The following is a 57671-nucleotide window of genomic DNA, read 5'->3' on the forward strand; positions in this document are numbered from 1 at the left end:
TAACTTGGACGAGCCGTGATAATGCGAGAGTATTACGTCCGGTTCTGGGAGGGACCGAGGGTGCAAATCCCTCGAGTCTACTCGGCAAAATATACATTTCTAACCTAGGTACGCTACGCTTGTGGCTGCCGCAAAAAATACTATTGATTATGAAATTAGTCGTAGTCATATTGTTCACCTGCCTGATGCAGGTTAGTGCCAGCACTTTTGCTCAAAGGGTAACCTTGAATCAAAGGAATGCCACTTTAGAGAAAGTGCTGAAGGCAATACGCTTGCAGACTGGATATAATATATTGTACGATGTTAATCTCATTAAAAAAGCCGACCTGATAAACCTTAATGTTCAAAATGTTTCTGTAGAAGAAGCAATCGAAGAGGTACTTAAAAACCAGCGTCTTACTTATAAAATAGAAGAAAAGAATATCATAATTAAACCGCAGGAAACCACCTTTCTGGAACGCCCGGCTGAGCGCTGGGCTGCTATTGACATTACTGGTAGGGTTGTGGATGAGAGTGGTAACCCGTTACCAGGAGCGACGGTAAAGGTAAAGGACGGGAAAAGCGTTACGATGACGGATGCGCAGGGCAGGTTTTTGATAGAGAAGGTGAATGAAGGGGCTACGATTGTCATTTCTTATACCGGTTACCAGACAGTTGAGATAACTGCCAAACAAAACATGGGTAGTATTACGCTAAAACTCTCCGATAATCCGTTGGATCAGGTACAGATCATTGCTTATGGAACTACTTCAAGAAGATTCAGTGTTTCTAATAATGCGACAGTAACTGCTAAAGAAATCGAGAATCAACCTGTCAATAATCCACTTCTTGCTTTGCAAGGGCGGGTGCCCGGCCTTGAAATTACACAGGCAAATGGTATACCTGGAGGTGGAGTAAAAGTTAGAATACAAGGGCGCAATAATATTAATCCCAATCTAGTTGGTTCTGATCCATTGATTGTAATTGACGGAGTGCCTTTTATGTCACAAAACCTTTCTACTTTTTTGGGAGGTTCTGATTCAGGAATGCCGATTCTAGGAGGTTCGAATGAACAAACTCCGAGTCTAGGAGTTCCTACAGGAAATCCTCTTGCTTTTATTAATCCTAGTGATATAGAGAGTATTGACATCTTAAAGGACGCTGACGCTACAGCTATTTACGGGAGCCGTGCCGCTAATGGTGCGATTCTGATCACAACTAAGCGTGGAAAGATAGGACCCATGCGCGTGAATGTCAATTTACAGCAAGGTTGGGGAAATGTTGGTCATTTTATGGAGCTCCTAAATGGTCAACAGTTCATGGAAATGCGACGAGAGGCTAAAGCTAATGACGGAGCAACTACACTTGCCACAGACTATGATCTTCGTGGTCTATGGGACACAAGCCGAAATACCGACTGGCAAAAAGAACTTATTGGAGGGACTGCAAAATATTCTAATTTTACAGCGGGAGTTTCAGGAGGGAACCAAACTGTCCAATATTTCATAAGCAGTACCTTTTCCAAAGAAACAAGTGTTTTCCCTGGTGATTTTGATAACACAAGTGGCTCTTTACATTTTAATGTTAGCGCTGCCAATTCGGACAATCGGCTTAAGATTCAGTTGGGTGGTAGTTATATGCACAATGTGAATAGACTACCAGGGATTGATTATACGCGAACAGCTCTTTTGTTACCTCCTGTTGCACCAAATCTTTTTACCGATAATGGCGTTTTAAACTGGGCACCTGATCCACAAGCTAATGGCAACAGCAGTTGGGTTAATCCCCTGTCTATGCAGTATAATTTATTTGATACAAAAACTGGTAATCTTGTCACGAATGCTAGTATCAGCTATAGGATTTTAAATGGGTTGGAAGTGAAAAGTACATTTGGTTTTACAAATACTATATCTGATCAGTTTCTTGGTACTCTTAATGAATCGGTGAAACCTGAACTACGTGCAGACAGACAGCGGGCAGCAAATTTTGGATTCAATAAATCACAATCATGGATTGTTGAGCCGCAATTGAGCTATACTCAAGCATTAGGTAAAGGAAGGCTTAGCGTTCTTACAGGTAGTACCTTTCAACAACAACTAAATGAAGGTCGTGCTTTTTTGGTAAACGGCCAACCGAGTGATCAATTATTAAGGAATATGGCTTCAGGAGCAACTCTTAGGTCAACAGGAATTGACATAGCACAATATCGCTACAGCGGTGTTTTTGCACGAGTAGGTTATGTACAGGATGAGCGATATATGTTAAGTCTTACGGCCCGGCGAGATGGTAGCAGTCGATTCGGAGCTAATAATCAGATGCATAATTTCGGTTCGATAGGACTCGGATGGATATTAAGTGAAGAAGGATTCTTTAAAAAAGTGCTACCTTTTATCAGCTTTGCCAAGCTGCGGGGTAGTTATGGCTTTACTGGAAATGACCAATTGGGGAATTATCGCTTCATGAATTTATATACGTCAGTTACTCCAAGTATACTCTACCAAGGGCAGCCAGGACTTGAGCCTTTAAATTTACCTAACCCAAATCTTGAATGGGAATTAACAAAAAAGATGCAACTAGGTTTGGATATGGGAATTATAAAAGACCGATTTCTATTTACCTTAAATTATACGCTCAACAGATCTTCAAATAATTTAACTGATATCGCACTCCCTCACATAGCAGGCTTTCCTAGTTTCACTGGTAATTTGCCTGCGGTTGTTCAAAATAGGAGTTGGGAATTTAGTCTGATGACAGAGAATATTCAGTCAAAGGAATTTCATTGGAGTAGCAGTGTAAATTTAACCATTCCTCACAATAAGCTGCTGGCATTTCCAGGCCTCGAAACCTCTTCACTAGCGAACTTTTATATTATAGGACAATCTTTAAATATCGCGAGGAACTATGCTTTTGTTGGAGTTGATTCTCAAATGGGTACTTTTTTAATAGCAGACAGGTATGGCAATCCTACTTCGAATCCAAGCGTTAGTAATGATCGAACCAGTGTTAACCAAACTGGACTCCAGTTGTACGGAGGGTTACAAAACAATCTAACTTATAAAGGTGTTAAATTGGAAATCTTTATTCAGTTTACCCGCCAAAATGGGCTCCAATTGCCAGACTTTGGTGCAATTCCAGGCAGGGTAATCTATAGTCTTATACCTATAGGAAATCAACCTTTAGGTGTTATGCAACGGTGGCAAAAACCAGGAGATATTTCCCTTTATCAAAGATTTACATCCACAACTAGGTTGCCTAGTGATGTGGGCGATCGTGGATTTGGGGATATTTCATATGCACGGATTAAAAATGTCTCTGTTTCATATCAATTCCCTTCAAAGGTTACAAAATGGCTATCAACACAAAGTTTAAGAGTTTATTTAAACTCTCAAAATTTATTGACGATTACCAAATATCGTGGATTGGATCCCGAAACACTAAGTTATTCCAGCTTGCCCCCTTTGCGTATGATTACAGCCGGTATACAAGCTACTTTTTAAAAATAATTAATTCATATTTTAAAAATTAAGGTCATGAAATATATTAATAAAATAGTTTTTACCCTGCTGTGTCTTTCAGTATTAACAAATGGATGCAGGAATTTCATAACGGTAGAGCCACCAGAGAGTTTAATTACACAACAGAACGTATTTGATGACGACATTACTGCTACAGGAGTTCTTACGGGGCTTTACAGTAAACAAGCTGCTTTTTCATCTAAAGTCTCTCTCTATACAGGACTATCGGCGGATGAATTTATACTTCGACCCAATGGAGATACTCGTCAATTTCCCTATTATACTAATAATTTGCAGGCAACTGCATCACTGAAATCAGGCATGGAAATATGGTATGATTGTTATAACTACATATTTATATGCAATTCAGCTATAGAAGGCTTGTCTTCTTCAACTATGGTAACTCCCCTAGTCAGACAGCAATTGTTAGGAGAAGCTTATTTTATGCGTGCTTTTTTTTACCACCTACTTGTTGGCCTTTATGGCGATGTACCTCTTGTTACAGGAACTAATCCAGAAGTGAACCGTCAATTATCCCGTAGCCTAGTCGCTGATGTTTTTACCTTGATCATCAGCGATCTCCTAAAGGCACAAGACTTATTAAGTGAACAATTTCTTAATGGCTCATTGAAGCCCTATGCCGGCACTGCTGAACGAACAAGGCCAAACAAATGGGCTGCGACTGCTTTGTTAGCGAGAGTTTACCTCTATAGCGGCAATTTTGCTGGTTCTGAAGCGTCCGCAACACAAATTATTAATAAAAATTCCACATTTAATTTGACCTCATTAAATAATGTCTTTCGAAAAAATAGTGCGGAGGCAATTTGGCAAATACAACCAACAGGGGTTGGACAGAATACAGTCGATGGGCGAGTTTTTAATCTTAAGGCTGAGCCTAAAGGCATTAGCTTTGAAAAACCGGTGCAGACGAGCTCTTTCTTATTAGAAGCATTTGAAACTGGAGATCTGAGGGCAGTTCCAGGTAATTGGTTAGATAGCATTGCTTTCAACAATGGGGCGAGTATATTTTGGTTCCCAAATAAATACAAATTTGGAGCTTATGACATCAATATTACTTCACCTAGTGCAATGATGGAATACACAATGGTAATGAGGCTAGGTGAGCAATATCTGATCCGAGCTGAAGCAAGAGCAAGATTAGGTGATATTAATGGTGCGAAGAAGGATCTTGATGAAATTCGAAATAGGGCAGGTTTATCTAAGATTGCTGTAACAGGTCAAAGTGAAATGCTCACTGCCATTTTCCAAGAGCGAAGAGTTGAACTCTTTGGGGAGTGGACACACCGCTGGTTTGACATGAGACGTAATGGAAACATAGATGCTATTATGCAAATAATTACTGAATTAAAAGGTGGTAGTTGGGAATCAAAAGATCAGCTATATCCCATTCCTTACGAAGATATTCTTAGTAATCCTAAGCTTGTCCAAAACCAAGGTTATTGAGTTCTGACTTTCTTTACCACCAAATGGATGCGATGCAAACGGGTTGAGGATAAAGTATCTCTATTTGCGCGAACACAATTTAATCACAATAAAAACACAATAAAATGAACACAATTAAACTTTGGAGCTTATTGTTATTGCTTGGCCCCATATATGTTACAGCACAGCAAGATCTAACGGGAATTTGGCGGATACAGGAAATGAAAAGCTTTAAGGGACCGCAATATTCCAATGGCCTACCTACCAAAATGAAAATACTACAAACTAACAACATGATCTCTTTCGAAGTAACTGAAATAGTTGGTACGAGTGACAAGGACAGTACTTATACGCGGGAGTTACAAATAGGGTATGATAAAATAAATGAAATCAAAACTGTTCTTGGGAAAAAAAGGACAGTTGTCTTCTTTTGGGATAAAAAAAGAAATCTCTGGGTTAGAGAGACGGTCATTTATGATAAACAGGAATCTACAAAACAGGAACGGCGGATAACAGAAGAGGTAACGACAGAGGATAAAAAGCTATTTATTTCTAAAAAATCTGAATTGCTGGATGGGAAAGACGACGATAATGATTTCACTATGTTGGGAGTTTATGAGAAGGTATCAGCAGAACAGTTGGCGGCAGAAAGCGCCAAAGGGAGGGGAATTGCATTTGCAAAAAATATAAACTGGGAACAGATCAAAGCTAAAGCTAAAAAGGAAAATAAATACATTTTCATAGATTGTTATGCTACTTGGTGCGGGCCCTGTAAAATGATGGACAAGGAAGTACTCTCTTTGAATATGGTTGGAGATGTGATCAACAAAGATTTTATCTCAATTAAAGTTCAAGTAGACTCAACAAAAAATGATACAAAGGATATTAAACTATTCTCTCGATTTGCCAGGCAACTGGAAAAGGAATACTCTATTAACGCACTACCGAGCTATCTGATTTTCTCTTCTGAAGGTAAACCACTCCATAAAATTGTTGGTCAAAATAATCCATCTACTTTTCTTCTCAAGGTGAATGAAGCAAAAGATTCGGATAAGCAGCTGTACACCTTATTTAATATGGTGAAAACAAAACGAGTTCCATACAGTGAGTATTCTGTTATTGCCAAGAAGCTTAAAAATCAATTTGAGGAAAAAGAATTAGCGTTGCAAGTTATGCGAGAATATATGGATGGTTATATAAATAAGCTACCTGAGACTGAACTCTTAAAAAGAGAGTACATAGATATTGCAAGGCAGAATATGAAGCTAATGAAACCGACAGATAAAATGTTTGCCGTGATCCTTAAAAACCAAGCAAAGATCGATAGCTTATTGAAAAGTACTCCTATTGGTGAATGGGAAAATAGCTGGTCATATACTTTTATTAACCGGGTATTATTATTGACGATTGCGGGACCACGATTTGAAGCAGCGAAAAAGAATTCTCAGACTCCGGATTGGGGACAGATTGAAAATGACTTAGGAAAAGTAGTCGATAAAGAAAGAGCAAAATCGGTACGCATGGAAACACAGTTATATTGGTATGGTAGTTTCAAATTAGGGAATAATTGGAATGAATACATAAAGATTGCTGTTCAAAGACTTGGCCAAAAGGACCACATGTACATAGAACCCAATGAAATCGATGCTTATTGTGACGCTATTATGAAGTATAGTGATGACACGGCATTACTTAATCAGGCGCTGGAATGGATTAGTCGAGCTGAGGGTATTGGGAGGACTTGGTCAGAATCGTATAAAGGGGTGAAAGGAGTATTTTCTCCAAGCTGGGTATATATGATGATGCGTAAAACTAAAGCAGATCTCTTTTTCAGGCTCGGCCGAAAGAAGGATGCTATTGACTTATACAGATGTATTATTGGAAATTGGGAGCTTGTAGATGATGGTGCATTGAAATATTTTGCTGAATCAATGGCTAAGATTTTAAATAATGAAAAGGTTTGGGAAGAAGCAAGAGCATCACTTACAAAATAAAAAATATAACATGAAAATAATTTTAATATTTCTTGTTGCCCTTACACCTTTTTACTCATTGAAAGCACAATATGGAATCGGCGATAATGGCAAATATATTTATTTCGTCAATAAAGATAGCACTACTGTCCAATCCACAAATGGTAAATGGAAACTGGTGTTACCTCAAGCGAATTCTCAAAGTTTTGTAAATAGTGGAAAGCAATTTATATATGTAAGTGAGGGTAAATTGCACCTATTAGATCTTGAAACAAAAAAGAATAAAGTATTTATTGATATGGAGTCCTGTATACAGATCAATTACCCATATTTTGCATGTAGGTCAAAGTCAACACCTACTGACTTAAGAGTAATTAACCTAAGTTCTGGTAAACAGGTTTTATTAAAAAATATCACTAATTATAAATTAAGTTCCAGCGGACTTAAGTTACTGATTACACAAAAAGAAGGCGTAGCCATTCGGTTACTGTGGATGCCGGTAGGGACTGAAAGTCCTCAGGAGGTATGGGTTGGCGCGGCTAAGGCATTGCAGGATGTAAAAATTAGCCCGGAAGGCAATGGGGTTGCATTTCTAACAAATAACTTAGATTCTTCTGCCGCCATTACTTATTGGTCAGCGATAACTGGTAAAGCAAAAATTTTGGTTAGAGATGGGGATGTATCGTTGGCTAATGACCTTAAAATTTATACTACGAAGCAAGGATTTAGATTGTCTTCTAAGACAGATCAGCAACTAATCGGCTTTAATCGTACGGGAGATAAGCTGCTTTTTTATCAGGAAGAGCAGATTGCTCCTATTTCCAAAACAGACAGGGATGAGACACAAATATGGAGTTATTTGGATCCAAAAGTCTATCCTTACCAGGAATGGGATGCCAAGTTTAAACGCACTTATGCTACAGCGATAGATGTGAGATCAGGTGCAATTGTTAGGTTAGAACAGGAAAATTCTATTTTGCAGGGGCATAGATTTCCAGGAATGGCCTTTTCAGAGTTTGAAAAAATGGACAAGCATGTAATCATCTACCAATTTAATGCCGATATTTTCACAACAGAAGGGATGAGGGATGGTGGAAGAGGTAAGGCTCTACTTTCTGAGGCATATTCTTATAGTGAATTTAATTGGAATAAATCAACCCAATTTGCAGTCTGGTTGGTATCACTTCACGATGGCAACCGAAAGGAGTTAGTGAAAGAACAACAAATCTTTGAGCGAAGGGGACCTCAAAAGTATATTCTCTCCCCTTATGAAAAGTTTCTAGGGTATTATGACTTTAATAATGATAATTATATTTTACTTGAAATATCTACCGGTGAGAAACGTAATGTTACTGAAGGAATCAATGCGAAATGGATGAATACATCCTCTCGTCTTTTAGGAAAACAAGCTCCTTTTGTTGTTGGCTGGTTACCACAGGAGAGAGGTATTGTAATTGCAGACAGTCAGCGCGATGAGTGGCTCATTGATTTTGCAAAGAAACGGCAACCCATTTGTTTTAGAAATAAGTATCGAGTATATAAATGGTTAATGGACTCCCCACTATCGGGTCCATTTGTGGATCTTAAAAGGAAATGCTTTAATTTAATAAGGGTTAATGATTTTACGAACAACGGTATCTTCAGTTATAATGAAGGTCGATATGAAATACTAGTTCCACCTGGCAGTGTATATGACTATAGTGAGATAATGAAAGCTGAAAGAGCAGAGAAATATGTGGTAACGAGGAGCAGCATGAATGAGCCAAAAGAAATCTTGCTAACGAATGATTTTAAGAACTTCAAGGTACTTGTGCCAAAAGACACGTCGCTTTATAAATCTGCAATCAAAAAAGAAATTATAACCTGGAAGACTTTTAAAGGCAAGAAAGCACAAGGCTTTTTGTATAAACCTCTCAATTTTGACAGTTCTAAAAAATACCCAGTTGTTATTAACTATTATGAGGAAAGCGTAGGTAATCGTCAGTTTCAACAAATGAACGAATTTTATTCTTCCTATTTAGAACGGGGATATTTAGTATTCTATCCCGAAATACGGTTCTCACTAGGAGAGATGGGTACTTCTGCATACGATTTCGTGGTGTCAGGAGCAGAAATGATTGCTAAAATGCCATTTGTGAACGAAAAAAAAATGGGAATATTTGGCGGTAGTTTTGGCGGTTATCATACCAATTTTTTAATAACTCACACTAATCTATTTGCGGCGGCGGTATCAGAGGCAGGACCGAGTAATCTGATTAGCGATTATGGGTCGATTAATGAATTTCACAGGCTTCCTTCAGCTGGGCATGAAACAGGTCAATTTAGTTCGGGGGTTACCCCTTGGGACCGTAGTGATCTATATATTAAGAACTCACCAATTTTTTATGTTGACAGAGTGTCCACACCGTTATTACTGCGTCATTCAATAGATGAAAATGTCTCTGTTCAACAGAGTATTGAATTTTTTATCGCACTACGCAGACTGGGGAAGAAAGTTTGGTTTTTGACTGATCGCCAAATTCAACATGGGGGGCCTATTTATATGAATAAAACGAAAACTGATCTTGTGGCTCAATTTTTTGATCATTACCTAAAAAATGCGCCAGCACCCCGTTGGATGCTCGAGGGAGTTCCTGCAAGACTGAGAGGCATTGAATCACGTACTGAGCTGGACACAACTGGCAAAACACCCGGCAAAGGGTTGGTGATGGAAAACAGAAAATCTCTTTCTGAAGAGCATGAGAAAATCTTAAGTAAAAGAACTAGAGTAACAAATGAAGGCAGGATCGAAGATGTAAAAGTTGATGTCATAGAAAATCAAACAATTATAAAAAATAAGAAGTGATATGAAAAGTTTTAATCTAATTATTGGCCTAGCTATCATGGCAAGTTCCTGTAAAAAAACGGAAACCAAATCAGAGCCATTGGCTTCGCTAAACGTAATAACTGCTGTAATAGGTGGAGGTAATGTAAAATTGAATACCAATGAACGGGACAGTGTCAAAGCACATAATTGGAAAACCTTCGGTATTGTACCTGGAAAGGAGATTTGGCTTTACAAAACCGGTAACCCAGTGGTGAGTTATTATAAAGAAACACCTGCTACTGAAAATGGTGGCGTTTACTCCATTTTCCTGGCAGGCCAGGGAAGTACTTTTGAGCCCATCTTTATGAAAGAGAACCTGCCTGCCTTTTACAAGGACAGTATTTTTGGGGTCAGGATTGTGAATTTATCGCCTAATAGTACACCTGTAAATGTGACGCTGGCATCTGCTGCAGGTACCAATGTGTTTACTTCTGTGGCTTATAAACAGGTAACAGGGATTACTACTTTTCCGTTGCGGACGGTGATTCCGGCAGGAACGGTAAGTTTCCAGATTCGCAATGAGGCGGGTGTACTTTTAGCTACTTATACTTTGCCAACATCGGCAAACAGCAATTACCCGGGGATTTCTATCGCCCTGCAGCGCTTTAAGAATATGAATATTGTAGTAAAGGGTTTAATGGGTACAACAACGGGGCCGGATGCTTTTGGAGTTTTTCCGGTTGTAACATCATACTAATTGGACAGGTTATGCAAAAAATATTAATCTTAATAGCACTCCTGTCGTTCGGTACGACATTGTTTGCGCAAACAAATTTCACAGGCAGCTACAAGTTGAAAGAGATACAGCATGTAAATGGTCCGGAATATAGTAATGCCATGGCAAAAGCTTTGGTCATCAGACTAACCGCAGACTCTCTGTTTACCGGAAAACGCGGCCTTGCTATGAACGGCGCTAGACTAACATTTTTTGGTGAAGAAAACCGGAAAATGGTTAGAGCCCTCAGCTGGTCCGCAGACAAGAAATCTTTTAAGGTAATTACCGTGATTTATATGCCGGGGAATGATAAAGAAGTGGACCTGACCAGGGAAGATACCTATAGTATGGTGGGTGCAGAGCTGGTGATCAACAGGAAAAGTATAGAGAGCAACAGTGAGAATTGGGAAGCCAAAGGGATTTATACGAAGGAGTAAAATTTAAAATTAACGCCATCATGTTCAGTAAGCCGCTATACGACGAGAATATTGAAGCTACCTTGCGGCAGGCTTATATTTCTCCGCAGGTGGTGCTGCAGCGGCTGGAAGCGTTGATAGAAGAACACTACAAAGACCGGAAAGATCCGCTGTTTTACAGTGATGCACTGGGTTATGGCTTGCGTAGTTTGAATGACCTGTGCAGATTGCATGAAGGAACTACAGTTTTTGGCCTGGTGCAGGCGCGGATTTTATTAGAGGCGAAACGGCTGGCCGTAAGTACGGCCATGCCGGTGAAGCTGATAGCTTATGAGTTGGGGTTTAACAACCCGATTTATTTTTGCAGATTTTTTAAGAAGGAAACGGGGGTGACATTGGGGGGGTGGAGAAAGGATTATTCAAAAATTTAACTAATAAGTTATATATTTATAAAAATCAAACGTTAATTTATGGAACGCTCTGCCTCAGACTTAGTCAAAGAAATCAAAACCCTATTCAAGCAAAGAAAATACACTAAAATAATTGACATTTTAGATGATGATACCCTTGAATCCTATAACGATGCAGAGCTTTATGCATTAAAGTCCAGAGCTTACAGTAGTAATAAAGTTTACGATAGGGCTTTTAAGTATGCTGACATTGCTACTAACTTGAATCCAATGTCTGCGCTTGCTTTTTTAGCGAGAGGAGATGCTCAGAATAACGAGAATCAGTACGAGAGTGGTATTAAAGATTATGAGACTGCACTTTCATTGGATGATGGCCTGTGGGAGGCCTGGGCAGGAATGGGTTACTATTATAATCAACTCAATGAGCATACTTTGGCTGTTGCAGAATTTACCAAAGCAATTCGTTTAAAAAAAAACGAGGAGTGGTTGTATGATTTCAGGGCGAATTCGTATTATGATTTGGAGGATTATCCTGCTGCCATACAGGATTATACTAGTGCTATCGCTATTAACGACAAAAATCCTGACTTGTTTGTTGGCCGCGGGAATGCATATCTGAAAATGAAGGATTACTCCAGGGCAAAAAGAGATTACAATAAAGCAATTGAACTAGATCCTTTGGGTTTTGCCCAACATTATAACCTTGGCTTATTATACCGAAGATTAAAGAAATATTCAGAAGCTGTCGATTGCTTTAGTAAGGCACTTGAAATAAAAACTACTTCTACTTCAGCTCGCTATTTCAGAGCATCGTCTCATAAGGAGCTTGGTCATTATGCAGAAGCGATAAAGGATTATGAACGTTATCTTAACTCAACTGGCAGACTGTCCACTTCACGTTTAATAATTGCCAGGGCTGCAGTAGCTGAGTTAACAAGTAAGATTGAAAATAAATGGTATGACGAAATCGATAAAACCGTAAAGTCGATACAAGAAATATTGCTATTTGATGAAAATTGTTTAACACACTTTACGAGCTTGTCGGCTTCACGTGCCATGATAATAAAAGAAAGCTCGTTCCGATTATCAGAAGGAAACTTTCTAAATGATACTTCGGAAGGGAGAGAATTGTTTAAATATCTTTCCTATTCTGTAGTTAAGTACGTAGACGACGATACCATTGCTAAAACTTATGTGGAAAGGCCATTTATAGGAAGCTTTGTAGCAGATACGAAACACGATGACTTAACGCTTTGGCGTATGTATGGTAAGGAGGCCTTAACGGAAGCAAAGGGTTGCGCTTTAACGCTTAAAAGACAAGCATTTATTGATAACCTTGAAACATGTTTGGATGTTGAAGATAGAAATAGCGAACAAAGTGTAAGTCAACAAAATGACCGGTTTACTTTTTATAAAGTTGCTTACAGAGAAGGTGACTTTTTTAAGATTCCAGGGGCTAATGCGATGCAAATTAAAAAGTTAAACACGTTAATGGAGTCGTTAAAAGATCAAATAAAAGGACTTAACGCTGAACAAAAGAGTAAAATAACAAAGCTGCTGAATGACATTGCATACCTATTTAAAACATCAGATTATCAATACGAAAATGAAGTTCGGCTGGTTGTAAATGGAGTTGGTTTTAAAAAGGAAATTGATAATGATGTAACCCCACCACGGGTATTTATAGAATTGATAAATATTGTACCTGTGTTACATAGGATTACCCTAGGACCGAAAGTGGAACGACCCGATGAATGGGCTGCTGCATTCAATTATAAAATTGACGAATTTGCTCCTGATAGGGATCAAAAGATAGAAATCGTGATTTCCAGGTTGCCATTTAAATAAAGGTATGAATTTATTTCTGCGGGATTTATGAAAGAAATGGGGTGATGCGAGTGAAGTAGGGTAGGCCCATGGAAAGTAATGTTCTTTGGAATTATTATTGATATATTTGTAGATTAGTATATATTTAAGTCATGAATCAGGACCTCTTATTAAGACTTTTCCGCTCCATTGATGGAGAGCATACAGATGATATCGTAAAGGTTGCTGGGGTTATTATTGAAGATGAACGTAAAAAGGGACATAACAAACTCGCTGATCGTTTAACTTCCATTTTAACAAGAAATATTAAGACTAATCAGTCATTTAAGGGTGAGTTGAGAAACATTTTTGGAAATTCGGTCTTGATACCTAAGGATACAAGAAGTAATATTCCTTTAGCTATTGAGATACCAAGAGAAGAGCTGCGTCATGAAATGATACTTTCTGATGAGGTAGATCAAAAAATACAACGCATTGAAAAAGAATTCTTAGCGCGCGAACGTTTGGCTCATTTTGGCCTTAAACCAAGGAGAAGGATATTATTCCATGGTTATCCAGGCTGCGGTAAAAGTATGAGTGCTGAACGTATTGCCTGGAATATAGGATTACCTTTCTTAAAAGTTAAGTTTGAGGCTGTTGTTTCGTCTTATCTGGGAGAATCGGCTAGTAACCTTTCGAAACTTTTTGAAGCAATAAAGACTTTCCCCTGTGTACTTTTACTTGATGAGTTTGATTTTATAGCTAAGTCTCGTGATAACAAGCAGGATGTTGGGGAAATGCATCGCATTGTCAATATACTACTGAATATTCTGGAAGATTTTAATGGGCCGGGTTTGATCATTGCAACGACGAATCTAGAAGGCTCTATTGACAAAGCCATATTTAGAAGATTTGATGATATCATTGAATTACCAAAGCCTTCTAAAATTGAAATTTTTGGTATTTTAAAAGCTACCTTAGGTTCTATCAAAGTGGATAAAAAGGTAGACTGGAAAAAGGTTTCAGAACAATTAGACGGCTTCTCTGCAGCGCTGGTTGTGAAAGTTGCAACAGATGCGGCTAAACTTTCGGTAATCTTGGGTGAGGGTGTTATAAATGATCATTTTATCAGTCAATCTTTAAAAGAAAACGAATTGTACAATAAATAACTAAATGGCTGAATTTCCGCATCTCATTCTTAAGCAAAAGCTAAAGGGTACCTATCATTTTCGTGGCATTCCCATGGAAAAAATTATACAGGAGCAGACTTTGGCTAACTTGAAGGATAGGGTTGGACATGCCAGTAATCTCCAAAATGCTTCTCTAGCCATTAAACAGGCGCGCCTGGATTTTCTGAATGAGCGGAAAGAAAAAGGTTTACCAGATATATTTTCAGAGGAAGTCGTTCCAGTATTTTTGCAGATTGATCCTTATGATTTTGACATTGAATCGTTAAGGGGATTTGGGATAGAGATCATTTCAGAAGAATTTGACGGGTACATCATCGGTGCCAATGCAGATAACTTTAGGTCGCTCGGTGAAAAGATCAACGCCTTTTTAAGCCAGACCACTGTCTCGAAAAATCAGGCAGCCAAATTGTGGCAAATCATTCTGGGGGATCAGTGGCGCATTGAACACATCCTATCGCCTGATCTGGGTGAAAAGTATAACCAAGGAATTGCTGATGATGATGAATTGATATTGGACATATCAGTAGCTTGTTATCTTAAGGTTTCAGATCGGCCCGTGCAGATTGCTGCAGAAAGTGATGAAAAATATGCGGATTATAAGCTTAAATCTGCGAAAAGACAAAAATTAGCTGGTAGACCGTTGAAGTTTCGAAAACAGAGACCAGCAGAAAGTGATCAACAATTTGCCCAAAAGGTTAGTGACTGGGAGGTTGAAGTTGAACGTATCGCATTAGAGAAGGATCAGCTATTTATGGACAGACAGGATTACCTGACCAATTTTATAGAGAAAATTTACGGCGGTGAGCTATTGAGTTCATTTGTTGATCTGGATGATAGTTTTGCTTTCAGAGCTAGGATGTCCGGCTTGGCGTTTAAAGATTTTGTAAAGGGCTACCCGTACGTTTTTGAGATTAGTGAAAATGATACCATTCATATTGAAAAGGGTAATGCCGATCCTGATTACGATTTCGGACATATCGAGATACTTGCTCCATCAGATGATTCGCCTATTGTCTGCGTTATGGATAGTGGTTTTCAGGAAGAACATATTTTAATTGAAAACGCTGTGGTGCCTGAGTATTCTAAAAACTATGTAAACTACGAGAATACAACGGCTGACATGGTTGATGATGGTGGACATGGTACCAAGGTTGCAGGCGCCATATTGTATGGCAATCAAATCCCGGAGACAGGAGAATATCAACCGAATTGCTTTTTAGCCAATGCAAGAATTCTTGATAAGGATAATGGGCTTCCATGGAATTTATATCCACCGGAACTGATGGAACGTATTGTTGATGATTTTGCAGGGATTACGATTTTCAATCTTTCCGTTACTACACGAGGACCATCCAGATCTGCACATATGTCTGCCTGGGCATCGGCAATTGATAAATTAGCTCATGATGGTGACTTGTTGTTTATTATTGCAGCTGGAAATATTCCACGCAAGGGTTTTCATCCTGCCAGGCCAGGAATTTCTGACTTTATAAAGGCTGGTAAGCCGTATCCGCTGTATCTGTCAGAATTATCTTCAAGAATATCTAATCCCGCACAAAGTTTATTTGGAATTACAGTTGGTTCTATTTGCCTGTCAGATTATGAAGATGCAGACCGGATTTCTTTTGGCAAAAGAGAAGAAGTTTCTTCTTTTTCACGTAGCGGGCCAGGGATATGGGGATGCATTAAACCCGATATTGTAGAATTTGGAGGTGATTTTTTGATGGAAAAAAATGGCCATCGTTTAACTCAGCATAACCAAGTTTCTACTGCGTTGGTGAGGGCGGGAGGAAATCGGACCGGTTATGGAATAGGGACTTCTTTTGCTGCCCCGAAAGTTACACATATCGCAGCATCTTTAGCGAAAAAGCTTCCTAATGAAAGTGCCTTACTATATAAAGCTCTAATTATTCAATCGGCCAGACTTCCGGAACATGCGTTTTATCATCCCACCGTAAGTACTTTAAACCTTTTAGGATATGGAATTCCGAACTTGAACAGGGCAACCGAAAATAGTGCGCACAGAATAACTTTTACTACTGAGGATACTTTGACTCCGAATGAAGCCAATTTATATGCTGTTTCTATACCAGCAGAGCTGAGACGTCCGGGAGATAACTTTGATATTTTAGTTGAAGTTACATTAACCTATACAGCGGTTCCGAGAAGAACGAGAAAGCGTTTAAAATCTTATTTGTCGGCTTGGTTGAGCTGGGAATGTTCAACAAAAGGGGAACCTTTTGAAGCTTTTAGTGCAAGGGTATTAAAGAATATGGATAAACCCGAAGTTGAGCCTAATGATGAAATTGGATCTATCAAGTGGGCCATATCTTCTGCCACTAATTGGGGAACAGTTAAGGATGTTAAAAGACAGGACAGCGCAACGCAAAAAGATTGGGCCATAATTAAATCCAATCAATTACCTGAAGAATTATGTTTTGCTGTTGTCGGACATAAAGGCTGGGAAAAAGACATCACCAAGGATATTCCATTTGCGCTAGCTATATCTTTTGAAGCTTTAGGGAAAGAAGTAGAAATTTATAAAGAGATCAGTTTACTCAATTCAATTGAAGTACCTCAGGAAGTACGGGCATTTTAGTTAAATTCTATTATCCTTCATTAGGTCAATTTTAGCTGTTTTAATGTCTTATCGTGTCATCATAATTCCAGATAGGTTTATTTGAATTTGCCTGGGTTGCAGAAATTCGTGTTATTGATCATTCTTGCTTTATGTTATAAATGTAAGATTGACGATTAATAGAGACTAACCATATTATAATCATGAAACGACTACTGCTGATTTTATCATTAGCCCTTCCCTTATTTTTACAAGCCCAGAATTATATTGTAGACCTGAATACCGTTAAAGCCAAGATACAACCTACCATGTGGGGCCTATTTTTTGAGGACATTAACCGTGGTGCCGATGGAGGTATGTATGCGGAGTTGGTCAAAAACCGGAGCTTTGATTTTCCGGATGCCTTTATGGGCTGGAAAACGGTGCCCTCAAGGCAAAGTTATGGCAGGAACGAGGTGTTCCAGATCATTAACAATGCTGCGGTGAACCCGAATAATCCGAAGTATTTGCAGGTAACCGTAGAAAGACCAGAGAATGTGCTGTTGCAGAATGAGGGTTTTGGAGGGGTAACGGTGAAGAAGGGGCTGGCATACAAGTTTACGTTAAGGTGCAGAGAGCAGGTTGCTGGGTTGAAGTTGAAGGTTGAAATTGTGAATAGTAAGGGTAGTGTTGTGGGTAGCACAGTTCAAGAGTTTTCTCGCGATGCTCGAAATGACGGGGCATTTAAACTATTGGAAAGCACGATTACCCCAACTGATACCACTGTTAACGGCAGGCTGGTGTTACGGTTTGAGGGTACAGGTAAACTGGATATAGACCGGATCAGTTTGATACCAACAGACACCTGGAAGGGTAAAGCGCAAAACATGCGGGCCGATCTGGTGCAGAAGCTGGCGGATATTAAGCCTGGCTTTATGCGTTTTCCGGGTGGTTGTATTGTAGAGGGTGATGATCTGACAACCCGTTATCAATGGAAAAAGACCATCGGGTCTTTGGAAGAAAGAAAACTGATTTCCAACCAATGGAAAGATGGTGGTTCATCTGGCAGGGCCATGCCGGATTATTTTCAGAGTTATGGCCTGGGCTTTATGGAATACTTTCAGCTTTGTGAAGATATGAAATGTGAACCCATGCCGATATTGAACTGCGGCTTGAGCTGCCAGTTTGGTGCGGGTGAGGTAGTGGCTGCTGATCAGATGGATGAGTATGTGCAGGATGCACTGGATTTAATAGAGTTTGCCAATGGAGACGCGATATCTACTGTGTGGGGAAGGAAACGCGCGGAGCTGGGGCACCCAGCTCCATTCCATATGAAATTGCTGGGTATTGGTAACGAGAACTGGGGCCCGCAGTATGTGGAACGCCTGGAATTGTTTACCAAAGCGATAAAATCGCGTTATCCGGAAATACAACTGATTACCAGCACGGGTTATACGCCTAACCCCCAGTTCAAATACATGGATTCGGTATTGCGGGCTAAGCATGTGGATATCATTGATGAGCATTATTACCAAACCCCAAATTGGTTTTTGATGAATGCGGGTAAGTACGATAATTACGACCGTAAAGGGCCGAAGATCTTTATTGGCGAGTATGCCTGCCACAGTGTGCGCATAGGGAATTCGGGCAACAAGAACACCATGTTTTGTGCCCTGGCCGAGGCCGCCTGGATGACGGGTTTGGAGCGGAATGCGGATATAGTGACGATGGCTGCTTATGCCCCGCTGTTTGCCCATGTGAAGGACTGGCAGTGGACACCCAACCTGATCTGGTTTGATAATGTGTCATCCTACGCTACACCGAGTTATTATGTGCAGCAAATGTATTCGCTGAACAAAGGGACGGATGTGGTGCCCATCACTTTGAACGGCGAGAGCATTGCCGGGCAGGACAGTGTTTGGGCCAGTGCAGTGGTAGACCGTAAGGCTGGTGTGCTGATAGTAAAACTGGTGAACCCATCTTCGGTAGCTAAGGTTAAAAGTATAGCTGGCTTAAAGGGCGGTAAGGCAAGCCTTACGGTATTGAAAGGTAGGCCTGAAGAAGTGAACAGTTTGGAGATGCCGGAACTGGTTAAGCCGGTTACGGCATTGATGACAGTTAAGGGCAAGGAATTAAAGTTGGACCTGGCGCCGCATTCGTTTACGGTACTGAGGTTGAATTTATAAAGACGTTAACGCACTCTGGTGGTTTTTATGAATAATGGTTTAGTTAAAAATGAGGGGAAAGGTGGTGGAGGCTCCTTTCCCTTATTATTAAAACAATGCGGTTATGTTCGACATTAACGTTAGCCAAAAGCTGAGGGCTTTGCGGAAAAAGCGGGGCTGGACACAAAGCGATATGGCAGCGCAGCTGGATATTTCTGTTCCGGCTTACAGTAAGGTTGAATGCGGAACGACGGAATTGACACTAGGCAGGTTAAGGCAACTGGCTGCTATACTGGGCGTAAAGGTTTGCTGGTTGCTGGACGAGGATGAAATGGTGTTGCACCAGGAGAACGAGGAGCTGAAAGAGAAACTGAGGATGACCAATATAGAAGTGATGGGTTTGCAGAAAAGATTGCTGGCTTGTTTTGAGCGGCGGTGAAATTAACGTCTCTCCTTTCATAAACATAGTTTAGTAATGGAACCGGGGGTATAGGCAGCTCCCGGTTTTTTTAAATTGAAGTTCATCAGAATATTGATAATGTAGCCAAAAAATTATGATTGATAAAAATATTTTACTGGCCCGTTTCTGGGCAAATGCCAACCAGTTTACAACTGCTGATGGGGTTGAGATTGACCTGCATGGTGATAACATTGTAGTGGTATCTACCACATTGAAAAATACAGCCGGATCCCTTCGCGAAATACAGATGATGGCAGAGTTTGGCCTGGATGCATTTATAGCCGAAATGGAAGTTCAGCTGCTGGATGATGTGATGGAAATTGACCTGAACATGTTGTTTGCCTGGCTGATTGGCGGCACAGCAGGATATCATATCATGAAAGTTTAACAAGGAGAGAGGATAACTAACCGGAATTATCAATAAAAAAAGGAAATAAGCTTATGCAATAATTTTACATCATCCCTGATCTTTAAAACCTGTTGCCATTTCATGGCCCTTGCTGCTGCTTTAAAAGCGGTATAAAAAGAGGCTTTGACTGGATGGCATTGCTATGTCTTTTGTAGCGTGTAATGAATTGATATTCAGTTCATTATTATGAAAATATTTTTTCATTTCGCTCACCACAAAGCGAAATCCTGTTTTACTTTCGCTGCTGAATTTTAACCAAGTATAAATTATGAATAAGAACCACGACTTTGCGAACGCAAGCTTTAAGAATTACGAGAATCCGCCGGGCATGAACCTTTATGAAAAGGCCAGGCTGTTTGGTGATTATATAGACAACTGGCAGGGCCGCGGCCACTGGAACTATAGGCAGGTGTGCTTAAATGGTGCATTGCCCGAAATAGAACTGCACCTGCCAGGTAACCCGCACAAAAGCTTTGTGGCCACTGTATTTAACGACTACCTGGGGTTGAGCCAGCACCCTGCCGTAAAAGCGGCCGCCATTGCCGGAATAGAAAAATATGGTGTGGGTGCTACGGCCAGCCCTGCCATTGGCGGGCAGATGGATTTCCATGAGGAAATTGAGGCCAGGATTGCCGGTTTTTTTAAGCGTAAAAGTGCCATGCTGTTTACTACGGGCTATACGGCCAACAGTGCGACCATGCAGGCCCTGTTTAAAAAGGAAGACCTGGCCCTGGTGGATGCGGGGGTACATGCCAGCATGATTGAAGGGATAAGGTATACGACCAACGTGAAAACCTTTTTGCACAACAATATGGAGCACCTGGAAAGGATGCTGCTGGGCAGCCAGGGCAAGTACCGGAGCATAGTGGTGATTGTGGATGGGGTGTACAGCCAGCCGGCAGACCTGGCGCCGCTTAAGGACATTGTTTCGCTTTGCAAAAAGTATGGTGCTTTTTTGGCGATGGACGATGCGCATGGCATTGGGGTAATTGGCGAAACGGGCCGCGGGGTGATTGAGCTGCATGAGGCCTGGAAGGATGTGGACATCATTACCGGCACCTTTAGCAAAACTTTTGGCCACCTGGGTGGTTATGTGGTGGCCGAGCCGGAAATTATTGAATACCTGAAGTTCCAGGCGGCGCAGCATATATTTTCGGTAGCGCCCAGTCCGGCATCGCTTTGCGTATTGAAAAGTATAGACCTGATAGATGAGGAACCCTGGCGCAAAGTGAAGCTTTGGGAAAACATTGATCATTTGAAAAAAGGCCTGGCGGATCTGAAACTGAATACGGAGAACAGTGCGAGTGCGATAGTACCGGTGATCATCGGTTCGCCTGGTTTAAATGCCGAGGTATGCAAATGGCTGCTGGAAGCGGGGGTTTATGCCAACCAGATTGGCTACCCGGCGGTGAGCCTGAAGCAGGCCCGCATCCGCATGAGCATTACCGCTGCGCACAGCATTGAACATATGGACCTGATACTGGATGCCTGGGAATGGGTAACAACGAAATTGAAGATCAGAAATTTTGAATAAGTATATGAGCGATAGGAAATGGGACCCTGAAGGGACCAAAATGCAGCTGCTGAAGGCAGTGGGCGAGATGATGGCAGAAAAGGGCCATCGCGGTATTAATGCAACGGCCCTGGGTTTGCGGATAAACCGGCACCGCACAGCAGTGAAGAACCATTTTGGGAGTGTAAAGGGCCTGCTGGAAACTTATGTGCGGCTGGCAGATTACTGGAAGCCGAGCCTGGAAAAGTTTATGCTGCCCGAAACGGCGAGTGACAGGGAGGTTAAAGAGATGTTTATTGCCCTGATGCAGACCAGTTTTGACCTGTTTAGCCAGAACCGGGAAATGCAGGGGATCATTTTATGGCAGGTTACCGAGGAAAGCCCGCTGATGTACCGGACATCGGTTGAAAGGGAAAAGGCGGCTGCAGCGCTGCTGGCCTTAACGGACAGGCATTTTGAAGGTAAAGGGGTCAATTTTAGGGCGGTAATGTGCATTTTGTTAAGTGCCATTTATTATCCGGTTTGGCATGCGCGGTACAATAAGAGTTCTGTTGCGGGCATTGACATCAATAAGGAACAGGATTATAAGGCGCTGAGGGAAACGATAGGGTATTTGATTGAGCTGGTTTGGGGGGCAAAATAACAGTTATTTTGCTTTCATCAAGAGAGAAATATAGGGTGCCTTGCGCACTGTGCCAGGTATAGCTGTTAAAAGGAAAGCTATAGCGGCAAACAAACGGTTAACGTAATCTTAAATGTTAAACAACAAAATCGCTTTTGCAAGGCTGATGGCCTTGCTGAAAAGCATAGACCCGGATGTACCGCTGCCTGCGGGGCTGGAAGACTATCTGTGGAAAAACATGATAGTAGAGGCACTTTGTAACAAAGCCTGCCGGATTGAAGAAGAAAACAAAATACCCAAAAAAGCTTATTATGTAGTGCGTGGCTTTGTACTGGTATATGGCTACAACCATGAACAGGACAGGTACCTGTTTCGCATTTACCGCGAAAACAGCATTGTGGCAATGGACTGCTTTATGCGGCAGCAAGTATCGCCTTATTGCATCTGGCTTTGTAAGGATACCCTGCTCTGGAGCATCAGCAGTGCCTGCATGGATGCTGTTTATAAGCATTGGGATGGTATGAAAGCATTTGCCTTTAAAACTTCATCTAAACACAATGCGGCCAAGGAGCAGTCGCGTGCTTCATTATTAGGGATAGAAGATATAGAAACGCGGATCCTTGAATTTTACAAAAGGTATAAAGGTTTGCTGCCACCAAAGAAAAGCCCAATAAGGGATGCCTGTATTGCCTGTTTTTTGGATATCAGCAAGGATACGCTAAAAAGAAACCGGCGTAATTTAAAAAATAAAGGCTTGTTAAAATACTAGGCTTTTGGGTGCACCTGCACCCGGGCCTTTTTTTGATCTGCCTTACTTTTACATCGTTAACCAGATATAATTTATGAGTAATCCTTTGGAGGTAAAGATTTATTTAGACAGCATGGTGACGGGAAGTATGATACTGAAAACAAAAATGAAACACTACAAAATTAGCGGATTGCTGGATGCTATTCCTTTGGCAGCAGAGGTAGTACAGTTCATCAGGTCGGTGGATGCGGGAGCCAAGCCACACAGCCTTTTTACGCTGGCTGATGTGCAGGGCAGGAAGTATGGGTTTGAATTGAGGTTTGCTGATAACAGGGTGTATTTGGGGTTGAAGTTGAAAATAGAGCAGACTACCGGGAAGATGCTGTTTGACTGGGAGGGCGGGTTTGAAGCGTTTAAAACTGGGTTTAAAATAATTTGAACATGATAAAATTGAATAAAAGATTTTGGTGTATGCTGCTGCTGGATGCGGTCAGGTATCTGTTTATCCTGCTGTTTTTATATGCAGCATTTAGCAAGCTGCATGACTTTCAAAAGTTTAAGGTGCAGCTGGCACAATCGCCTATACTTTCAGATTTTACACTGCTGGTAGCCTGGTATGTGCCTGCTATTGAGATCCTGATTGCAATAGGTTTGGCCTTTAGAAAGACTTTGGTGCCCGCCTTATGGGCCAGTTATGGATTGATGTTCATGTTTAGCTTGTACATCATGGTGATTGCGAGGTTCGTTGACAGACCGGTATGCCATTGCGGGGGTGTTTTTGAGGACATGAGCTGGGATGTGCACCTGCTGTTTAACATGGGCTTTGTGGTGTTAAGCTGGATAGGGTTGGGCTGTGTTGAGGACGAAGCGGTTTAAAAATATTCAATGCGCGTTGAACGGGTGGAAGCTGAAAAGCCTGATTAAAACAGAGTAGGCATTAAATAATCAAATAAAAATTATGAAAAAACCATTTTTAATGCTCGTTGCAGTGGCCTGTGTTGCTGTGAGCACTGTGTTTGCGACTGCAAAACCAACAACAAATGTTTTACTGGGATCGCCTTACAATGACCAGGGTGAATGTACTACCCCAGGCAATGTAATTGGCACCTGTGATGTAAACTTTACCCAGAATGCCTGCCAGCTGCTGGCCGGAGGCGATGCTTACCTGCAGGATACAGAGACCGGCCTTTGTACCATTCCACTGTACAGACAGAACTAGTTTTTGATAGCTGTACATGCCCGCTGAACCAAATGGTTTGGCGGGTTGGTTACCCTCAAAATGAAATCTATGAAAAAATTTATCTACTTGCTGATCATTGTTGCTGTACTTTCATCTTTACCTATCCTGTATTTAACCATCCGCTATGCGGTTAAACAGCGTGCTGCTACCTATAATTTTAAAAGGAACCTGCTTGGGGTGGTTAAGGGCCATAAGGCCATCGATATAAAATACAATTCGTATTATCTTGCCGGTGAGGCTGGAAGTTCCGTTTACCTGGCCAGTGGAACGGCCATAGGCCATTTGCTGAAGGTTGGCCCTTTGTTAAGGGATACGGTAAGCATTAACCTTGAGCTGAACAGGCAGGAGGTAAAGTTAAAGGGCAGTTATAAGGTTTGTATAGATTCCGGTTCTTTTTACCTGTACAACGGCTTGGAACGCAGCATCCTGAAAGGCAGTACGGGTGTTTGGAAGGCAGCGGTTTATGGCATAAAAGCCCCATACTTTGCACAGCTGCAGCCCTTAGGCACACAAACGATGGTTTTCCGTTTTATAGATACGGATACCCGGGCCAATAGTTTGCGTAAGGTAAGTGTGCCAGGAGAAAGCATGAGCAATACCGGCATATTTGAAAAGCAGGTAGATGGTTTGTTTTGTACAGATGGTATGCTGAGGTATAACCGGCAGCTGCACATGCTGACCTATGTGTACCATTACCGCAACGAGATTTTGCTGATAGACACGAACCTGAACCTGGTAAAGAAAATAAAGACCATAGACCCGATTGATTCGGCCCGGTTTAAGGTAGATCAGCTGCGTGCTGAAAAATCTTTCACTTTTGCTTCGCCCACTTTAATGGTAAATGCGAACTGTTCAAACCAGGGCAAATATTTGTTTGTGCAATCGAAACTGATGGGCAAGGATGAGGATTTGACGCTGTTCAGGAAAAGTGCGGCAATAGATGTGTACGATCTGGAGAAACAGGTTTACTGCTATTCGTTTTACCTGCCCAAATATAAGGATGTACCCATAAGCAGTTTTAAGGTGCTAGGGAACAGCTTGTATGCAGTGGCAGGGCAATACCTGATCAGGTATGCATTGAAATTGCCGGAGTAATAGGAGGTGTGTTAATAAGATAATTAAAAAAGAAAGGAGGAAAGATAATGAGTAAACATTTACTATTGTTAAACCTGTATTTAATGAAGGACAACCTGGGGAGCCTGGTTTTAAAGTATGGGGATGTTTCGGCCCGGATAGACAGAATGTGCGCTGCGCTTCAGTTTGCGGGCAGGATGAAACAGCTGATTATGGCCATTGATACCGGGGCCAGCCAGGATTGTGCTTATCGGCTGACCAACCTGAAAGGCCTGGAATGGATATTGAATTGCCGCGTTGTAAAAGGGATGGTTGCCCTTGAGCTTTGGCTGGAAAAGCTGGGCTGCAATGAACGGCTTGTAGTGCCGTTTGACTGGCGTGGAAGTGTGGAAGAGTTTAGAAATGCCATAAACAGGATGATAGACCGGATGCCAGCTTACCAGTTTTACAGGTAATAAAGAAATGCTGATGCTATCGTTGCTAACCACAGCTTAAAAAGGTTGCAAACGTCAATGAACCCATAAAATTTAAAAGACATGGGATTTTTAACAGGAGGCCCGTTTTACGATATGATCGGCAGAACGGGGAACAACGTTGGGCGCAGAGTAAAAGGGAGAAATGTACTCTCGATGCGGCCCAGCAAATCGAACAAAGCACCAACTTTATTGCAACAGATCCAACGTGAGAAATGGACTGCGGTAGTGAGCTGGTTAAGGAGGCTGAGAGGTATCGTTAATGTAGGCTTTGCGGCCTATGATGCGCAAATGTCGGCGATGAATGCAGCAATTGCTTACAACCTTAAAAATGCGGTGACACTGGTGGCACCCTACAAGGTTGATTATCCTGAGGTGTTATTTAGCAGGGGCAATCTGGATTTGCCAAATGCACCGCAGATTGAAACCAGTATTGCTGCCCGTATCGATTACAGCTGGACGGCAAACACAGGGGGAACCAATGCTTTGGGTACGGATAAAGCAACTTTTCTGGTGTACAATGAGAGCAAGGATAAGTTTGTTTTTCTGAGGGCCGGGGCGCTAAGATCGGCATTGGGTTACAATCTGCTTGTGCCGGGCGATTTTTCGGGCGACCATGTGCAGGTGTACATCAGTTTTGAATCTGCCGATGGCAAACTGGTAAGCGACAGTTTGTATCTGGGCGACCACATTGTGGTGTAAACTTATGGGGCCTTAACGGGCCCCTTTAAATCAAACAATCATGAAAAATTTAATAAGTATAAGAAAACCGGAATGGATGCCGGTTAACAGGCATATTGAATATGTTTTGCTGGGAGTTGTTGCTGTACTGTTGTGGTTTGCCGCACCAAAATTATTTGCTTTGCCGCATGGCAACTCGGAAGAAATTGCGACGAGTATAGGGTTGATGCTGCTACTGGCACTGATCAGTTTTTTACTGGTGCTGGGATTGATAGGGGCTTTAATGCACCGCTTTTGGTTAAGTATGGGCCTGCCGGCCCTGGAAGAAATGGTTTTGGAATTCAGAACACTGGAATTATGGGAGCAATTAAAATTTTCTGTTGCCTTGTTTGCTTTGCTGTTGCTGGGCGCAATTGGGGTAATGATTGCAATATTATAAGAAAGGAGAAGGATTATGAAAAAGAAGTGATTTTGGCCTGGAGATGTTCTTTGACATGTTGGATATTTTTGGTAAGCACAAAAGAAAAACTGGAAATACGAGTATATAATTAAATTTTAGCTGTCATAGATTAAAACATAATACTTTGGTATGTTTATTAAGACACGCATAAAATAGTTCAATGAAGAAACCAGCCCATTATTTTTTTAGTCTATTGTTATGCCTGATGATCTGTGGTCATGAAGCAGCATACAGCCAATCCTGGCAATGGTCTGTACCCGTAGAAGGAGGAATAAGCAAGAAAGGACCTTCCAGGGCATTTTTATGGATACCGCCGGAATGTAAGAAATTGCGCGGCCTGGTACTGGCTCAGAATAACATGGAGGAATTATCCATTATTGAAAATAAAAGTTTCAGGGATTCAATGAGCACTATTGGCTTTGGGATTGTATGGGTTTCTCCTGCTTTTGATATCCTGTTTAATGTGCCCAATGGTGCAGGTAAGGTTTTTACCCGGTTTATTGCCGACCTTGCTGAACGCTCGGGATACCGGGAGCTTAATTTTGTACCGATGGTACCTATGGGGCACTCTGCTTCAGCTAATTTTCCCTACAGTTTTTCGGCCTGGTTTCCGGAACGGACACTATGCGGCATTTCTGTTAGTGGAATGTATCCGTATGATTTTGAAAATATTTTTGGTCTTGATACCTGGGAAGGCCGCACTGTGGATAATATCCCATCATTAATGACGGTTGGAGAATACGAAGGGGCCAGCAGCCCGAATGCGAATTTTAACAAAATATTTAACCGGATGGAGGCACATCCGCATACTGCAGTAACCGTACTGCCATGTGCCGGGGAATATCATTTTGCTACGAGTCAAAAAAAAACAGACTTTATAGCCTACTATATTAAAACCGCTGCACATTACAGATTGATTAAGGATGCTACAGAAAAATCACTGGCAACTTTAAAACCGATTGACCCGGTAAATACCGGCTGGCTGATAGACCGTTGGGAGAAAGACAAAATGCCCCGATATCCCAGTAATACAGTTGCCGCATATACTGGTATCAGGAAAGAATCGTTCTGGTGTTTTGACCAGGAAATGGCCAAAAGGATTGAGGAGTATCAGGGTGCTTACTATAAAAAGATCCCCTGCCTTTTAGCTTACAATCAGAACGGTATGCAGGTACCCCAAACCAATAACCATGTACAGGTAACCTTAAAGTTTATTCCATTAAACGATAGTCTTGATTTTGAACTTTCGTCTTCGTTTTTAGATACCGTACCTGCAGTTAGTGGCCGCTTAAGGGGCTGGGCCGGGCAGCCGGTAGGAGCGAAGATTGGTAGACCTTCCAATCCGGAATTGGCTGTCATTGATAAAACAATAGGGCCATTTGTAAAGCTGGGATACAGTAAGGCAACAGGAATTACAACTTTCCGTATGATGCTGGAGCCAGGTTTAGGTACTGTCCCGACGAACTATAAGCATACAGCCATTTTTTCTGTGGCGCATCCCGGCGATGAGCGGTATAAGCCCTCGGTGCTGCAGGCCGATATGGATATTCCGGTGGTCAACAACGGGAAAAACATCCAGACTATCAATTTTCCGAAAATACCGGATATTAAGCCTAACGTTAAGGAAATCACTTTAAATGCAATATCTGATATGGGCCTTCCTGTACAATATTATGTTTTAGAAGGCCCGGCTGTTCTTCAAGGCAACCGCCTGAAATTAACAAAGGTGCCCCCTAAAGCCCGTTATCCCGTTAAAGTTACTGTTGTAGCCTGGCAATGGGGCAGAAATGAGGAACTGGCCGCAAGAACTGCCGGAACCGATTTGCCCCTGGCTGGTCAGTCTGTAAAGACCGCATTGCCGGTAGAGCAAACGTTTTATATTTATAAATAATTTAAAATTATGAGTATAAGATTAATCTATGATTGTCTTTAAGCTATAAACCAAATATACATGAAACAAAGTTCTACTCAATTTTGTACGACAAGTTATCGTATCAGGAATTACAGCTGCAAAATAAAACCTGGCAGGCTGTTATTTTCGTTACTCGTCTTTTTACAACTTTTATCCCTAAACACTTTTGCCCAGGAAAAGGTGATCACAGGTGTGGTAACCGATGCGGAAGGCAAGGGGATGCCTGGTGTAAGTGTTAAAGTAAAAAACAGCACAACAGGAACCTCTACTTTGGCGGACGGAAAGTTTAGCCTCAGGCTACCTGCCAACAATACGGCTGCGGTGCTGGTGATCTCCTATATCGGGTTTGTTACGCAGGAAGTTGTGCCTGGAAATAAGACCCAGATAAACGTAAATCTTAAGGAAGACAACAGTGCACTAAATGAGGTAGTGGTTATTGGTTATGGTGCTGTAAAGAAACCAGACCTGACAGGGGCAGTAGGGGTGGTGAATATGGAAGATGTGAATAAAGCTCCGGTAGCTTCAGTTGATGAAGCCCTGGCAGGCAGGGTTGCAGGGGTGCAGATCATATCTCCGGATGGACAGCCCGGTGCCGTTTCTGACATTCAGGTACGTGGTACAGGTTCTATTACCAACAGTTCCAGCCCCTTGTATGTGATTGATGGTTTTGCACAGGAGGGCAATGCGCTGAACACCATCAGTCCGAACGATATTGAGTCGATCAGTGTACTGAAAGATGCATCCTCTACAGCCATTTACGGGTCAAGGGGTGCCAATGGTGTTGTGCTCATCACTACCAAGAGAGGTAAGGCGGGTACACCACAAATTGCCTACAATGTATATGCAGGTACACAATCCAATATATCTGCTATGAAAGTAATGGATGCCTATGATTTTGTGCGTTTACAAATTGATATTGACAAGGATTATGGAAGAGCAGCTTACCTGACCAATGGCAGAACTTTGGAATCGTATAGAAACTCACCAAGTATAGACTGGCAGGATAAGGTGTTCCAGGTGGCACCCTTTATGAACCACAACTTAACGCTATCAGGAAGAGCAGATAAGACCAATTATTATATTTCCGGTAATTATGTAGACCAGACAGGCCTGGTTGTTGCCAGCGGGTTTAAGCGTTATCAGGGAAGGATCACTCTTGACCAGGAGATCTCCAAAAATTTTAAGGCCGGTGTAACCGCCAATTTTTCGCAGACCAGGCAGTTTGGTAACTCCCCCCGTCAGCAGTCGATAGGCATACCTTCAAATGCAAGTGGTTCCGGTACCAACAGTGCCGACTTTAACCTGATGTTTAGCATCTGGAGTTCCAGACCGGTAAATGCCTCGGGCGACCTGAGCCAGCTGGAAGATAATTTTTCTGATGCAGACGAAGCCTCACCAAGGGCGCAGGACAGGATTAACCCTTATCTGCTTGCCCTGAACTCAGACAATGTTTCAACAGAAAAGAACCTGCTCGCGAATTCTTATGCAGAAGTCACATTTTTAAAGGACTTTAAGCTGAGAAGTACCTTTAACATCAATGTGGTGAACAGGAAGGTTACGGCTTTTAACAACCGTTTTACAAGGGGGGGCAGTCCGTTTACCATTCAGGGAAGAGCGAATGGCATAAATGGGAGCATAGACAATATTGAGGAATATGGTTTCGAAAATGTAAATACCCTTACCTATAAGAAAACAATTAATAAGGCGCACACGGTTACGGCACTTGCAGGTTTTAGCAACCAGTTGAGAAAATCGGACAGGAACCTTTTTTCTGCCATACAGGTCCCTAATGAGAGCCTTGGCATCAATGGAATCGACGAGGGTACGGTTTTACCCACTACTGTAACTGCATCGCAAAATAACCTGGCTTCCTTTTTTGGACGTTTAGATTACAACTATAAATCAAAATATATTTTTACCGCCACTTTCCGGGCCGATGGATCCTCTAAGTTCCCGACCGCCAATAAATGGGGTTACTTCCCATCAGCTGCATTAAAATGGAACATTGCCCAGGAGTCGTTTATGAAGCCATTGGAAAATGTGATCAGCAATTCAGGATTAAGGATCAGTTACGGATTAGGTGGCAATAACCGGGTAGGCGACTATCCATACCAATCCAGGGTAGAAATTACCAGTGCCATTCCGGGTACCAGGTCCTCTTTTAACAATTCTATATTGCCAGGTGCCGCTCCGGTTACCATGTCCAATCCTTACCTGAAATGGGAAACCGCAAAAATGCTGGATATTGGACTGGAACTTGGATTTTTAAAAGACCGCTTTGCACTGGAAGTGGATTACTATAACAAGAAAACTTATAACCTGTTATTGGGTGCACAGCTGCCGCCAAATATGGGGTTTGGAAGTATTCTTGAAAACATAGGCGATATCCAGAATGAAGGGATTGAAATTTCCTTTACTTCAAATAACATCAGAAATAAGAATTTTACCTGGAGCACAAGTTTAAATATCACTTTTGCAAGAAATGAGGTACTCGGACTGGCCCGAAATCAGCGGGTATTGGGTTCTAATCCAAGATTCAGTTCCAACTATACCAATCCTTTATACATTGCACAGATTGGCGAGCCTATAGCCCGTTTCTTTGGGTATATCAGTGATGGTTTATACCGCCTTGAAGATTTTGATGTAAGCTACAACGGTGCTTTTACCAATTACAGGTTAAAGCCAAACGTTCCGGTCTTCAATAATGCCACACAGCTTGTTCAGCCGGGTGACGTGAAGTTTAAAGATCTGAATGGAGATGGCGTAATTGATGTGGGCGATCTGACCATCATAGGGAACCCAAACCCAAGTCATATTGGTGGTATCTCTAATAATTTTACCTATAAAGGTTTTGACCTGGGCGTATTTTTTCAATGGAGCTATGGTAACCAGGTATACAATGCCAACAGAACAGTTATGGAAGGTGGTACCAACGGTGATAACCGGAACCTGGGCTTAAATATGTTTGCGCAATATGCCGATTATTATACCGTAGATAACGATGATGCACAGTACCCACGCCCTTTGGTAAACGCTTTTGGTGTAAGGAACTACAGCACGCGTTTTATAGAAGATGCCTCTTACCTCCGTTTAAAAACAGTGAACCTTGGCTATAATTTCTCCGGTAAGCTACTGAGCAAAGTGAAGATTTCAAATGCCAGACTGTATGTATCGGCACAGAACCTTTATACCTGGACCAATTATTCAGGTCCTGATCCCGAGGTCTCTACACAAAACAGTTCTACCACTCCGGGTTTTGATTATTCTCCATACCCAAGAACAAGGACCGTAGTGCTGGGTGCAAATGTTACATTTTAATTGAAAAAAGAAGAGATTATGAAACGATATATAGTTATTTTGATAGGCCTTTGCAACCTGATGTTACTGGGCTCATGCAAAAAGTATCTGGATCAGCAGCCTAAGGATTACCTGAGTCCGGAACAATTTTATTCCGAAAAATGGCAGGTAGATTATGCATTAACAGCAATGTATTCCAACCTCAGGAGCACTGCATTATGCGAAAACCTGATTATTTTTGCAAATGCCCCTACAGATGAAGGTTACCGCCGCGATCCGCAGGCTACTTCACCTACCTCATTTACGGCTAATCCGGGCAACGGCCAGGTAAACAGCCATTGGACCGCCTGTTATCAATCCATTAACCAGATCAATATTTTTTTGCAGAACATTGGCAATGCTGGCGGCAAACTGACACCTGATGAGATCAATGCTGCAAAAGGTGAAGCCTTGTTTTTACGCGGTTACTATTATTTTATGCTGGTACAATGGTTTGGGGGTGTTCCTATCCGTTTAACGCCACCCAAAACAGTGGAGGAAGGCCAGATTGAAAAATCTACAGCAAAGCAGGTTTACGACCAGATCATTATAGACATGACAGAAGCTGAGGGCTTGTTGCAAAAGCAAACCCGGGCAACACAGGGCTATACAGAAAGGGTAACCAGAGAAGCCGTTCAGGGAATTCTGGCCAGGGTATGCCTGCATGCAGCCGGGGCGCCGGTAAATGATCTGGAAAGGTATAAAGAGGCAAGGGCATGGGCTTTGAAAGTGATGACTGACTATCCGGTTACACTGGGCGATTTTTCAAAAATTTTCATAGATGAGGCACAGAATGTATATAACCAGGAAGTGATCTGGGAACTGGGGTTCATTTATACGGGTGCTGCTGCCAATCAAAGCATGGGAGGCCCGCTTGGCAATGTGAACGGCGTTAAAATGTCTTCTGAAATTGGTCAGGCAGTAGCTGTGGGAACTGATGGCGTAAATGCCATTGATACAGGTTTTGCCCTTGGAAACCTGTATGCACATGCCAGATTATACGCTTCGTACAAGCCGGGCGACCTCCGCAGAAACAGGACTGTGGCCAACTATAGCTGGCCAACAGTCTCCGTATCTGCATCTCCGGTTCCGGCCCGTACTTATTTTAACGATAAAGTGGTATGGAACAAGTATCCGGGTAAGTGGAGAAGACAGGAGGAAGGAAGCATCAGCAGGAGACAACGTGGAAACAGTGACAGTAACTTTCCTGTGCTCAGGTATGCCGATGTGCTGCTCATGTTTGCTGAGGCAGAAAACTATGTGAACGGCCCAACACTGGCAGCCTATAATGCCATAAACCAGGTTCGCAGAAGGGCCTACAGTACAAGCCCTATGCTGGAAAGTGTAACCGTAGAAAATGGTACAAGCACTACTTTCGCAGGTGCCGTGCCGGCAGTAAGGCTTGTAGGTGGCGGTGGTACCGGTGGCGGGATCCTTGCATTTGTAGGTGGCTCCAGTGACCCCTACAACCCACCAAACAAACTTCAGATTGCGGTTGTTGCCCAGGGTACGAATTATACGGCTAATCCTACGGTTACTTTAAGCAGGGGCAACTGGGCTGCGGGTACAGCTTATGCACTCAACGATTATGTAATTGTTCCGGACCTGAGCACGCCATTGGGGATTGGACGGTTATACAGGGTAACAACAGCTGGAACTTCTACTGCTACTGCGCCTGCAAATACAAGTGGTGCATCTACTGCAGCACAAACAGGAGCGGTTTTCACTTATGCAGGAGAAGCGCCAAAGATCACCGTTAACCGCTATGTTCCAACCTCTGCCGCAGCAGATCTGCCTGCTGGTTTAGGGCCACAACAATTTTTAACGGCTATCCAGAATGAAAGGTACCTGGAGCTCGCATTTGAATGTTTAAGGTATCAGGACCTGAAACGCTGGGGCATTCTTGTGAGCACCATGAGGGGCATGCTGAACGATGTGCTGGGTTCAAATGCTGCATTTCCGGGTATTTATGCCAATTCGGATGTTGCAGCCAGGCAACCTGCAGATAATGTTACAGAACAGAACATCATCTGGCCTATACCGACATCTGAAATTACCTTAAATAAAAAGATTGTACAGAACCCTGGATACTAAAATTGCAGGATAAAAAAATACATGATGAAAAGATATAGATTTTTTGCATACCTGATCCTGATAGCAGCGGCATTATATGCCTGCAAAAAGGATGCTTTAACCACACCGGATTTTGAGGTTTCGGCAGAGAAGACAACGGTGTCAACCACTGAAGATGCTGTATTTACTTTTGCAGGTAATCCGGATATGATCACCTTTTATTCTGGCCAGCCAGGTAAGGAATATGATAAAATTGACAGGATCACCGATCCCAATGCCACAAACCAATTGGGCTTTGCAGTAAAGTACAATGACAATTTTACCAATGCCGCTATTAACCAGCCCAGGAACCTGAGTGTGTTTGCTTCGAATAAATTCAATGGGAAATGGAGCGATTCTGCCAGTGTGCGCAATGGCAATTGGGTAGATATTTCTGACCGGGTTACCTGGCCTGCAGTAACCAGCACTACGGCAGTAACCAGCTTGTTCGATATCTCAGATTTCCGGACTGCGAGAGATACCGTATTTATTGCTTTCAGGTACAAAAGTACAACCTCTTCCGCTACCTCAAAGGCGAGGTCATGGCAAATGACTAATTTCAAGCTGAACAATATCGGATCTAATGGCCTGGTCTATTTAAATGGCATCACTACCAATAATGTGAACTCGGCCAATGACAACAGGCTGGCTGGTTTTAATGCTTATAGCTTTAAAGGCGAATCTGTAAAAGATTCCCTGAAATGGACACTTGATGCGAGCTCGACTTTCCCTACCGGTGCAGATGGCTATAGTGATGAAGACTGGATGATCTCCAGGGCCTTTAAATTGTCAAGCATTATTCTTGACAGGGGGGTATATATCAAAAAAAGGCTTGATGTGGTGAATACTTACCGCTACAAATTTACCAGTCCGGGGACTTATAAAGTGACCTTTGTTGCCGTAAATTCAACAGTCGAAGGGGGCTCTAAGTCGACAATCAGAAATTTAACCATTAAGGTAGAATAGCAGAAAATTTTAACATAGAGAAAATGAGAAAATTAACGATAATAATCCTTTGTATTTTTACATTGGTATCCTGTAAGAAAGATGAAGGTACTGTGCCGGTATTGTCCTTTACGGTAAATGCCCGGAATATGGGTGCTGCAGCTTTTACCATAACACCGCCTGTAAGCGATAGCGAAGGTTCTTTTACCTATACCAGCAGTAATACGGGCGTTGCCGAGGTTTCTGGCAACACCGTAACCCTGAAAGGGATAGGGCAAACCACCATTACCGCTACTCAGGCAGCGTCAGGGGGCTATGCCGCGGCAACTGCAACCGCTACATTTGAAGTGCTTGCACAGGGAGCCCCTTTAAAACTGGGGCAATGGTACCAGGGTGGTGTTGTATTTTACATTAACGCAGCCGGGGGAGGGATGATCATTTCCGATCAGGACATTGCCTACGCGCCGTGGAGCAGTGGCAAACTGGTTATTGTTGGTACAACAATTCCACAGGGTACGGGTTTGGTAAATACCGATAAGATCATCGCTTATATGGGGGGCGAAGGTGATTATGCCGCCTGGTGGGCCAAAAATTACAAAGGTGGCGGCTATGCCGACTGGTATTTGCCCAGTGTTGAAGAACTGGCCATCATCCGCTCCAGGAAAGACCTAATTGGCGGGCTTAAGGAGAGCAATTACTGGTGTTCTACAGAATATAACAGTTCCAACACAGGGGCAGGTACGCCGATCAGCCATGCTTATTTTATTACCTTCGGGCCATATTTGAAAGATTCGGCTAATTTTACCAATAAAAAAGAATACGACGGGCAAACGGTTTGGATAAACAATACTTTCAAAGAAAAATTCAGGTTTGGTGTCAGGGCAATACGCAGCTTTTAAAGCATAGGCAACAAAATGGCAAAGAGGTTATCGATCCGTGATATTGCTGCTGAACTGAATATATCCAAAACAACCATTTCTTTTATTTTAAACGGTAAAGCTAAAGAAAAGAGGATAAGTGATGAACTTGCTGACCGGGTAATTAAATATGCAGCACAAAGAGCGTATAAGCCCAACGAGCTGGCTAAAAGCCTGAGCACCGGAAAAACCATGATCATAGGGCTGATGGTTGAGAATATTTCTGATTATTTCTTTGCACAGGTGGCCTATCATATCGAAGAACTGGCCTATAAGAATGGTTACAGGATTATTTATTGCAGCACAGATAACGATCTTTATAAAACAAAAGGACTGATCAGGCTTTTTCGCGAACGTCATGTGGATGGCTATATCATCACTCCGCCCTCGGGTATTGAAAAGGATATTCAGGAACTGATTGACGATGGCCTGCCAGTTGTGCTTTTTGACCGCTACCTGAAAGGGGTGGATACCAGCTATGTAGTGCTGGATAATTATAAAGGAAGTTATGAGGCGTCAAAATATCTTATAGGAGCAGGCTTTAAAAATATAGCTTTTGTAGTATTGGATTCCGATCAGGTGCAGATGCAGGACCGGCGGGAAGGATATCAGCAGGCGATGGCCGAAAGTGAACTGCCCTTATTGATCAAAGCCATGGCTTTTAACAGGGATTTTGACCATAAAGTAAAAGAAATGGTAAAGTTCATTAAGATGAACCCGCAAATAGATGCGATTTTTTTTGCTACAAACTACCTGGCATTTAGTGGTATTAAAGCAATGAGCCAGTTAAACATCAATATTCCGGAAGACATTGCTATGGTGGTATTTGATGATCATGAGGTTTTTAACATTTATTCTCCCTCTATTACTGCTGTGGCACAACCCATAAAAAAACTTGCCATGCAATCTATTCATGCCTTATTGAAAATGCTGGACCCTAAAGGAGATTCCAATAAACCAGAACAAGTTGTGGTTCCGGCCGAACTGCTTGTCAGAGATTCTACAAAAAGAAATGGTGTATTTTGAATCGAATATTTTAAGTTTACAATTGTCATAAACGCATGAAAAAGAGATATACCCAAATACTTATCCTGCTTCTGGTGAGTTACCATACCCGGGCACAGCAAATACCTTTGCCGGCCAATTTACCTGAAACCCATCCCAGACTGATGACTACCACTGCAGGTAAACAAATTGTTCTGGAACAGGTTAAAAAAGAAAAATGGGCACAGGGGGTATTGAAAGGTATAACGAACCGGATCGATAAATATGTTGACCAGCATGTTATCGACCCAACCTGGATGCCTTCCAGGTTAATGATGTACTGGAAAAGCAAAGCTACAAATGTATACATTAAGGGGGGCGTATATTCACATGCAGACGGGGAGGCACCGGTGCCAACAGTTCGTTTTGGCAGTACCAGGGGCCAGGCAGCAGTATACAGCAGGCCAAAATTGGAAGATATTGTTCCCTATATGGATGACACTAAAGGTGTTTATTTCCACAACACCAAAAAAGCAGGTATGCCGCTGGAATGGGGCGAACAAGCCAATGCTTCGGGCATAGAAAGCATTAACGAGCAAATTATGGGGCTTGGCAAGGATGCTGCTTTTGTTTACTGGCTTTACGGCGATGAAAAATATGCGAAGTTTGCCTATGCTGTTTTCGATACTTATATGATGGGAATGTATTACCGCAATGAACCCATTGATTTAAACAATAGCCATGCCCAAACCTTAGTAGGCCTGTCTACCTTTGAGGTGATCCAGGAGCGTATTTTAAATGAGCTTGCCTATTTATATGATTTTCTTTATCCCTATATCAGCTCAAAACACGCGGATAAAACAGATAAATATGAAGCCACATTAAAGAAATGGATAGACATTACCATTAAAAACGGGGTTCCGCAAAATAACTGGAATTTACATCAGGCCAAGTTTATCTTAAAGGTGGCTATGGTATTGGAAGAAAACAAAAAGTATGCTGACGGCAAGGGACGCGAATACTACATCGACTATATCCTGAACAAAACATCAGCACGCCAATGGTCATTGACCAAATTTATGCAATATGGATACGATGCCAATACGGGGGTCTGGGCCGAATCTCCTGGGTATTCGCAGGGGGTAACTAAAGACCTGACCAATTTTATCCGTGACTACGACAATACCTTTAACCAGAATTTATTGCCTTATACACCCATTATAACTAAAGCCGTTAAAATGTTGCCCCAATACCTGTTTCCCAATGGGCATATCACCGCATTTGGCGATACACATTATGGACCTGTTTATACTGAAGCATTTAGTGATATGGTAAGGATGGCCCAAAAGTATAAACGTAGGGAAGATGAATTGACATTTACCCGGATGTACCGGTTGTTTGATTCTAAGGCCGGTGAGGAGCGTCCGGAAGTTCAGGGCCCTGAGCCGCAGGTATCCTCTTTTTTTACCAGTAAACCCTTAAAGCTGGACCAAAAAATAATGCCGGGAAAAATAGGGGATTTTATAACGCAGACATTTTATGCACCCAATGTAAGCTGGTTTGTTCAGCGCAGTGGATACGAAAATAAAAAAAACGGATTAATGATCTCCCAAAATGCATCCCTGGGTAATCACATGCATTCCAACGGGGTTTCTATAGAGCTATATGGTAAGGGTTTTGTCCAGGGTGCCGAATCTGGCATAGGATCTACTTATTTTCAACCTGATTATAAAGAATACTACTCACAATTTCCCGCCCACAACACGGTTATGGTGGATGGCATATCTGCCTATCCTGAAATGTTGAGCAACCATGCATTTGATCTGTTGATCTGTTACCCTAAGCCAGAGCAAAAAGAAGGCTATTATCCGGACATTACATTCTCAGCAGTCTATTTCCTGGAACCTGAGAGCAGGAGCGATCAAAACCGTTTTTTAAGTATTGTACGTACAGCTGAATCTACCGGTTATTATGTAGATATCTTCCGGTCAAAAAAGCAGCGCCAGGGTGATAAGTTCCACGACTATTTTTATCACAATTTAGGACAGGAGATGAAAATAACTGATGCAACCGGCAGACCGTTGATGTTGAAACCGAGCGAAGATATGGCTTTTGCAGGCGGACATTTGTTTGCCCTGGATTATATGTGGGATAAAAAGTCGGTAACTACCGACAAAGATTATAAAGCCGAATGGAAAATGAGTATGCCAGATGGTGACCATGTTTACATGAACCTCTGGATGAAAGGTTATGCTGGCAGAGAAGTATTTTCTATTAAATCCCCACCTACAAAAGCTTTCCGTAAAGAGGGTCATGGCATTCCTTATGATGTTGAAAAGGCCCCGTTTTTAACCATTGCGGCACGTCAGCATGGCGAAGCCTGGAAGCATCCATTTGTTTCTGTTTTTGAACCCAGTACAGAAAAAGAAGGAAAATCTATTGAATCGATAAATTCATTTAACCCGGCCGATGCCTCCTCTGATTTTGTCGGCATCATTGTAAAAAGCAAAACCGGCAGAATAGACTATATTTTTTCCTCGGTTAAAGATGAAACTGTATTATATAATAACATATCAGCCAGAGCTACCTATGCTGTAGTTACTGAAAAAAACGACGATTATACCCTTTTTCTGGGTAATGGTACTGAGTTGAAGGCAAGGGGGTTCAGCATAACCGCTAAAGAGAAAACATCGGCAATACTGACCCGTAAAAACGGAGTGTATTATTTTACCTGTGAAGCGCCTGTTTCAATTACAAATAGCAAAGGAAAAGAACTGAAGTTTGGAAAATTATCCTATCAAAAAATTGATTTATAAAGGTTAAAAAGGCATACCAGTAACATAAGTAAGCTCATTGCTAACCAGGAATAAGCAGGGGAGCTTTCTATTGTAATAATGTTTCGTTATTTTAGTATCCTAGAATTCCAACAAACGTGCCTAAAGTCTTTCTAACCTTTCTCTTACTGTACTCAGTGCTGTGTATAGGCGCTCCCGTCGATCCTCCTGCAGTGCGCTATCTGGGTATAGAAGATGGGCTTCCCAATAATTTTGTCCGCTCTGTTTATCAGGATAAAAAGGGGTTCTTCTGGTTCGGGACCAAAGATGGGCTGAGCCGTTATGACGGTTATGGTTTTAAGGTATTCAGAAACCAGATCAACGATAAACTTTCACTGGTCCATAACATCATACATACCATTAACGGCGATGAGGACTATAATCTTTGGATTGGTACCCGGCAGGGGCTGAGTGTGTACAATGACTTGAAAGGGACATTCAGAACAGCAGGTTTCCGCAATATTACAACAGGGAAGACCGCTCCCATTACCAATGTAATCAGGGACATTGTTCCGGGACCTCAAAATACCATGTTGATTGGTACTGAGGGACTGGGTTTATTGATATATAAAAAAGGCACTGTGATTGCCGAGCAGGTACCGCTGATGTTGAATGGTGTCCAGACCACCACTTATGGTGTTCAGTCGGTAAAGGTAGGAAACAATGGCCGGGTGTGGGTATTTGCCCAGAACCTTGGGCTTTGTTACCTCGATGACCTGAAGGGTAAACTCATGCTTTGTGATACAAAAATAACACTCGCAATAACTATGGCCGTAACGGCTAAACAGGTTTTTATAGGGACATTTAACGGCCTGTACAGCTATGACATTTTAAAGAAAGAAATGGTATGGGTTCCGGGTTTAGGGAATGAGCTTGCAGGTAAGACGATTTCGAGTATTACCCCGGATAAAGGCGGTGAACTTTACATGGGTACCAATGGGGATGGTGTATATTGTTATGACCCTAAAAAGGATACTGCAGTACCGCTTGTTGTAGGAAGTAAGGGCGACAGACTAAAAGGAGAACAGATTTTTTCCATATTCATAGACAATAACTCCAGGAAATGGATTGGGACCTCTTTTAGCGGGGTAATTATAGTGGATCCGCTTAAGAAGACCTTTAGGACCTGGTCACAAAATCCAGGAAATAATTCTTTTCAGGGCAATGCTGTATCTGCGTTCCTGGAAAGACCTGGTGGAGGGCTTTATATTGGTACCGATGGGGCCGGCCTGAGCATATGGGACAGAAAAACCGACCGGTTTACCAATTTCAGGAGATCTGCTGATCCCCGTTCAATTTCTTCTGATTTAGTTACTTCCCTGATTTCCGATGATCGGGGCCAGGTTTGGATGGGTACCTTTACTGAGGGCCCCAACCGTTTTGATCCGGCAACTGGAAAGTTCAGCCGCTATCAGCTGATCAACCCCCATACCGGAGCAGAGATGAAGGTTGCCTTTACTGTTTTTGAAGATGCAGACCGGGACATCTGGGCAGGAACCCTTCGGAGGGGGAGTTTTTTTGGGGCGCTTTACAAACTGAACAGGTCGGCTGACCGTTTTGAGCTTTTTGACTTAAGGCTGAGCGACCTCTTTACCATGATGCAAACACGGAACGGCAGCATCTGGGGTGGTACACTTACGCAATTGGTTAAGATTGATAAGGTGAAAAAACATCATATTTTTTATGATGTGGGGTATACGGTCAGGGCAATTTATGAAGATAGTGCCGGACTACTTTGGATTGGGACGGAAGGCGGCGGACTTATTTTATTCGATCCGGTAAAGGGGAAATCCATATCACAGTTTACTACCGCCGAAGGGCTGAGCAACAATTCAGTATTGACCCTAATTGACGACCACCAGGGGAATCTATGGATGAGTACCTATTATGGCGTATCTGCAATGAACCTGAAGAAACGGACCTTCAGGAATTTTTACCAGAGCGACGGCCTGCAGAGCAACCAGTTTCAGGTCAATGCCGGTATCAGGCTAAAATCCGGAGAAATCGTTTTTGGCGGCATAAAGGGCTTCAGTATTTTTGATCCACACCAGATTGTTCCGGCCCGGCCCCAGCCAAACCTGTTCCTTACAGACATCACCGTTAACAATATCCCCTTAGAAAAAAAAACTGATCTGATCTTAGCAGCGGATAAGGAGACGATAAAGGAAATCAGAGTGCCATACGATCAGGCGGTATTCTCATTTGGCTTTACCGCACTTGAGTACTCATCGCCCGACAAAATTTCTTATCAGTATATCATGGAAGGCTGGGATCGCGGATGGAACAATTCAGGAACGGGAAGAAAGGCCACCTATACACATATTTCCGAAGGCAGTTATGTTTTTAGGGTTAAGTGTACAAACGCAGCAGGAATATGGGGCAAAAAAGAAATTGCCCTGAAAATTACTGTTTTACCACCCTGGTACAGGACCTGGTGGGCCTATTTCGGGTACTTTTCCATTATTGCTGCCCTTTTATATATTTACCAGCGTTACAGGACGGCCCAGACCAGGCTGGAATATGAGGTGCAGCTGGAACGCGCTGCCCATGAGAAGGAAAGGCTGATCAACGAACAGGAAAAGGCACTTACGGAAAAGCGTATGTCCTTTTTTACGAATATCTCCCACGAGTTCCGTTCTCCGCTATCGCTGATTATCAACCCGATTAATGACCTCATCAGGAAAGATGCCTCCAGTGGGGAGGAAAAGACTGAGCTGAATATGATACAGCGCAATGCCAAAAGGATGCTGACCCTGGTTGATCAGCTGCTGCTCTTTAGAAAAGCTGATGCAGGTTTTGATGACATCAAGGCTTCCAGGCTGGATCTGGATAAACTAAGCAGGGAGGTTTACCTCTGTTTTACCCAGCAAGCGGCCTCAAACCAAATTGATTACAGGTATGAATCTGTTGCCCATGATGCGGTGGTCTATGCAGACAGGATCAAGGTGGAGATTGTACTTTTTAACCTCCTCTCCAATGCGCTGAAGTATACCCCACGAGATGGTAAAGTAACTGTAAGGCTTAGCGAAACAGATCGGGAGCTGGTGCTTACCGTAGCAGATTCCGGGCCCGGGATTCCGGAAGCTGCTAAAGACCGGATATTTGAGCGTTTTTATCAGGCCGAGCGGAAGGATGGAGGCCATAAATCGGGCTTTGGAATAGGCCTTTATTTGGCTAAGCAATTTATGGAGTCACATTCCGGGACAGTCTCTTTTGAAAACAGCACCGAGGGAGGAAGTGTTTTCTGCATCAGCCTGCTTAAAGGGACAGGGCATCTGGATGGGACACCTGGCCTGGATGATCATACGGTATCCGATTTATTTGATGAACTCATTGTCGGGGAAAGCCCCGAACAGTCGGAGAATGAGCTGATCAGCCTTGAAACCAATTTGGTGAGCGACAGGCAATCCATTTTGGTGGTGGATGATGAAAGGGATATCAGAAAATATATCATAGGGTTGTTTAAGGATAACTATACCGTATATGAAGCAGAAAATGGAGCACAGGGGCTTGAGCTTGCAGCTGAAAAGCTTCCCGATCTGATCATAACTGATTACAGGATGCAGGGGATCGACGGGATTGAGCTCTGTCAGAAGATCAAGTCCAACCCTACGCTTTCCTATATCCCTGTTATACTCCTTACGGCCAGTTCATCCCAGGAGATCAAGCTGAAGAGCGTTCATGGAGGAGCAGATGATTATATCAATAAGCCTTTTGAACGTGAATACCTCATCGCCAGGGTTGCCAATCTCCTGAAGAACCGTAATAACCTGCAGAATTATTTCTTTAATGAAATTACACTCCAGTCAAATTCTGTTGTGGTCTCTGAAGAATACAAGAAATTTCTCGATACCTGCATACAGGTTGTGGAAATGCACCTGACAGATTCAGATTTTGGTATCAAGGCACTCGCTGAGGAGGTAGGCATGAGCCACTCTACGCTTTATAAACGGGTGAAATCCATCTCCGGGCAATCCGTAAATTCATTTATCAGGTTCATCAGGTTGCGTAAGGCCGCAGAACTCATGATCAACTCAGACCATAATGTAACTGAAGTAGCTTTCAGGTCTGGATTTAATGATGCCAAATATTTTGGAAAACAGTTTTCCAAGCTTTTCGGCCTGAACCCATCAGCATTTATCAAGAGGCACAGGAAGTCATTTAACAAACGGTACAAAATTAAATAACAGGGAAAATGCGCCTTTATTGATGTGCTAAATCGGTTAGGCGAAAATACACTCCTATTTTATGAATTTATACCCATCGTTTTTTTGACTGGGCCGCATCTTCGTATCAACCAAATATTGATACGTTATGATGTCCGAGAAATTGATTGCATTATGGAATGGCTCACTAGCCGGAAGGCGGAAGAATTATTCAGCCCTACATGTCGAACTTTATCCTAAACTATTTATGTACGCTTCAAAGATGCTCCATGATGATGATCTTGTGGATGATCTTTTACAGGACCTTTTTGTTAAGTTCTGGGAAAACAGGGGAAAGATCGGACCGATAAAAAACGTTGAGGCTTATTTCTACAGGTCCACCCGATCGATGGTACTCAACCATATCCGTTTGAAAAAACATCGTGATTCTAAATTGATACACATGTCAGCGCCAGAGCACGTTTTTTCTACAGAAGATATTATCATTTCGAATGAATCAAACAGCCTGACAAAGGAACTGGTGTTATCGGCGCTCAACAGGCTTCCTGCAAAACAAAGAGAGATACTCAATATGAGGTTTTATGACGAACTGAGTTATCCGCAGATTGCCAAAGTACTCGGAATCCGTTACCAATCCGTTATCAACCACGTTTACCGTGCGGTGCAGTCCCTGCGACAGGCTTCAGAACTCTCTGCGCTATACGCTGCCTAAAGAAAAGTCACTTACGGGCTTAGATTTTATTGTCTGTAATATAGATATTTGTGTACGGCTGTTATGAAAGTATACAACTTTAAACCTGGTGTAGCGCTTGCCGGATACGTAGACAGGATCCTGGTTATAGAACATTGTGAAAACAGTACTCCTTTTTCATTGCCCTTGTTTGCCAATGGATCACCAACTTTACTTTTTATCTCGGCAAAAGGTAGCATGAAACCATTCAGCCCGAAGCATTGTCTTTTAGCGATGGTTTTGTATATAAACCTACACCTGCCAATTCCTTTGTAGTAGAATCCAGACACAGGAAGAGATTGACTCTTATTGGGAAAAGCTGGGTGCAGGGGGCAGGTATGACCACTGCGGCTGGCTCGATGATAAATTTGGCTTTTCCTGGCAAATTGTACCTTCGGGATATGAGCGTGTTGGATTACCCGGAAACTTTTTACCGGAAAAATTTTTTTGAAAATAGTTCTTGACCCTTACCCAAGGTCATAGCCTATCTTTGCCTCATCAATATGAACAAAATGAAAAAGTTAAGCATCTATTCGGTAAAACAACTGGCAAAATTGGCCGGTGTAACTGTAAAGACCCTGCACCTTTATGACCAGATGGGTTTACTTAAACCTGCTGAAAGAACTTTGACCCGGTATCGCCTTTACAAAGAACCGGAATTGTTACGGTTGCAACAAATCTTGTTTTATAGGGAGCTTGACTTTCCGCTCAAAGAAATCCGCTCTATCCTGGACAATCCAAATTTTGACCTGATGCAAGCATTGGAGAGTCATAAGGCGATGCTAAAGGCAAAAAAAGCAAGATTGGCAATGCTGATGAAAACGCTGGAAAACACTATACATTCACTAAAACATAAAACCATGTTAAACCTGGAAGACCTATATGAAGGACTAAACCGGGATGAAGCCCAAGCCTACAGAAGCCAGGCCATCCTTAATTACGGCGAAGAAGCCGTAACCCATGCAGAAAATCATTTGAAAAGCCTAAACAAAGAAGAGATGCAGGTACTAGTAGCCAGGCAAAAAGAACTTGGCAAAGCCTTATACTTGTTGAAACATCAAGACCCTTCCAGCCATAGCGTTCAGGAGCTGGTTGAGCAGCACTACCTGAATACCAGGAAACTTTGGGGTACCCACCTTGCCGCTGATAAACAGGCCCAGACATACAAAGGGTTGGGAGAACTTTACCTGTCAGACGAAAGATTTACCAATGAGATGGGTTCATCAGATCCAGGTTTCAGGACTTTTATCAGCAAAGCGATGGCATTTTATTCCGAATCGTCACTTAAATAGGGAAGCGTTCTTGTGAAATTCCAATTTCAGGATGGCAAAAGCGTACTCACATAGAATTGTTACTGAAAGAAAAGCAATGGTTCTATCTAATCTTTGTATCTTGATTTTACACGCAAAAATCTTAAGAATATGAAAATCACACTAGATGCAAAATCCCTTTTAATGGGTTTTTTGGCCGCAGGCTTAATGTTTACTGTCATCAGCTTTAAAAGCACATCAGACCAGAATAAGGGTAAATTCAGGACAGAAGTAAATGACCATGTTGTTGTAATTCTGGATACCGAAACAGGAAACTATATCATTGCCCCGTCCATGTACGATATTAATAAAATACAATGGATAAAAGGAGAATTTTATGAAACCTTCAAAACAGGAAAGGACAATAAAAAGATCTCAAACTGATTGGACAGTATAATTCTGAAACATGACAAAGCTACACCCAGGTGTGGATGAACCTTGGTTGAAAAAAAATGCCGGTATACTATAAGCGTACCGGCATTTTTATATTCTTAGTAATGTAGATTAATTACCAGCATATTTAGAAGGAATAACAACCACTTTAACTAAAATAGGTTTTGTTGGTTTTACTGGATTAGTATCTTGATTGTCAGATGTTTGTATGTCAATGGCTATGCCCCCAACAAAAAGCTCATAGCTGTAAGCATTTGCATCATAGGTGTAAGGGAGTTGGATATAGCTGCTGGAATTTACCGGATGGGAAGCATAAACTAAAACTCCTTCATCATCAACAGTTATCTCGTCAATAATAGAATTTCTCCATTCATAGGTATAATTATATCCATCGGCACTCAATACCCACTGATTGGGTTGTATCGTAAAATTATAAGTTCTATTTGGCGTATCCTGGATAATCGTATCCTTCTTGCACGAAGCCAGACCCAGTGTAGCCGTGCATAACAGTAATAGTATAAGCTTTTTCATGTGTTTGTGTGTTTTTGTTAGCTGTAGCAAATTTATTGCCACAAAAACCTCAGCCATTTCTTATACGCTTCCTGTAATCAAAATGTTATGCGAAATCCTGCTACCTAAAACCCATCTAAACCAGGTATTCAAACAAGGTCTGGTCGTTGTTCAGTTCAATAATTTCAAACTTAAATTCCTTCATACGCTGTACCAGGGCATTATAATCAGCTTTATTGGCCAGCTCTATACCAACCAGTGCCGGGCCGTTTTCCCGGTTTGTTTTTTTGATGAACTCGAAGCGGGTAATGTCATCATGCGGGCCCAGCACATTGTTCACAAATAACTTCAGTGCACCCGGCCTTTGCGGAAAACGGACAATGAAGTAATGTTTCAGTCCTTCGTACAGCAAAGATTTCTCTTTGATCTCCTGCATGCGTTCAATATCGTTGTTGCCGCCGCTGATGACACACACTACCTTTTTGCCTTTGATTTTATCTGCATAAGCATCCAGTGCGGCTACCGATAAAGCACCTGCAGGCTCCACTACAATGGCATCCTCATTGTATAATTTTAATATCGTGGTACAAACCTTTCCTTCGGCAACCAGCTGCATGTCATCCAGCACCCTGGCACACAGTTCATAAGTCAGCTCGCCAACGCGTTTTACTGCCGCACCATCCACAAAACGTTCAATGGCTGCTAAGGTAACCGGCGCGCCCTGTGTAAGGGCTTCAGACATGGAAGGGGCACCTTCAGGCTCTGCACCCAGCAATACAATGTGCGGATTTTTGCTTTTAAGATAAGTACCGGCACCGGCAGCAAGCCCGCCACCACCTACGGGCATAATAACCACTTCGGCATCGGGAAGGTCCTGCAGTATTTCTACACCAACTGTGCCCTGGCCCTCAATGATACTGTAATTGTCAAAAGGAGGGATAAAGGTCATGTTATGGGCTGCGGTATAGGCCAGGGCTTCCCTAAGGCAATCGTCAAAAGTATCACCAACCAATACCAGTTCTACCTGGCCATTGCCAAACATCTCTGTTTGCTTTACTTTTTGCCGCGGTGTAATTTCGGGCATAAAAATGACACCCTTAGTACCCAGTTTATCACAGGAAAAAGCAACGCCCTGGGCATGGTTTCCGGCACTTGCACATACAATTCCCCTGTTCAGCTGCGCTGTGCTCAGCTGGCTGATCATGTTATAGGCCCCTCGCAATTTGTACGAGCGTACTACCTGCAGGTCTTCACGCTTCAGGTAAATTTCTGCTTCATATTTTTCAGATAATTTGGCGTTATAAATGAGGGGAGTACGTTTTACGATGTTGTTCAGCCGTTTTGAAGCAGCTTCAGAATCGAGTGGGCTAAAGTCAGTCATTTTAGGAAAAATAAGAACCGTCACCCGGAGAACAGATGACGGTTTTAATTTGTTTTTTTTATGTCCCCTCATCTCGATGATAGGAGAGATGACGGGAATGTATTAAATATTAGCAGCCAGCCAGTCGCCAACTTCACTTGTTTTGTAAGCTTTGTTTTTTCCTGAAAGGTCTTCAGTAACCATACCTTCAGCTAAAGATTTGTTTACAACGGCCCTGATCAGTTCCGCCTCTTCTTTTAAACCAAAAGCATCTTCAAACATCATGGCAGCCGAAAGTACGGTAGCCAATGGGTTGGCAATGTCTTTACCTGCAGCCTGAGGGTAAGAACCATGGATGGGCTCAAATAAAGAAGTATGTACACCGATAGATGCCGAAGGCATTAGTCCCATAGAACCTGAAATTACAGAAGCCTCGTCGGTTAAAATATCGCCAAACAGGTTTTCTGTGATCAATACATCATATGAGCTTGGCCATTGAACCAAACGCATGGCTACGGCGTCCACAAATTCATAGCTTACCTCAACCTCAGGATAATCTTTTTCCATATCCTGTACCGTTTCTCTCCATAAACGTGAAGACTCCAGAACGTTTGCTTTATCTACGCAGCATAGTTTTTTACTGCGGGTCATCGCCATTTCGAAACCTAATTTTGCCAGACGCTGAATCTCGGCCCTGGTATAGGTACAAGTATCAAAAGCGGTATTGCCATCGTCCTTTCTGCCTCTTTCGCCAAAATAGATACCCCCTGTTAATTCGCGCAGAATGATCAGGTCGGTACCTTCAATGCGCTCTCTTTTTAAAGGCGAGTTGTCAATTAAGGAAGGGAAAGTAAAAGTTGGGCGTACGTTTGCAAATAAGCCCAGTTTCTGACGCATTTTCAGCAATCCCTGCTCCGGGCGAACGGTAGCTTTAGGGTCATTGTCAAAACGAGGGTGACCAATTGCACCAAACAATACGGCATCGGCAGCCATGCAGATCTCATGTGTAGCATCCGGATAAGGTTCGCCAACTGCATCTATAGCCGCAGCTCCTGTAATACCTGATGTCCATACAATTTCGTGGTTAAATTTCTTTGCTACCGCATTTGATACTTTAACAGCCTGGTCAATTACCTCCGGGCCAATTCCATCTCCTGCTAGCAGAGCAATATTCAGTTTCATATATTTTGTAATTGTGGTTTAAAAATTGTTTTTAGTAGTTTTTTGGCTAAGGTACATCCTTAAATGATGTTCAGCATTTTCTGGGTGGCTTTAATGGCACAAACCGTCTGGTCTGAATCCAGTCCCCTGGTAATGAATATTTTTGCTTCAGTTTCCCATGTAATGATCGTTTCGCAAAGGGCATCAGAGTTACTGCCGGGGGCTATCCGTACGGCATAGTCTACCAGCTTGGGCAAGGTCCTTTTTTTCTTGTTATACACTTTGGTCAGCGCATTCATAAAAGCATCAAACTGTCCGTCACCCTGGGCGTGTTCTTCAAATTTCTCACCTTCAATCCATACAGATATCGTTGCAGAAGGGCGCAGGCCCATGGCATTGGTCAGCACATAAGATTGCACAGCCACCTTTTCTTCATATAAACTACTGTCCAGTACATCAGAAATGATATAAGGCAGGTCCTCCTTGGTTACCGTCTCCTTTTTGTCGCCCAGTTCAATCACACGTTGTGTAACTTTCTTCAGGTCGGCATCATTTAACTTTAAGCCCAGTTCCTGCAGGTTCTTCTCAATATTAGCTTTTCCCGATGTTTTTCCCAGTGCATACTGGCGTTTTCTGCCAAAGCGCTCAGGCAGCAGGTCATTAAAATACAGGTTGTTTTTATTGTCGCCATCTGCATGGATACCGGCCGTTTGTGTAAACACATTGTCGCCCACAATTGGCTTGTTAGAAGGGATGCGGACCCCTGAAAAGGTTTCTACCAGTTTGCTTACCTTATAGATGGACGACTCTCTGATCTTAATCTCTACTTCCGGGGCAAAATCTTTAATTACCGCTACAGCACTTGCCATGGCAGCATTTCCAGCCCTTTCACCCATACCATTCACAGTTAAATGCAGACCGCCAATACCGGCTTTTACGGCTTCCAGTACATTGGCCGTACCCAGATCGTAGTCGTTATGGGCATGGAAATCAAAATGGATATCCGGGTATTTGGTCAGCAGTGCCGAGATAAAACTAGTGGTTTCTCCAGGTGTTAAAATACCCAGCGTATCCGGCAACAGTATCCTTCTGATGTTTTGTCCCGATAAAAAATCCAGATACTGGTACACATAATCCGGAGAGTTACGCATGCCGTTGCTCCAGTCTTCCAGGTAAACATTGGTGGCAATACCATGCTTTGCAGCCAGGTCAATTACCTGTTTGATTTCCACGAAATGCTGTTCAGGTGTTTTTTTAAGCTGATGTGTGAGGTGGTTTAAGGAGCCTTTGGTCAGCAGGTTCTGCACTTTTACACCTGCACTGATCATCCAGTCGATAGATACCCCATTGTCTACAAAGGACAGGACTTCTATGCGATCTGAATATCCGTTCGCTTCTGCCCAGTTTAAAATGGACTTTACAGCCTGAAATTCTCCGTCAGATACACGTGCAGAGGCAATCTCAACCCGGTCTACCTGGAGTTCTTCCAATAACAACTGGGTGATCGTCAATTTTTCAGAAATGGAAAAAGACACTCCCGATGTTTGTTCGCCATCGCGGAGTGTAGTGTCCATAATCTCTATTTTCCTTCTTTCCATGTAACTGGTGTTGCTTGTTAAAGTGGAAGATGTAAAGCAAATTCCTCTATTTCCGGTTTGATGCTTTGCAGATAATCGATGTCGTCAAAGCCATTCATCATGTTGTCTTTTTTATAGGGACTGATCTCGAAAGTTTCTTTTTCACCTGTAGCCAGCAGGGTAACGGTCTGCTCAGGCAAGTTCACTTCCAGTTCAGTGTTCGGATCGGCATGAATTGCCGTAAAAATTTTATCTGCAAATTCAGCACTTACCTGCACAGGCAATACCCCAATATTCAGACAGTTATTCTTAAAAATGTCAGCAAAAAAACTGGATATTACACATCTGAAACCATAGTCGTATACTGCCCAGGCTGCGTGTTCCCTGGATGATCCTGAACCAAAGTTCTTGCCGCCAACCAATATTTTGCCGCTGTAAACAGGGTTGTTCAGCACAAAGTCTTTTTTCGGGGTATTGTCTGGATTGTACCTCCAGTCGCGGAAAAGGTTGTCGCCAAACCCAACGCGTTCCGTTGCTTTTAAAAAACGTGCGGGGATCAGCTGATCGGTATCTATATTTTCTATCGGAAGCGGAACCGCGGTGCTTCTTAATACATTAAATTTATCGTAAGCCATTTTTAAATCTTTTTTGTGTTAAACAAGTTCTTCGTTCTCAATCAAGGTTCTCGGGTCTGTAACCACACCGGTAACAGCAGCAGCTGCAGCAACCAGCGGACTGGCCAGCATGGTTCTTGAACCAGGGCCTTGTCTGCCTTCAAAGTTTCTGTTTGATGTACTTACTGCATACTTTCCGGCAGGGATCTTGTCGTCGTTCATTGCCAAACAAGCCGAGCAACCTGGCTGGCGCAGCGTAAAGCCTGCCTCAGTTAAAATGTCCAGTAAGCCTTCTTCTTTAATCTGCGCTTCTACTATATGAGAACCAGGAACCAACCAAACGGTAACATCATCTGCTTTATGTTTGCCTTTTACAATAGAAGTAAATGCCCTGAAATCTTCAATGCGGCCATTGGTACAGCTGCCCACAAAAACGAAATCTACTTTTTTACCAATCATATGGTCCCCTTCAGAGAAACCCATATAATTTAACGATTTGGCATAAGTCTCTGCACCACCTTCAACTTGGGCAGCATCAGGTATATCCTGAGAAATACCCATTCCCATCCCTGGGTTCGTACCGTAAGTGATCATGGGCTCAATTTTCGAACCATCAAAGGTCAGCTCTTTATCAAATACCGCATCGGCATCCGTTTTTAAGGTTTTGTAATAAGCCAGTGCTTTATCCCATGCTTCGCCTTTCGGACTAAATTCGCGGCCTTTTACGTAATTGATAGTGGTTTCATCAGGGGCAATCATACCACCACGGGCACCCATTTCAATACTTAAATTACAAACGGTCATGCGCCCTTCCATGGTCATGTTCTCAAAAACATCACCTGCATACTCTACAAAATATCCTGTAGCACCGGAAGTACTTAGCTGAGAGATGATGAACAGGGCCACATCTTTAGGTGTAACACCCAAGCCCAGTTTGCCATTCACGTTAATGCGCATTTTTTTAGGCTTAGGCTGCATGATGCACTGCGTAGAAAGCACCATTTCTACCTCTGAAGTACCGATACCAAAAGCAATGGCACCAAAAGCACCATGGGTAGAGGTATGCGAATCACCGCATACAATGGTAGCACCTGGTTGCGTAATGCCATATTCAGGGCCTACAACGTGCACTATGCCATTTTTTTGATGGCCCAATCCCCAGTGGCTGATGCCATATTCATTGGAGTTTGACTCCAGTGCTTTTAACTGATTGGCAGAAAGCGGATCTGCAACCGGTAAATGCTGGTTAATGGTAGGTGTATTGTGATCTGCCGTTGCAAAAGTACGCTCCGGATATAACACTTTTATTCCCCTGCTTTTTAAACCTAAAAAGGCCACAGGGCTGGTCACTTCGTGAATCAGATGGCGGTCAATAAAAAGCACATCCGGGCCACCTTCAATCTTACGTACCACGTGAGTGTCCCACACCTTATCAAATAATGTCTTGCTCATTTTTTTCTATTTTATTATCAATTCTTTATTGCAAAATTTAATTACGCCAACTGGCTTTTATCCATCATCAACAGCAGGTCCTGGTCATTAATATCCAGTTTGCTATCCGCAACAGTAAGGAAGCGGTGATAGGCTTCACCGAGTTCCTCTTTGCTTAAGTTAAAGCCCAAACGCTCCAGATGGAACTTTAAGGCATGTCTTCCGCTACGTGCAGTAAGTACAATACTGGCATCTGGGAAACCTACATCTTCCGGACGGATGATCTCATAGTTTTCACGGTTTTTAAGGAAACCATCCTGGTGTATACCAGAGCTGTGTGCAAAAGCATTGCTGCCCACTATGGCTTTATTTGGCTGTACCGGCATGCGCATCTGCGAGCTTACCATGCGGCTCAGTTCATAAAAGTTCTTGCTGTTGATATGGGTATGCAGCCCCAATACCTGATGGGTTTTCAGGATCATGACGACTTCTTCGATAGAAGTATTGCCTGCACGTTCGCCAATACCATTGATGGTACCCTCAATCTGGCGGGCGCCATTTTGTAAGCCTGCTATAGAATTTGCTGTAGCCAGGCCCAGATCATTGTGGCAATGTACAGAAATAATGGCCTGGTCAATATTTTTAACGTTTTCTTTCAAAAATTTGATCTTGCTGCCATATTGGTCGGGCAGGCAATAGCCATTCGTATCTGGTATGTTTACCACTGTAGCGCCGGCGCCAATCACGGCTTCTACCATTTGGGCAAGGAACTGAATATCCGCACGCCCGGCATCTTCAGCATAAAACTCAATGTCTTCTACAAATTGTTTGGCATATTTAACTGCTTCAACAGCCCGTTCAAGGATTTCCTCACGGGTACTGTTAAATTTGTGTTTAATGTGCATATCCGACGAGCCGATACCGGTATGGATCCTCGGGCGTTTGGCATATTTCAATGCTGCAACGGCCGAATCGATATCACCTTTATTGGCACGGGTGAGCGCACAGATAATGGGTTCGGATACGGCTTTGGAAAGCTCTACAACACTTTGGAAATCGCCGGGACTTGAAATAGGAAAACCTGCTTCAATAATGTCCACACCAAGTGCTTCCAGCTCTTTGGCAATTTCTATTTTTTCTGGGGTTGTCAATTGGCAACCAGGCACTTGTTCACCATCACGTAAGGTGGTGTCAAACACATAAACTCTATTCGGATCGTGTAACATAATCGTAAGTGTTTTCTAATATGATTTCTACGGATTTTACTGCTCCGTTTTCTAATAAAATTCTTTTCTCCAGACAGGCAGGCAGCTGCGATTCAAAATGGCCAACGTAAATCAGCGTAGTGCCATTTCCGCACAGTTCATCTACCATTCTGTTAAATTGTTGGGTCTGTTGCTGGTCTAAACCCTGGCAGGGTTCATCCAATATCAGCAGTTCGGGGTTTTTGATGATCGTTCTGCCCAGCAGGGCCAGTCGTTGTTTGCCCAGGGGCAATTCATTCATCAGGGTATCTTTGTACTCCTCCAAACCAAAATAGCCAATCAGTTCATCTGCCTGGGCTTTTTTGGTATAACCAGGATCGCAAAACAAACCCGAACTGTCATAAAAGCCCGAAACAATACTTTGCCATACCGTTGCTGAAGGGTCGAAATACCAGTGCAGTTCGGGCGATATCAGTCCTATACGTTCTTTAATTTCCCAGATGCTTTCCCCGCTTCCCCTTTTGTTTCCAAACAGGTGGAAATTATTGGCATAGGCCTGGGGGTGGTCGCCACAGATTAAACTCAGCAGGGTAGATTTGCCTGAGCCATTATGACCTTGCAACAGCCATTTTTCTCCGGCCTTAACTTCCCAGTTGATGTTTTTTAATACCTGTTTTTCGCCATAACTGATGTTGACATCAATCATTTTGATCAGGCTTGCAGTCTGTACCGCATTCAGGCTTTCATGCAAAAATGCCGGAACCGGTCGCCCGCTTAGTTCAAATTCGGCATGGCTGCGTTCATCAGCATCAATTTCAACCAGCCGGCCCTCCCGTATTTCCGCAATGCGGTCTATACAGGCAGGCAGTTCTGCTTCATTGCTGATCAGGATCAGTTGGGTGCCGGCTTCGGTAATTTCTTCAAGTAAGCTGTTCAGGTTGCCGCGCGAAGCTGCATCCAAACCATTGTAAGGCAGGTCTAAGATCAGTAACTGCGGCCTTAACCATAAGGCTTTAACCAATTGCAGTTTTTTGTGTTCACCGCTCGATAACTGGATCAGGGTAGCCGGTTTCAAAGCCGCAAAGCCCAATGCAGTTAAAATGGGTTCAGCATCATCTAAATTCAGGCCATATTGTTTCCCGAAACTCTCCAGTTCTGCCTGTACTGTAGCGGTGGTTTCTACGGCCTGTTTATTGTAACGCTGCTGATAATAAAAGTTAGACTGGCCTTCCAGGTCCTTAAACTGGAACCAGTTGGCCACATAATAAACCATTGCCGGTAAACTGCTGTGGGGATTGAAATGGCATTCAATATTCCCGTAGCTGTGTGTTAAGCCGGCAATGGCCTTTGCCAATGATGTTTTACCCGTACCGCTTGCGCCGCAAAGCAGCCAGTTCTCATGGCGCTTTATGGTCCAGCACAAATCCTTCAGCACCGGTGTATGCCGGTACTTTAAGTTTAGGTTTTTGATATGGACGACGACGGGTTGTGACATGATTTTATTAAGCAGTTTTTATAGATTTCATTGCAGTCATTGCTTTTCTCAGTTTGGTACCTATTACTTCAACTTCGTGTGTACGCAATGCTTCGTTTACGGCAATCAGGGTTCTGTTGTCTACACCACCATCTTTGCCTTCGTTAAAGTTCTTACCAACAAGGTCAGTATCTACTTTTTTCATAAAATCGGCCAGTAAAGGTTTACAAGCCTGATCAAACAAATAACAGCCGTATTCTGCCGTATCAGAGATCACACGGTTCATTTCAAATAATTTTTTACGGGCAATGGTATTGGCGATCAGCGGAGTTTCGTGCAGCGACTCATAGTAGGCCGATTCTGGTTTAATACCAGCCTGAACCATTGTTTCAAAAGCAAGTTCAACACCAGCTCTAACAAAAGCAACCATTAAGGTGTAATTGTCAAAATATTCCTGTTCCGCAATCTTCACATCAGCGGCAGGGGTTTTTTCAAAAGCAGTTTCGCCGGTTTCTGCACGCCATTTCAATAAGTTCTTATCGCCATTTGCCCAGTCTGCCATCATCGTGCTGCTAAATTCACCGCTCATGATGTCATCCTGATGTTTCTGGAACAATGGGCGCATGATGTTTTTCAGTTCTTCAGAAATTTCAAAAGCTTTAATTTTAGCAGGGTTGCTCAATCTGTCCAGCATGCCGGTAACACCACCATGTTTCAGGGCTTCAGTAATTACTTCAACACCATATTGAACCAGTTTGGAAGCATAACCTGCATCAATTCCTTTTTCAATCATTTTATCGAAAGAAAGGATAGAACCTGTTTGCAATAAGCCGCAAAGGATAGTTTGCTCGCCCATTAAATCAGATTTTACTTCGGCAACAAAAGACGATCTTAAAACGCCGGCCCTGTGGCCACCAGTTCCAACACAGTAAGCTTTTGCCTGTGCCAGGCCTTTTCCTTCAGGATCGTTCTCCGGGTGCACTGCAATTAAGGTAGGTACGCCAAAACCCCTTACATATTCTGCTCTTACCTCACTGCCAGGGCATTTAGGCGCCACCATGATTACCGTAATGTCTTTACGGATCTGCATGCCTTCTTCTACAATATTAAAGCCGTGCGAGTACAATAAAGTAGCCCCTTTTTTCATCAAAGGCATTACGGCATTCACTACAGCGGTGTGTTGTTTGTCAGGAGTAAGGTTAATCACTACATCAGCATTAGGGATCAGCTCTTCATAAGTACCTACAGTAAAATTGTTTTCTGTAGCATTTTTCCATGAATCTCTTTTGCCTTCAATAGCTTCCTTACGCAAAGCATAAGAAACATCTAAACCACTATCTCTTAAATTTAAACCCTGGTTTAAACCTTGTGCGCCGCAGCCTACAATTACCAGTTTTTTTCCTTTCAGTACATTTACACCGTCCAGAAATTCGGCGCTGTCCATAAAATCGCATACGCCCAGTTGGTTTAATTGTTCTCTAAGAGGTAATGTGTTAAAGTAATTTGACATCTTTTTTATTGTTTTAGAATTAAGGTTCTTTTATTTATTGTTATTGATTACTTTTTTAATGGCCGAAGCAATTCCATAATGCAGTGCATCATGCACTACAAAAAATTGAACAGCTTCCTGCGTACTCTTTATTTCTACACCGTAATCGGTTTTAAAAGTGTGGTACGCTGTAAACTTATCGCTGTCCAGGTCTTGCTCCAGCTGGGTAATGGTACTGCGCATCAATTCCTTGATGGTATTTATCTCTTCAGCACCTATAAATTTTTCAGGCCTGGTTCCTTTTGTATAAGGCAGTATGTACTGCTTTTCAACCACAAGCGGAACATTGGCCAGCCTGTAGCATAAACCTTGCTGACTGGCAACGATATGCGCGAAGTTCCAGATGATGTTGTTGTTAAAACCTGCCGGAATTTCGTTCAGTTCTTCAACAGTTGAGCTTTCGATCAACCGGATGAAGTTTTCGCGTGTTTGCCTG

General features: G+C 42.6%; 46 protein-coding genes (1 of these 46 running past the window's edge). 36 read left to right on the forward strand and 10 right to left on the reverse strand.

The window, feature by feature from the left end; genetic code table 11:
* Positions 1-149: 149 nt before the first annotated feature.
* The 36 genes from HDC92_RS19245 (at position 150) to HDC92_RS19420 (ending at position 46345) form a co-directional block, all read left to right on the forward strand.
* Positions 150-3476, forward strand: a complete 3327-nt coding sequence (locus HDC92_RS19245) for a SusC/RagA family TonB-linked outer membrane protein (RefSeq protein ID WP_183876710.1) — start codon at positions 150-152, stop codon at positions 3474-3476.
* A 33-nt stretch (positions 3477-3509) separates the two neighbouring features.
* Entirely contained in the window at positions 3510-4958 is a 1449-nt protein-coding gene (locus HDC92_RS19250) for a RagB/SusD family nutrient uptake outer membrane protein (protein WP_183876711.1), read from the forward strand.
* Positions 4959-5062: 104 nt separating this feature from the next.
* Positions 5063-6931 (forward strand): thioredoxin family protein, encoded by a 1869-nt coding sequence (locus HDC92_RS19255; RefSeq protein WP_183876712.1) that lies wholly within the window; start codon positions 5063-5065, stop codon positions 6929-6931.
* Entirely contained in the window at positions 6888-9755 is a 2868-nt protein-coding gene (locus tag HDC92_RS19260) for an alpha/beta hydrolase family protein (protein ID WP_183876713.1), read from the forward strand. Before HDC92_RS19255 ends, HDC92_RS19260 begins: the two co-directional genes overlap by 44 nt.
* 1 nt (position 9756) lies before the next feature.
* Entirely contained in the window at positions 9757-10473 is a 717-nt protein-coding gene (locus HDC92_RS19265) for a DUF4397 domain-containing protein (protein ID WP_183876714.1), read from the forward strand.
* An 11-nt stretch (positions 10474-10484) separates the two neighbouring features.
* The gene (locus tag HDC92_RS19270; RefSeq protein WP_183876715.1) at positions 10485-10928 is read left to right on the forward strand and encodes a hypothetical protein; all 444 of its coding nucleotides are present in this window, start codon (positions 10485-10487) and stop codon (positions 10926-10928) included.
* Positions 10929-10948: 20 nt separating this feature from the next.
* On the forward strand, positions 10949-11338 hold the full coding sequence (locus HDC92_RS19275; protein WP_183876716.1) for a helix-turn-helix domain-containing protein: 390 nt from the start codon (positions 10949-10951) through the stop codon (positions 11336-11338).
* Positions 11339-11377: 39 nt separating this feature from the next.
* On the forward strand, positions 11378-13165 hold the full coding sequence (locus HDC92_RS19280) for a tetratricopeptide repeat protein (RefSeq protein WP_183876717.1): 1788 nt from the start codon (positions 11378-11380) through the stop codon (positions 13163-13165).
* A gap of 131 nt (positions 13166-13296) precedes the next feature.
* Positions 13297-14292 carry an AAA family ATPase gene (locus tag HDC92_RS19285; protein ID WP_183876718.1) on the forward strand — a complete coding sequence of 332 codons (996 nt, stop codon included), beginning with the start codon at positions 13297-13299 and terminating at the stop codon, positions 14290-14292.
* A 4-nt stretch (positions 14293-14296) separates the two neighbouring features.
* Complete coding sequence (locus HDC92_RS19290) at positions 14297-16912, forward strand: S8 family peptidase (protein WP_183876719.1); 2616 nt, start codon at positions 14297-14299, stop codon at positions 16910-16912.
* Positions 16913-17094: 182 nt separating this feature from the next.
* A complete protein-coding gene (locus tag HDC92_RS19295; RefSeq protein ID WP_183876720.1) occupies positions 17095-19056 on the forward strand; it encodes an alpha-L-arabinofuranosidase C-terminal domain-containing protein in 1962 nt (653 codons plus the stop codon).
* Positions 19057-19159: 103 nt separating this feature from the next.
* Positions 19160-19474 (forward strand): helix-turn-helix domain-containing protein, encoded by a 315-nt coding sequence (locus HDC92_RS19300; protein ID WP_183876721.1) that lies wholly within the window; start codon positions 19160-19162, stop codon positions 19472-19474.
* 115 nt (positions 19475-19589) lie between these two features.
* Entirely contained in the window at positions 19590-19883 is a 294-nt protein-coding gene (locus HDC92_RS19305) for a hypothetical protein (protein ID WP_183876722.1), read from the forward strand.
* A 289-nt stretch (positions 19884-20172) separates the two neighbouring features.
* The gene (locus tag HDC92_RS19310; protein ID WP_183876723.1) at positions 20173-21438 is read left to right on the forward strand and encodes an aminotransferase class I/II-fold pyridoxal phosphate-dependent enzyme; all 1266 of its coding nucleotides are present in this window, start codon (positions 20173-20175) and stop codon (positions 21436-21438) included.
* Positions 21439-21442: 4 nt separating this feature from the next.
* A complete protein-coding gene (locus HDC92_RS19315) occupies positions 21443-22060 on the forward strand; it encodes a TetR/AcrR family transcriptional regulator (protein ID WP_183876724.1) in 618 nt (205 codons plus the stop codon).
* Between the two features lie 112 nt (positions 22061-22172).
* Entirely contained in the window at positions 22173-22808 is a 636-nt protein-coding gene (locus HDC92_RS19320) for a Crp/Fnr family transcriptional regulator (protein WP_183876725.1), read from the forward strand.
* Positions 22809-22881: 73 nt separating this feature from the next.
* Entirely contained in the window at positions 22882-23226 is a 345-nt protein-coding gene (locus HDC92_RS19325; protein WP_183876726.1) for a hypothetical protein, read from the forward strand.
* 2 nt (positions 23227-23228) lie between these two features.
* Positions 23229-23663: a MauE/DoxX family redox-associated membrane protein gene (locus HDC92_RS19330; RefSeq protein ID WP_183876727.1), complete on the forward strand. Its 435-nt coding sequence runs from the start codon at positions 23229-23231 to the stop codon at positions 23661-23663.
* 82 nt (positions 23664-23745) lie between these two features.
* Positions 23746-24006: a hypothetical protein gene (locus HDC92_RS19335; protein ID WP_183876728.1), complete on the forward strand. Its 261-nt coding sequence runs from the start codon at positions 23746-23748 to the stop codon at positions 24004-24006.
* A gap of 69 nt (positions 24007-24075) precedes the next feature.
* Entirely contained in the window at positions 24076-25122 is a 1047-nt protein-coding gene (locus tag HDC92_RS19340) for a hypothetical protein (protein ID WP_183876729.1), read from the forward strand.
* A gap of 83 nt (positions 25123-25205) precedes the next feature.
* Entirely contained in the window at positions 25206-25556 is a 351-nt protein-coding gene (locus HDC92_RS19345; protein ID WP_143715721.1) for a hypothetical protein, read from the forward strand.
* An 81-nt stretch (positions 25557-25637) separates the two neighbouring features.
* On the forward strand, positions 25638-26276 hold the full coding sequence (locus HDC92_RS19350) for a DUF6266 family protein (RefSeq protein WP_183876730.1): 639 nt from the start codon (positions 25638-25640) through the stop codon (positions 26274-26276).
* Between the two features lie 40 nt (positions 26277-26316).
* Entirely contained in the window at positions 26317-26694 is a 378-nt protein-coding gene (locus tag HDC92_RS19355) for a hypothetical protein (protein WP_183876731.1), read from the forward strand.
* Positions 26695-26875: 181 nt separating this feature from the next.
* On the forward strand, positions 26876-28606 hold the full coding sequence (locus HDC92_RS19360; protein WP_183876732.1) for a hypothetical protein: 1731 nt from the start codon (positions 26876-26878) through the stop codon (positions 28604-28606).
* Between the two features lie 60 nt (positions 28607-28666).
* Positions 28667-31945, forward strand: coding sequence for a SusC/RagA family TonB-linked outer membrane protein (locus HDC92_RS19365; RefSeq protein WP_183876733.1), 3279 nt, complete (start codon positions 28667-28669; stop codon positions 31943-31945).
* An 18-nt stretch (positions 31946-31963) separates the two neighbouring features.
* Positions 31964-34057 (forward strand): RagB/SusD family nutrient uptake outer membrane protein, encoded by a 2094-nt coding sequence (locus tag HDC92_RS19370; RefSeq protein WP_183876734.1) that lies wholly within the window; start codon positions 31964-31966, stop codon positions 34055-34057.
* Positions 34058-34081: 24 nt separating this feature from the next.
* Positions 34082-35041, forward strand: coding sequence for a DUF5017 domain-containing protein (locus HDC92_RS19375; RefSeq protein WP_183876735.1), 960 nt, complete (start codon positions 34082-34084; stop codon positions 35039-35041).
* 23 nt (positions 35042-35064) lie between these two features.
* Positions 35065-35919, forward strand: coding sequence for an Ig-like domain-containing protein (locus tag HDC92_RS19380; protein ID WP_183876736.1), 855 nt, complete (start codon positions 35065-35067; stop codon positions 35917-35919).
* Between the two features lie 15 nt (positions 35920-35934).
* Positions 35935-36963 carry a LacI family DNA-binding transcriptional regulator gene (locus HDC92_RS19385; protein WP_183876737.1) on the forward strand — a complete coding sequence of 343 codons (1029 nt, stop codon included), beginning with the start codon at positions 35935-35937 and terminating at the stop codon, positions 36961-36963.
* A gap of 35 nt (positions 36964-36998) precedes the next feature.
* A complete protein-coding gene (locus HDC92_RS19390) occupies positions 36999-39737 on the forward strand; it encodes a heparinase II/III family protein (protein WP_183876738.1) in 2739 nt (912 codons plus the stop codon).
* A gap of 155 nt (positions 39738-39892) precedes the next feature.
* A complete protein-coding gene (locus HDC92_RS19395) occupies positions 39893-43942 on the forward strand; it encodes a two-component regulator propeller domain-containing protein (protein ID WP_183876739.1) in 4050 nt (1349 codons plus the stop codon).
* Positions 43943-44069: 127 nt separating this feature from the next.
* Positions 44070-44633 carry an RNA polymerase sigma factor gene (locus HDC92_RS19400; RefSeq protein WP_183876740.1) on the forward strand — a complete coding sequence of 188 codons (564 nt, stop codon included), beginning with the start codon at positions 44070-44072 and terminating at the stop codon, positions 44631-44633.
* A 63-nt stretch (positions 44634-44696) separates the two neighbouring features.
* Complete coding sequence (locus HDC92_RS19405) at positions 44697-44927, forward strand: hypothetical protein (protein WP_183876741.1); 231 nt, start codon at positions 44697-44699, stop codon at positions 44925-44927.
* 4 nt (positions 44928-44931) lie between these two features.
* Positions 44932-45102 carry a VOC family protein gene (locus HDC92_RS25220; protein WP_411267842.1) on the forward strand — a complete coding sequence of 57 codons (171 nt, stop codon included), beginning with the start codon at positions 44932-44934 and terminating at the stop codon, positions 45100-45102.
* A 61-nt stretch (positions 45103-45163) separates the two neighbouring features.
* Positions 45164-45943: a MerR family transcriptional regulator gene (locus HDC92_RS19415; RefSeq protein WP_255484599.1), complete on the forward strand. Its 780-nt coding sequence runs from the start codon at positions 45164-45166 to the stop codon at positions 45941-45943.
* A 129-nt stretch (positions 45944-46072) separates the two neighbouring features.
* Positions 46073-46345 carry a hypothetical protein gene (locus HDC92_RS19420; protein ID WP_015809234.1) on the forward strand — a complete coding sequence of 91 codons (273 nt, stop codon included), beginning with the start codon at positions 46073-46075 and terminating at the stop codon, positions 46343-46345.
* A gap of 120 nt (positions 46346-46465) precedes the next feature.
* Here the strand turns inward: HDC92_RS19420 and HDC92_RS19425 are convergent, their stop codons facing one another.
* The 10 genes from HDC92_RS19425 to HDC92_RS19470 all read right to left on the reverse strand — a co-directional run.
* On the reverse strand, positions 46466-46885 hold the full coding sequence (locus tag HDC92_RS19425) for a hypothetical protein (protein WP_036674759.1): 420 nt from the start codon (positions 46883-46885) through the stop codon (positions 46466-46468).
* A gap of 115 nt (positions 46886-47000) precedes the next feature.
* Positions 47001-48245: a threonine ammonia-lyase IlvA gene (gene ilvA / locus HDC92_RS19430; protein WP_183876743.1), complete on the reverse strand. Its 1245-nt coding sequence runs from the start codon at positions 48243-48245 to the stop codon at positions 47001-47003.
* 102 nt (positions 48246-48347) lie between these two features.
* Positions 48348-49406 carry a 3-isopropylmalate dehydrogenase gene (gene leuB, locus HDC92_RS19435; protein ID WP_015809231.1) on the reverse strand — a complete coding sequence of 353 codons (1059 nt, stop codon included), beginning with the start codon at positions 49404-49406 and terminating at the stop codon, positions 48348-48350.
* A gap of 59 nt (positions 49407-49465) precedes the next feature.
* Positions 49466-50983, reverse strand: coding sequence for an alpha-isopropylmalate synthase regulatory domain-containing protein (locus HDC92_RS19440; RefSeq protein ID WP_183876744.1), 1518 nt, complete (start codon positions 50981-50983; stop codon positions 49466-49468).
* Between the two features lie 17 nt (positions 50984-51000).
* Positions 51001-51597, reverse strand: a complete 597-nt coding sequence (gene leuD, locus HDC92_RS19445; protein ID WP_015809229.1) for a 3-isopropylmalate dehydratase small subunit — start codon at positions 51595-51597, stop codon at positions 51001-51003.
* A gap of 18 nt (positions 51598-51615) precedes the next feature.
* Positions 51616-53028, reverse strand: a complete 1413-nt coding sequence (gene leuC, locus HDC92_RS19450; RefSeq protein ID WP_015809228.1) for a 3-isopropylmalate dehydratase large subunit — start codon at positions 53026-53028, stop codon at positions 51616-51618.
* Positions 53029-53069: 41 nt separating this feature from the next.
* On the reverse strand, positions 53070-54233 hold the full coding sequence (locus HDC92_RS19455) for a 2-isopropylmalate synthase (protein ID WP_015809227.1): 1164 nt from the start codon (positions 54231-54233) through the stop codon (positions 53070-53072).
* Entirely contained in the window at positions 54214-55707 is a 1494-nt protein-coding gene (locus tag HDC92_RS19460) for an ATP-binding cassette domain-containing protein (protein WP_183876745.1), read from the reverse strand. Before HDC92_RS19460 ends, HDC92_RS19455 begins: the two co-directional genes overlap by 20 nt.
* Positions 55708-55714: 7 nt before the next feature.
* Positions 55715-57196, reverse strand: a complete 1482-nt coding sequence (gene ilvC / locus HDC92_RS19465; protein ID WP_015809225.1) for a ketol-acid reductoisomerase — start codon at positions 57194-57196, stop codon at positions 55715-55717.
* Between the two features lie 30 nt (positions 57197-57226).
* Positions 57227-57671 carry the 3' portion of a DinB family protein gene (locus HDC92_RS19470; RefSeq protein WP_183876746.1) on the reverse strand. The gene runs 23 nt beyond the window's last position, so the window shows 445 of its 468 coding nt (coding positions 24-468); the start codon falls outside the window, past its right edge; the stop codon is at positions 57227-57229.

Origin of the sequence: Pedobacter sp. AK017 (genome assembly GCF_014200825.1) — a bacterium.
GTDB classification, from domain to species: Bacteria; Bacteroidota; Bacteroidia; order Sphingobacteriales; family Sphingobacteriaceae; genus Pedobacter; species Pedobacter heparinus.

Bases quoted from the DNA above. Each gene is read 5' to 3' on its own strand.
- HDC92_RS19335 (WP_183876728.1), top strand. From the start codon at position 23,746: ATGAAAAAACCATTTTTAATGCTCGTTGCAGTGGCCTGTGTTGCTGTG.
- HDC92_RS19250 (WP_183876711.1), top strand. From the start codon at position 3,510: ATGAAATATATTAATAAAATAGTTTTTACCCTGCTGTGTCTTTCAGTA.
- leuD (WP_015809229.1), bottom strand. From the start codon at position 51,597: ATGGCTTACGATAAATTTAATGTATTAAGAAGCACCGCGGTTCCGCTT.
- HDC92_RS19425 (WP_036674759.1), bottom strand. From the start codon at position 46,885: ATGAAAAAGCTTATACTATTACTGTTATGCACGGCTACACTGGGTCTG.
- HDC92_RS19420 (WP_015809234.1), top strand. From the start codon at position 46,073: ATGAAAATCACACTAGATGCAAAATCCCTTTTAATGGGTTTTTTGGCC.
- HDC92_RS19320 (WP_183876725.1), top strand. From the start codon at position 22,173: ATGTTAAACAACAAAATCGCTTTTGCAAGGCTGATGGCCTTGCTGAAA.
- HDC92_RS19340 (WP_183876729.1), top strand. From the start codon at position 24,076: ATGAAAAAATTTATCTACTTGCTGATCATTGTTGCTGTACTTTCATCT.
- HDC92_RS19380 (WP_183876736.1), top strand. From the start codon at position 35,065: ATGAGAAAATTAACGATAATAATCCTTTGTATTTTTACATTGGTATCC.
- ilvC (WP_015809225.1), bottom strand. From the start codon at position 57,196: ATGTCAAATTACTTTAACACATTACCTCTTAGAGAACAATTAAACCAA.
- HDC92_RS19455 (WP_015809227.1), bottom strand. From the start codon at position 54,233: ATGTTACACGATCCGAATAGAGTTTATGTGTTTGACACCACCTTACGT.
- HDC92_RS19365 (WP_183876733.1), top strand. From the start codon at position 28,667: ATGAAACAAAGTTCTACTCAATTTTGTACGACAAGTTATCGTATCAGG.
- HDC92_RS19360 (WP_183876732.1), top strand. From the start codon at position 26,876: ATGAAGAAACCAGCCCATTATTTTTTTAGTCTATTGTTATGCCTGATG.
- HDC92_RS19285 (WP_183876718.1), top strand. From the start codon at position 13,297: ATGAATCAGGACCTCTTATTAAGACTTTTCCGCTCCATTGATGGAGAG.
- HDC92_RS19350 (WP_183876730.1), top strand. From the start codon at position 25,638: ATGGGATTTTTAACAGGAGGCCCGTTTTACGATATGATCGGCAGAACG.
- HDC92_RS19460 (WP_183876745.1), bottom strand. From the start codon at position 55,707: ATGTCACAACCCGTCGTCGTCCATATCAAAAACCTAAACTTAAAGTAC.
- HDC92_RS19290 (WP_183876719.1), top strand. From the start codon at position 14,297: ATGGCTGAATTTCCGCATCTCATTCTTAAGCAAAAGCTAAAGGGTACC.
- leuB (WP_015809231.1), bottom strand. From the start codon at position 49,406: ATGAAACTGAATATTGCTCTGCTAGCAGGAGATGGAATTGGCCCGGAG.
- HDC92_RS19375 (WP_183876735.1), top strand. From the start codon at position 34,082: ATGAAAAGATATAGATTTTTTGCATACCTGATCCTGATAGCAGCGGCA.
- HDC92_RS19265 (WP_183876714.1), top strand. From the start codon at position 9,757: ATGAAAAGTTTTAATCTAATTATTGGCCTAGCTATCATGGCAAGTTCC.
- HDC92_RS19325 (WP_183876726.1), top strand. From the start codon at position 22,882: ATGAGTAATCCTTTGGAGGTAAAGATTTATTTAGACAGCATGGTGACG.
- HDC92_RS19310 (WP_183876723.1), top strand. From the start codon at position 20,173: ATGAATAAGAACCACGACTTTGCGAACGCAAGCTTTAAGAATTACGAG.
- HDC92_RS19295 (WP_183876720.1), top strand. From the start codon at position 17,095: ATGAAACGACTACTGCTGATTTTATCATTAGCCCTTCCCTTATTTTTA.
- leuC (WP_015809228.1), bottom strand. From the start codon at position 53,028: ATGAGCAAGACATTATTTGATAAGGTGTGGGACACTCACGTGGTACGT.
- HDC92_RS19270 (WP_183876715.1), top strand. From the start codon at position 10,485: ATGCAAAAAATATTAATCTTAATAGCACTCCTGTCGTTCGGTACGACA.
- HDC92_RS19245 (WP_183876710.1), top strand. From the start codon at position 150: ATGAAATTAGTCGTAGTCATATTGTTCACCTGCCTGATGCAGGTTAGT.
- HDC92_RS19275 (WP_183876716.1), top strand. From the start codon at position 10,949: ATGTTCAGTAAGCCGCTATACGACGAGAATATTGAAGCTACCTTGCGG.
- HDC92_RS19390 (WP_183876738.1), top strand. From the start codon at position 36,999: ATGAAAAAGAGATATACCCAAATACTTATCCTGCTTCTGGTGAGTTAC.
- HDC92_RS19305 (WP_183876722.1), top strand. From the start codon at position 19,590: ATGATTGATAAAAATATTTTACTGGCCCGTTTCTGGGCAAATGCCAAC.
- HDC92_RS19260 (WP_183876713.1), top strand. From the start codon at position 6,888: ATGAAAAGGTTTGGGAAGAAGCAAGAGCATCACTTACAAAATAAAAAA.
- HDC92_RS19300 (WP_183876721.1), top strand. From the start codon at position 19,160: ATGTTCGACATTAACGTTAGCCAAAAGCTGAGGGCTTTGCGGAAAAAG.
- HDC92_RS19415 (WP_255484599.1), top strand. From the start codon at position 45,164: ATGAAAAAGTTAAGCATCTATTCGGTAAAACAACTGGCAAAATTGGCC.
- HDC92_RS19315 (WP_183876724.1), top strand. From the start codon at position 21,443: ATGAGCGATAGGAAATGGGACCCTGAAGGGACCAAAATGCAGCTGCTG.
- HDC92_RS19280 (WP_183876717.1), top strand. From the start codon at position 11,378: ATGGAACGCTCTGCCTCAGACTTAGTCAAAGAAATCAAAACCCTATTC.
- HDC92_RS19370 (WP_183876734.1), top strand. From the start codon at position 31,964: ATGAAACGATATATAGTTATTTTGATAGGCCTTTGCAACCTGATGTTA.
- HDC92_RS19345 (WP_143715721.1), top strand. From the start codon at position 25,206: ATGAAGGACAACCTGGGGAGCCTGGTTTTAAAGTATGGGGATGTTTCG.
- HDC92_RS19255 (WP_183876712.1), top strand. From the start codon at position 5,063: ATGAACACAATTAAACTTTGGAGCTTATTGTTATTGCTTGGCCCCATA.
- HDC92_RS19440 (WP_183876744.1), bottom strand. From the start codon at position 50,983: ATGGAAAGAAGGAAAATAGAGATTATGGACACTACACTCCGCGATGGC.
- HDC92_RS19385 (WP_183876737.1), top strand. From the start codon at position 35,935: ATGGCAAAGAGGTTATCGATCCGTGATATTGCTGCTGAACTGAATATA.
- HDC92_RS19405 (WP_183876741.1), top strand. From the start codon at position 44,697: ATGAAAGTATACAACTTTAAACCTGGTGTAGCGCTTGCCGGATACGTA.
- HDC92_RS19400 (WP_183876740.1), top strand. From the start codon at position 44,070: ATGATGTCCGAGAAATTGATTGCATTATGGAATGGCTCACTAGCCGGA.
- HDC92_RS19330 (WP_183876727.1), top strand. From the start codon at position 23,229: ATGATAAAATTGAATAAAAGATTTTGGTGTATGCTGCTGCTGGATGCG.
- HDC92_RS19355 (WP_183876731.1), top strand. From the start codon at position 26,317: ATGAAAAATTTAATAAGTATAAGAAAACCGGAATGGATGCCGGTTAAC.
- ilvA (WP_183876743.1), bottom strand. From the start codon at position 48,245: ATGACTGACTTTAGCCCACTCGATTCTGAAGCTGCTTCAAAACGGCTG.